Origin of the sequence: Pseudomonas sp. NPDC088368, from assembly GCF_044753445.1 — a bacterium.
GTDB lineage: Bacteria > Pseudomonadota > Gammaproteobacteria > Pseudomonadales > Pseudomonadaceae > Aquipseudomonas > Aquipseudomonas bambusae.
The window spans coordinates 459224-514192 of record NZ_JBIVNG010000005.1; the positions used below are offsets into that span (position 1 = coordinate 459224).

The window sequence follows — 54969 nt, forward strand, 5'->3', positions numbered from 1 at the left end:
GGCGCGTCAGGTGGACTTCCTGTCAGTTGGCTCCAACGACTTGACTCAGTACCTGCTGGCGGTCGACCGCAACAACCCGCGCGTGGCTGATCTCTACGATTACCTGCACCCGGCTGTGCTGCAAGCGCTGCAAAATGTCGTGCGCGACGCTCATGCCGAAGGCAAGCCGGTCAGTATTTGCGGGGAAATGGCGGGCGACCCGGCGGCCGCGGTGTTGTTGATGGCGATGGGCTTCGACAGCCTCTCGATGAACGCCACCAACCTGCCGAAAGTGAAGTGGATGCTGCGCCAGATCAACCTGAGCAAGGCGAAAGAACTGCTGGCGCAGCTGATGAAGAACGACAACCCGCAGGTCATCAGCAGCTCGTTGCAGCTTGCGCTGAGGAATCTTGGGCTGTCGCGGATGATCAACCCGACGTCCGTCAAAGGGCATTGATCGGTCGCGAGTGTCGGCTGCACTCTTACCCTCTGTGGGAGCGAATTTATTCGCGAAAAAACGTACATCCGACGGGAACGTGTCGGATGTACCGGCCAATCGCGAATGAATTCGCTCCCACAGTCAATCGCGGTGGGTCAGCACGCCACGATCAAACTTCCAAATCAACCTCACCCAATCTCCCGCCATACGGCCCGAAGCTGCGTTCGATCAATCTCCGGCTGCCATCTGCACTGGCAATCAGCACCGTACTCGCCCGCGTCCCGTAATTCGGGCTGGCGATGAACACGCTGGACAGCAGCTTTTCGGTCGCCAAACCCACGCCAGTACTGGGCAGGTCGGCGTCTGGTGCAGCCTCGGCGTCTGCGAGAAAGCCAAACAGCGCCTCCGGCTCCGGCTGATCCAGGTGATCCGAAAGCGCTGCCTTCGCCTTCAGCAGCTTCGGCCATGGCGTATCAAGCCCTGCGTTGGACACGCCATAAATCCCCGGTTCCAAGCGATGAGGAAGGGGATTCGCCGCGTTGAGAAAGTGCAGCTCTTCGCGATTGCCCACCAACAGATTGAAGCCGCCGTATTCCGTCGAGCGACCCGCGACTTCCCGCAAGTACTCGTCTATCGACAGCGAGCCGCTCAAAAAATGAGCAACCAGCTCACCCCTTGAGCGACGCCCCAACGGCTGGCCGGGATCGCGGATGTTGGTCAACGCGGCAAAGCGCCCCTCGGCCGTGACGCCCAGCCATGTGCCGCCCGCTTCCAGATCACGTCCGGCATAGATGTGGGAAGCGTCTTCCCATTGTGCGAGAGGCAGGGTCGGGCGAGCGTAGAACTCATCACGGTTGGCCGCCAGAATCAGCGGCTGCGGGTGGGCAGGGCGCCAGGCGAAGACGATCAGGCACATGCGGGCCTCCTTTTTCTCGACACTGTACGCACAGATACACAGGACATCCATCGACCACAGGTGGAGGGCAAGCGCTTGCTCCGGTAACATGCCGCACTGATTTTCGGAGACCCCCATGGAATTTCTGCTCTATCTGGCCTTGGGCGCCTGCGCCGGCGTGCTGGCCGGGCTGTTCGGTGTGGGCGGCGGCATCATCATCGTTCCGGTGCTGGTGTTCAGCTTCACGCTGCAAGGTTTCGACAGTTCGGTCCTGACCCACCTGGCCGTCGGCACATCGCTGGCGACCATCGTGTTCACCTCGATCCAGTCGGTTCGCGCCCACCACAAAATGGGCGCCGTGCGTTGGGCGGTGTTTGCGTGGATGACGGTGGGAATTCTGATCGGCGCGGGGTTTGGCTCACTGACGGCCAGCTACATCGCCGGGCCGCATTTGCAGAAAATCATTGGGGTCTTCGCGATCCTGGTCGCCCTTCAGATGGCCCTCGACCTCAGGCCCAAGGCCAGCGGCAGCGTGCCGGGCACGGCGGGGTTGACGGCGGCAGGTGTGGTGATCGGCTGGGCGTCGGCAATTTTCGGCATCGGCGGTGGATCATTGACCGTGCCATTCCTCACCTGGCGCAGTCTGACGATGCAGCAAGCGGTCGCCACGTCCTCCGCCTGCGGCTTTCCCATCGCGGTGGCGAGCGCCATAAGTTTCATGATTCTGGGGTGGCATGACCCGCTGCTGCCCCCGCATAGTCTTGGTTTCGTGTACTTGCCTGCGCTGATCGGCATCGCCGTCACCAGCATGTTTTTCGCCCGTTTTGGTGCGAAGCTGGCGCACAAACTGTCACCGAGGGTGCTGAAACGACTGTTCGCACTCCTGCTGGTGGTCGTGGGTACCAGTTTTCTGATTTGATTCGTTGCTCTATGAGCGTCCATTTAAGGAGTCGCAATGCTGCCTTACCCGCAGATTGACCCGGTAGCCGTGGCCATCGGTCCGCTGCAAATTCACTGGTACGGCCTGATGTACCTGGTCGGCATCGGCAGTGCCTGGTTCCTGGCGTCGCGTCGTTTGAACACGTTCGACCCGACATGGACCAAGGAAAAACTCTCGGACATGATCTTCTGGGTCGCGATGGGCGTGATCGTCGGTGGACGGCTCGGTTACGTGCTGTTCTACGACCTGCCAAACTACATCGCCAACCCGCTGCTGATCTTTGAAGTGTGGAAAGGCGGCATGGCATTCCACGGCGGTTTCATCGGCGTGATGATCGCGACCTACTGGTTCGGCAAACGCAACGGCAAGTCGTTCTTCCAACTGATGGACTTCATCGCGCCAATGGTGCCGATCGGCCTGGGTGCCGGACGCATTGGTAACTTCATCAACGGCGAGTTGTGGGGCAAACCGACCGACCTGCCGTGGGCCATGGTCTTCCCGCCGTTCAGCGACCCTGCTCAACTCCCGCGCCACCCGTCGCAGCTGTATCAATTCGCACTGGAAGGTGTGGCACTGTTCGTCATTCTCTATTTCTTCTCGCGCAAACCGCGTCCGACCATGGCCGTTTCCGGCATGTTCGCGCTGTTTTACGGGATTTTCCGCTTTGTCGTGGAGTTCGTCCGAGTGCCCGATGCCCAACTGGGTTATCTGGCCTGGGGCTGGGTCACCATGGGTCAGATCCTCAGCCTGCCGATGATCATCGGTGGCCTGGTGTTGATCTGGCTGGCCTATCACCGCGCACCGGCTGCCAACAAGGCAGCGGTTTGACTCTGGATCGCCCGGCTCATGAGGCCGGGCGATTCATCGATACAGAGGGCCTTTGAGCATGAAGCAATACCTTGAGCTGTTACAGGACGTCATCGCCAACGGAACGCGCAAGGGCGACCGGACCGGCACCGGCACAACGGCGGTGTTCGGTCGTCAGATTCGCCACAACCTGGCCGATGGCTTCCCGCTGCTGACCACCAAAAAGCTGCACTTCAAGAGCATCGCCAATGAGCTGATCTGGATGCTCAGCGGCAACACCAACACCCAATGGCTCAACGAAAACGGCGTGACCATCTGGGACGAGTGGGCGACTGAAGACGGCGATCTGGGCCCGGTTTACGGCGCACAGTGGACCGGCTGGCCGACCAAGGACGGCGGCAAGATCAACCAGATCGATTACATGGTCGATTGCCTCAAGCACAACCCCAACAGTCGCCGCATCCTGTTCCACGGCTGGAACACCGAATACCTGCCGGACGAAAAGCTGTCGCCTCAGGAAAACGTGAAGGTCGGACGTCAGGCGCTCGCGGTCTGCCATTTGCTCTATCAAGCGTTCGTGGCGGACGGCAAGCTGTCGATGCAGCTGTACATTCGCAGCTCCGATGTCTTCCTCGGCCTGCCGTACAACATCGCCGCGCTGGCCCTGCTGACCCACATGCTGGCGCAGCAGTGCGACCTGATTCCTCACGAGATCATCGTCAGCCTGGGCGACACCCACGCCTATTCGAACCACGAAGAGCAGATCGCCACGCAACTGACCCGCACGCCCAAAGCGCTGCCCCAGTTGAAGATCAACCGCCGCCCGGACAGCATCTACGACTACCGTTTCGAAGATTTCGAAATCGTGGGCTACGACGCCGACCCCAACATCAAGGCGCCTGTGGCGGTTTGAGCCTCCAGCGCTGAAGATTCTGTAGCAGTCCGGCTCGTCGGCGGTAGCGATTCTGCTCACGCCGCCAGCAAGCCGTACTGATCCAGAGCGATTTAATTAAATTCGCACGAGGCTTCTATGTTCTAACCGGTTAACCCCAAAGTTCCCGGTCAATTAAAATTTAATAAAGTTCTGATTGTTGCAGTTGCGTAATAACTGTTTTGCAAGGCAGTAAACAAAATTGATTTGATAGATATTTTCAATCTGTCGATTGCGTGTATTGAGTTTAACTCTAGGGATTGTTTGTTCTATAGTCGGGGTCTACCGATAAGTCTTTAGCCTGACACGCGTTTGGAATCACCCTCCATGACCACGACGAACTTCAGCACTGACACTTACTCCCGCACCACCTCTGGTCTTTATCGCGCCGCCGCTCGCATCCTCAACGAAGCCGGAATCCAGATCAACGGATCAGCACCCTCGGATATCCGCTTCAATGGTCCCGGCGTTCTCGAACGCGCTTTCGCTCAGGGCAACCTGGGGTTGGGCGAGGCCTACATGGACGGGCAATGGGACAGCGAGCATCTAGACGAGTTTTTCCATAGGCTCCTCAAGACGCGGATGACGGAAGACGTCAAACCGATTCGCTTGCTGTTCTACGCGCTCATGGCCAAGTTCATGAACCGGCAGAACGTCAAACGTTCGAAAACGGTCGGTGAAGTGCATTACGACCTGGGCAATGACTTCTATTCGAAAATGCTCGACTCGCGCATGACCTACACCTGCGGGTACTGGGAAAACGCCACAACCCTCGAAGAAGCGCAAGCCGCCAAGCTCGACCTGATCTGCCGCAAGTTGCAACTCAAGCCCGGCATGCGTGTGCTCGACATTGGCTGCGGCTGGGGCAGCTTCATGAGCTATGCCGCCGAACACTACGGCGTCGAAGCCGTGGGTGTGAGCATTTCCAAAGAACAGATTGCCTGGGCCAAAGAGCGCTACAAGCACCTGCCACTTGAATTTCGCTTCCAGGATTACCGTGAGCTGGACGAGCAGTTCGATGCGATTGCCAGCGTGGGCATGTTCGAACACGTGGGCCGCAAGAACCATCGGGAATACATGGAACTGGCCAATCGCTGTTTGAAACCCGGCGGGTTGTTCCTGTTGCATACCATTGGCAAGAACCAGCGCAACTCTTACCCTGATCCATGGATCGACAAATATATATTCCCCAATGGTGACCTGCCTTCAATTGGTCAAATGGGCGATGCCATGGATGGGTTATTCGTGGTCGAGGACTTGCACAACTTTGGCACGGACTACGACAAGACACTCATGGCGTGGCACGATAACTTTATGAAAGCCTGGCCTGAGTTTGAATCGCAATTGGGTGAACGCTTCTATCGTATGTGGCGTTATTACCTGTTGTCCTGTGCCGGGGCGTTCCGCGCGCGGGACATTCAGTTGTGGCAGTGGGTATTGTCCAAAGGCGGCGTGCCGCATGGGTACCACCGCAGCCAGATTTGAGCACTCACCTCAAACACCTCCGTAGGAGCGCGCTTGCCCGCGAAGGCGGTGTGTCAGATGGCGTGGATGCCATCGACGCACCGTGATCGCGGGCAAGCGTGCTCCTACATCTGCTCGATCATCTACGACTATCATTACGCCTTCCGCTAATTAACTTCCTCTATCCACCCAGTGCGGCATCACAATGAGCTTCGGCGCCGGGTTTTCCTTATCGTCTCTCCATCGAACAAGCACACGGCTGGCTTCACTTGAGGTCGCCGGGAAACGTGATCCCCGAGGAGAGAAGCGCATGAGCAACAAACTGACGACCGCATTCGGCGCCCCTGTTGTCGATAACCAGAACATCCAGACCGCAGGCCCCCACGGCCCGGCGCTGTTGCAGGACGTCTGGTTCCTGGAAAAACTTGCTCACTTCGATCGCGAAGTCATCCCGGAGCGCCGCATGCATGCCAAAGGCTCGGGCGCGTTCGGCACGTTCACCGTCACTCACGACATCACCCAATTTACCCGCGCCAAAATCTTCTCGCAGGTCGGCAAGCAGACTGAAATGTTCGCCCGCTTCTCGACCGTCGCTGGGGAGCGAGGCGCTGCGGACGCTGAACGCGACATTCGCGGCTTCGCCCTGAAGTTCTACACCGAAGAAGGCAACTGGGATTTGGTCGGCAACAACACGCCGGTTTTCTTCCTGCGTGACCCGCTGAAATTTCCTGACTTGAACCACGCCGTGAAACGCGACCCACGCACCGGCATGCGCAGCGCTGAAAACAATTGGGACTTCTGGACCCAACTGCCCGAAGCGTTTCACCAGGTCACCGTGGTAATGAGCGAGCGCGGCATTCCTCGCAGCTACCGCGAGATGCACGGTTTCGGCAGCCACACCTACAGCTTCCTTAACGCGCAGCACGAACGTTTCTGGGTCAAGTTTCACTTCGTGTCCCAGCAAGGCATCGCCAACCTGACCGACGCCGAAGCGCAGGATTTGGTGGGTCGCGATCGTGAGTCCCATCACCGCGACCTGTACGAAAGCATCGAGAGCGGCAATTTCCCTCGCTGGAAACTGTTCGTGCAGATCATGCCGGAGAAGGAAGCGGGCAGTTACCACATCAACCCGTTCGACCTGACCAAGGTCTGGCCGAAAGGCGACTACCCGCTGATCGAAGTGGGCGTGTTCGAGCTGAATCGCAACCCGGAAAACAACTTCGCTGACGTCGAGCAAGCCGCATTCGCGCCTTCCAACGTAGTGCCGGGTATCAGCTTCTCACCGGACAAAATGCTGCAGGGCCGTCTGTTCTCCTACGGCGATGCCCAGCGCTACCGCTTGAGCGTCAACCACCACCAGATTCCGGTGAACTCGCCAAAAGCAGCGCTGCACGTGAACAGCTACCACCGCGATGGCCTGATGCGCATCGACGGCAACCGTGGCGGCATGACCTCGTACGAGCCGAACACCAAGGGCGCGTTCCAGGAACAGCCTGATTTCCGCGAGCCGCCGCTGTCCATCGAAGGCGCTGCGGGCCACTGGAACCACCGTGTGGACGACGACTACTTCTCGCAGCCGGGCAACCTGTTTCGCAACATGAGCCCGAAAGAGCAACAGTCGCTGTTCGATAACACCGCACGTGCCTTGCGCGGAGTATCGGCGCCGATCATCGCGCTGCACATCAAGCACTGCACACAGGCTGACCCGGCGTACGGCGCCGGTGTGACCGAGGCGGTTGAGCGTATTCACCACGCGTAACGGCAGCTGAAACACAAAGCCCCCAACCTGGGTGACAGGTTGGAGGCTTTTTTCATTGGCCGATGTTTACTGACTTTGCGCAACGGATCCCCGATGCAGCAAATCCTGTGGGTTAGTCTGACACACCGCTTTCGCCACTGTCGTGACCTCCAGAAGCTCCTACAAGTCCGAGTCGAATTCGAAAATCAGTTTCAGGGGCAGATAGCTTTAATGCCCATGACTGCGCCCCACATGGGAATGCTCCACTTCGGCGGCGACCACGCTGCCGCTTACTTCCAGTCGATCCAGAATCCCGCAATGATCCGGCGCGCCTTCGCTGCAACGCTGTCGCAAATCCACCAATTGCACTTGTAGCGCCTGAAGGCTGGCGATGCGGGCGCTGACGTGCTGAATGTGCTCGTCGATCAGCGCATTCACGCTTTCACACTGATCTTGCGGGCTGTCGCGCAGGGCCAGCAGACTGCGGATTTCATCCAGCGTCATGTCCAGGCTGCGGCAGTTGCGGATGAAGGTCAGGCGCTCAACGTGTTCCTGAGTGTACAGCCGGTAATTGCCTTCACTTCGCGCAGGCTCGGACAGCAGCTTTTCGCGCTCGTAATAACGAATGGTTTCCACGGGGCAGTCGGTCAGTTTGGCCAGCTCGCCGATCTTGAAAGAGGCGTTCATGTCATCGATCCCGTTTTGAGGCTTGACCCTATAGTGGCTACAGGGTGTTCACTTGGCAACACGCACACCAAGAGACTCAATCGATGAGTGACTCTGTACACAAACATTCGCCCCACGATCACGCTGGCCATGACCATAGCGGCCATGACCACGCAGGGCATGATCACTCGGCGCCCGCGACATTCACGCCGGTCGGCAAGCACGAGCACAAACCCCATGCCTGCTGCTCGCACGAAAGCGCCCCGGCTGTCGTCAACGTGGGTGAAGGCTCGACCGAACATGCGCGTCTCAGCCGCTTCCGCATCGAGGCGATGGATTGCCCGACCGAACAGACGCTGATTCAGAACAAGCTGGGCAAGATGTCTGGCATTCAGAAGCTCGAATTCAACCTGATCAATCGCGTGCTGGGCGTCTGGCATGAACTGCCGTCGACCGACCCGATTCGTGAGGCCATCGGCTCGCTCGGCATGCAGGCTGACGTGATGGAAGAGGGCGCAGCCCAAGAGACCGAATCGCTGCCGTCGCCGAAAAAGCCGTGGTGGCCGCTGGCACTGTCCGGCGTGGCTGCTGTGTCGGCGGAAGTCATTCACTTCACGGATGCCGCGCCGACCTGGGTGGTGGCGCTGATTGCCCTCGTCGCAATCTTCAGCGGCGGCCTGACCACCTACAAAAAAGGCTGGATCGCTCTTAAGCACCTAAATCTGAACATCAATGCCCTGATGAGCATCGCCGTGACCGGCGCGGTGCTGATCGGGCAATGGCCGGAAGCGGCGATGGTGATGTTCCTGTTCACTGTGGCCGAGCTGATCGAAGCCAAATCCCTGGACCGCGCGCGCAACGCCATTGGCGGCTTGATGCAGCTCGCGCCTGACATGGCAACCGTCCAGAAAGACGGCCAGTGGGTTGAGGTCGAGGTCAAGTACATCGCATTGGGCAGCGTGGTCCGGGTCAAACCTGGCGAGCGCATTGGTCTCGACGGACAAGTGGTGGCGGGGCATTCGAGCATCGACCAGGCGCCGATCACGGGCGAAAGCCTGCCGGTCGAGAAGACCGTGGGCGACAAGGTGTTTGCCGGGACTATCAACCAGGCCGGTTCGCTGGAGTACAAGGTCACGGCGGCGGCGAACAATTCGACGCTGGCGCGGATCATTCATGCGGTCGAAGCCGCCCAGGGTGCGCGTGCGCCGACCCAGCGCTTCGTCGACAGCTTCTCGAAAATCTACACCCCGGCGGTGTTTGCGTTGGCGCTGGCCGTGGCGATCATCCCACCATTATTCATGGGCGCGGCGTGGTTCGACTGGATCTATCGCGCGCTGGTGTTGCTGGTGGTGGCGTGCCCGTGTGCACTGGTGATTTCAACCCCGGTGAGCATCGTCAGCGGTCTGGCCGCGGCTGCGCGCAAAGGGATTCTGGTCAAGGGTGGCGTCTACCTGGAAATGGGCCACAAGCTCGATTATCTGGCGCTGGACAAGACCGGGACCATCACCCACGGCAAGCCGGTGCAGACCGATTACGTGTTGCTCGACGAGGCGTTCGGTGAGCGAGCGCTGGCGATATCAGCAAGCCTGGCAGGGCGTTCCGATCACCCGGTTTCTCAGGCCATTGCGACCGATTTCGGCAAGGAAGGGCATTTTCCGGTCGAGGCGTTCGAAGCGCTGGGCGGGCGAGGTGTGAAGGGCGATGTCGAGGGTCGCTTGTATCACTTGGGCAACCACCGGTTGGTGCATGAGTCGGGGCTGTGCTCGCCCGAACTTGAGGCGCGTCTTGAGGTGTTGGAAACCCAGGGCAAAACGGTGGTGCTGTTGTTCGACGAGACCGGGCCGTTGGCGTTGTTCGCAGTGGCCGACACGGTCAAGGACAGCAGCCGTGAAGCCATCGCGCAATTGCATGCACTGGGCGTGAAGACCGTGATGCTCACGGGCGACAACCCGCACACCGCTCAAGCGATTGCTACGCAGGTGGGCATTGATGAAGCCCACGGCAACCTGCTGCCGACTCACAAATTGCAGGCGATTGAAGGGCTGTACGCGCAGAACCATCGCGTCGGGATGGTAGGTGATGGCATCAACGACGCGCCTGCATTGGCGCGGGCGGAGATCGGCTTCGCCATGGCGGCTGCCGGGACTGACACCGCCATCGAAACCGCTGACGTGGCGTTGATGGACGACGACTTGCGCAAGATTCCGGCGTTCATCCGTCTGTCTCGGGACACCGCTTCGGTGCTCAAACAGAACATCGCGTTGGCGCTGGTAATCAAGGCGATCTTCCTCGCCGTGACCTTCGCGGGCGTCGCGACCATGTGGATGGCCGTGTTTGCGGATATGGGGGTGAGCTTGCTGGTGGTGTTCAACGGGTTGCGGTTGTTGAGGAAGTAATTTGAATGATCGTGCCCACGTGATGCATTCCCACGCGGAGCGTGGGAGCGATCATGAAGGGGAGCATGGCGCGGTTCAGGCTTTTGATTCTGGCCGAAGGCCGTAGGAGTTGGCTTGCCTACGATCGGCCCGGGGTCGCGCTCGACCGCAGCGGCAGCAAAACTGGATACCTCGGTAGTGTCAGGCACACCGCATATGCAGGATTGGCTACTGCTTCGCAGCAGATCGTAGGCAAGCCAACTCCCACGCCTTCGGCAGAAGCTGACCGAAGCAAGCCAGCTCCTTGCCTTCGGCAGAAGCGGATCAGAGCAAGCCTCCGGCCAGAAGCTGATCGAGGCATGCCGGGATTGATGCCTTACTTCCCGTACTTCTCCCGCCCCCAGGCGATCATGCTTTCCAGCAGTGATTTCAACACCACCCGCGTTGGATCGGCCAGATCCGCGCGGTAGTGGAACGGCACGAACTCTTCCATGTACGTGCTCTGCGCCAGTTCCAGTTGCACCGCGTGGATGTTCTCGGCCGGGTTGCCGTAGTGGCGGGTGATGTGGCCGCCTTTGAAGCGTCCGTTGAGCACATGGCTGTAGTTCTTCGCGCCTGCGCACACCGCTTCAACGCGTTTTTCCAGCTCGGGATCGCAGCTCGCGCCGTTGAAGGTGCCGAGGTTGAAGTCCGGCAGGCGACCGTCGAACAAGTGCGGGATGTGGCCGCGAATCGAGTGGGCGTCGAACAGCAGCGCATAGCCGAATTCGTCGCGCAGACGCTCCAGCTCATTGCGCAGGGTGTCGTGGTACGGCGTCCAGATTTTCTCCAGATACGTTGCGCGCTCTTCCTGGGTCGGCACCTGGCCTTCCTTGAATAGCGGGTCGCCTTCGAACAGCGTCGAGGGGTACAGCCCGGTGGTCGCACCGGCGTACAGCGGCTTGTCGTCGGAGGGGCGGTTCAGGTCGATGACGAAGCGCGAATACTCGGCCGCCAGAACGCTGGCCCCCAGATCGTGAGCGAAATCGTAGAGGCGCGGGATGTGCCAGTCGGTGTCCGGCAGGCTCACGGCCTCGTCCACCAGCCCTTCGCGCACCACCGGCGTCAGATTCAGACCTGGGTGCGGCATGCTGATCAGCAGCGGCACGCGACCGCGAGTGAAACTAAATACCTTGTCCACAGTATTCTCCTGATTGGAAACGGCTTAGAAACGACTTTCCACGCCGTGACGCACGACGCGTTTATCCAGATTCCCGCCCAGCCAATAAGCCAGGTCCGCAGGCCGTTCGATGTTCCACGCGACGAAATCCGCCACCTTGCCGACTTCCAGCGAGCCGTGCGTTTCGGCCAGCCCCAACGCCCGCGCGGCATGAATCGTTGCGCCGGCCAGCGCTTCTTCCGGGGTCATGCGGAACAGGGTGCAGGCCATGTTCAGCATCAGTCGCAGCGACAGGCCCGGCGAGGTGCCAGGGTTGAGGTCGGTGGCGATGGCGATCTTCACGCCGTGCTTGCGCAGGGCGTCCATCGGAGGCAACTGAGTCTCGCGCAGGAAATAGAACGCTCCCGGCAGCAATACAGCGACGGTGCCGGAAGCGGCCATGGCGATGGCGTCTTCCTCGGTCATGAATTCCAGATGGTCAGCCGACAGCGCCTGATAACGGGCTGCCAGACTCGAACCATGCAGCGACGACAACTGCTCGGCGTGCAGCTTCACCGGCAAGCCCAACTGGCCAGCGGTGATGAACACCTGCTCGACCTGTGCAGGCGAAAACGCCAGGTATTCGCAGAACGCATCCACCGCATCCACCAGATTTTCAGCCGTCAGTGCAGGCAGCATTTCCGAGCAGATGTGGGCGATGTAATCGTCGGCGCGGTCTTTGTATTCAGGGGGCAGGGCGTGGGCAGCGAGGCAGGTGGTGCGCACAGTGACGGGGAGTTTTTCCCCGAGTCGGCGAGCGACGCGCAGCATTTTGCCTTCGCTGGCCAGGTCCAGGCCGTAGCCGGATTTGATCTCCAGCGTGGTCACGCCGTCCTTCAGTAAATGCTGCACACGGCGCTCGGCGCTGGCGTAGAGCTGCTCTTCGCTCGCCGCCCGTGTCGCGCGCACAGTGCTGGCGATACCGCCACCGGCCGCAGCGATCTCGGCATAGCTGACGCCTTGCAGACGCTGCTCGAATTCGCCGCTGCGATTGCCGCCGAACACGGTGTGGGTGTGGCAGTCGATCAGGCCAGGTGTGACCCACGCGCCGTTGAGGTCAACCTTTTGAGCGTCGGCCAGATCAGGGGCATCGCTCAGAGGACCGACCCAGGCAATGTGCGCTCCGTCGGTCACGATGGCCGCGTTCTCGATGATCGAATACGTGCCGTTTGCCATGGTTGCTGCGTGACAGTTATGCCAGAGCGTTTTCATCAATGCCTCCAGAGTCGTTAATCATGCGCCGAACTTCTGTGGGAGCGAATTCATTCGCGAAAAATCGTACATCCGATGGAGATGCGTTGAATGTACGGGCCTCTCGTCGGGATGCCGCCCAGAATGAATTCGCTCCCTCAGGTTATGAGTCAGTCCACAAATCAGTGTTTCGCTTCCAAATTGCTCGTGCTCTGGTTCGGCTTCACCCAAACCCGATACGCAATCACCAACATCACAATCCATACCGCACCCACCACCAGCGCCGCCTGCGTATCGGGGAAATACCCCAGCACCACAAACACGAACACCATGAACGCAGTGCCCGCTATCGGCGCCACCGGCCACAACGGCACCGGAAATTTCAATTGCGCGACGTCTTCCGGACTCATCGAGCGGCGCATCGCAATCTGCGTGACGAGGATCATCAGCCACACCCATACCGTTGCGAAGGTCGCGATGGACGCGATCAGCAGAAACACGTTCTCCGGAATCAGGTAATTCAGCACCACGCCGCAGAGCAATGCGGCGCCCATCACCAGTACGGTCATCCACGGCACGCCGTTGGCCGACAGCTGCGCGAACCCCTTGGGCGCCTGGCCCTGAATCGCCAGGCCGTACATCATGCGACCGGCGCCAAAAATGTCGCTGTTGATCGCCGAAATCGCCGCCGAGATCACCACGATGTTGAGGATGATCGCCGCCGAGGAAATCCCCAGGTTGTCGAAAATCTGGACGAACGGGCTGCCCTGGCTGCCGATGTCTTGCCACGGGTACAACGACATCAGCACGAACAGCGTCAGCACGTAAAACAGCAAAATCCGCAGCGGCACTGCGTTGATCGCACGGGGAATAACCCGCTCAGGATCACGCGCCTCGCCGGCTGCCACGCCAATGATTTCAATGCCGCCGAACGCGAACATCACCACCGCCAGCGCTGCGACCATGCCGCCGACGCCATTGGGCATGAAGCCGCCCTGGGTCCACAGATTGCTCACGTGGCTCACGCTGTCGCCCGCAGACGACCCGATGCCGAACAGCAAAATGCCGAAGCCCGCGAGGATCATCCCGATGATCGCGCCGACCTTGAGCAGCGACAGCCAGAATTCCGTTTCGCCAAACACTTTGACGCTGCACAGGTTGAGCGCGCCAATCACGAAAACGATGCCGAGCCCCCAGGTCCAGCGGGGCACGTCGGGAAACCAGAAACCCATGTAGATCCCGAATGCCGTGACGTCGGCCAGGCAGACGATGATCATCTCGAATGCGTAGGTCCAGCCCAGGACGAAGCCTGCCAGCGGGCCCAGGTATTGCGTGGCGTACTCGCTGAACGAGCCGGACACCGGGTTGCGCACGGCCATCTCGCCGAGTGCGCGCATGACCATGTACACCGCGGCACCCGCGATGAGGTAGACCAGCAGTACAGCAGGCCCGGCCAGTTTGATCGCCGACGCCGAGCCATAGAACAACCCGGTGCCGATGGCAGAACCCAGCGCCATGAAGCGAATGTGACGGGCGCTGAGCCCGCGTTTCAGATCTGTTGCGTTTTGCGGTTTCATCTCACGCTTTTCCTAGTCTTTCCTTTTGCTGAAATGAGGATGGGAACCCAATCCTGTAGGAGTGAGCTTGCTCGCGATAGCGGTTTGTCGGACACGCAATTAGCGCCTGATGAACCGTCATCGCGAGCAAGCTCGCTCCTACAGGGCGGTGGCGAAACGCCAAAAGCGCTCCCACCTTCATTTCAATGACAGGCCGTCCCTGGCCTGTCCCGATCAGAAGCTCGGCAGCAGGTCAGCGGAAACCAGTTCGCTCAGGCAATTGGATGCCAGCAGCGCGGTGGCGGCCTCGATGTCAGGGGCGAAGAAGCGGTCTTTTTCGTAGAACGGGACTTTGCCGCGCAGGGTGGTGCGGGCGATTTCCAGTTTTTCCGAGGTCTTCAGACCATTGCGCAGGTCCAGACCCTGACACGCAGCCAGCCATTCTACAGCCAGCACGCCACGGGTGTTTTCCGCCATTTCCCACAGACGCTTGCCAGCGGCGGGTGCCATCGACACGTGGTCTTCCTGGTTGGCCGAGGTCGGCAGGCTGTCAACGCTGTGCGGGTGGGACAGCGCCTTGTTCTCGCTGGCCAATGCCGCTGCGGTCACCTGGGCGATCATGAAGCCGGAGTTCACGCCGCCATTGGCCACCAGAAACGGCGGCAGTTGCGACATGTGCTTGTCCATCATCAGCGAGATGCGGCGTTCGCTCAGCGAGCCGATTTCAGCGATGGCCAGCGCGATGTTGTCGGCGGCCATGGCCACCGGCTCGGCGTGGAAGTTGCCGCCCGAGATGATGTCGTCTTCGGCGGCGAACACCAGCGGGTTGTCGGAGACGGCGTTGGATTCGACGGCCAGCACTTCAGCGGCTTGACGCAACTGGGTCAGGCACGCGCCCATGACCTGTGGTTGGCAGCGCAGCGAATACGGGTCCTGAACCTTGTCGCAGTCGCGGTGGGAGTCGGAGACCTGGCTGCTGTCACCCAGCAAGTCGCGATAGGCCGCGGCGGAATCGATCTGGCCACGTTGACCACGGGCGGCGTGAATCCGCGCATCGAACGGCGAACGCGAGCCGAGCACTGCTTCAACGGTCAGCGCGCCGCAGCTCAAGGCGCCGGCGAACAGGTCTTCGCCTTCGAACAGGCCGCGCAGGGCGTACGCGGTCGACACCTGCGTGCCGTTCAGCAGGGCCAGGCCTTCTTTTGCGGCGAGAGTCAGCGGCTTGAGACCGGCTACGGCCAGCGCTTCAACGGCGTTCAGCCACTGGCCCTTGTAACGCGCCTTGCCTTCGCCCAGTAGCACCAGCGACATGTGCGCCAGTGGCGCGAGGTCGCCGGACGCACCGACCGAACCTTTCAGCGGAATGTGCGGATAGACCTCGGCGTTGATCAGCGCGATCAGCGCGTCGATCACCTGACGACGAATGCCCGAGAAACCACGGCTCAGGCTGTTGACCTTGAGCACCATGATCAGGCGCACCAACTCGTCGCTGATCGGCTGACCGACGCCTGCGGCGTGAGACAACACCAGCGAGCGTTGCAGGTTTTCCAGATCGGCGCTGGCGATGCGGGTCGAAGCCAGCAGGCCGAAACCGGTGTTGATGCCGTAGGCCGTGCGGTCTTCAGCAAGGATGCGCTCGACGCAGGCCACGCTGTCTTCGATCTGTTGGTCGGCGCTGGCGTCCAACGTGAGGGTCACGGGTTGCTGATAGATCGCGCGCAGTTGCGCCAGGGTCAACTGGCCGGGGATCAGGTTCAGCGGGGTCGCCTTTTGGGTGTCGGTCACGATGCTGCTACTCCTTCGTTGATGTCGGTCGCGTGCCTTGAACTGGCTCCTGCCTGTTCCGCGCTTGTGGCGCTCGGACTGCGACTGTTGCTGTTATGGGTTGCCGCATAATCGCGGCAGACCTGAAAGACGGTTTCCAGTGATTCTTCGTTCTTGAGCAGGGTCACGCTGCTGGCGATGTCCGGGGCCAGCCAGCGGTCTTCGTCATAAGCCGGAACGCGCTCACGCAGCAGACGCCACGCGGCTTCGGTGCCGACGCCGAAGCGCGGCCCCTTGAAGAATTCGAAGGCCTGAGCCGCCAGCAAATACTCGATAGCGAGGATCTGCGTGACGTTTTCGAGCACCTTGTGCAGCTTCAACGCGGCGCTGGTGCCCATGCTCAAATGGTCTTCTTGAAGCCCCGACGTCACGTAGTTGTCGATGACGGCCGGTTGCGCCAACTGACGATTTTCCGCGCAGAGGGAAGCGGCGACATATTGCACGATCATCATCCCGGAGTTGACCCCCGGCTGGCTGACCAGAAATGCAGGCAGGCCGCTGACGGTCGGGTTGATCAAGCGGTCCAGACGCCGCTCGGCAATCGAGCCGAGTTCGGCCATCGCAATGGCGAGCAGGTCTGCCACCATCGCTACTGACTGACCGTGCGGGTTGGCTTGCGAGACGACGCGATAGGCGTCAGGCGTGCCCAGCAGCAGTGGGTTGTCGGTGGCCGAATTCAGCTCGGTTTCGATCTGCTGCGTGGCGTGGGCGAGTTGGTCGCGGGTGGCCCCGTGGACCTGCGGAATCGAACGGATGCTCAAGGCGTCCTGTGTACGAATGCCCTTGCTGTTGGCCAAGACTTCGCTGCCCGCCAACAGACCGCGCAGGTTTTTGCCCACTTGCTGCATGCCCGGATGGGGCTTGAGCGCAATGATCGTTTCATCGAATGCGTCGAGCTGACCGCGCAGGCCTTCGAAGGTCATGGCGCTGATCACGTCGGCCCATTGCATCAGGCGATTCACGTCGGCGATGGCCAGGCAGCTCAGGCCGGTCATGCACGGCGTGCCGTTGACAAGACACAACCCGTCCTTGGCGCCCAGTTCGACCGGCGACAGACCTTCCTCGCTCAGCGCTTGCAATGCCGATACGACTTGCCCGCGATAGCTGACCTGACCGACGCCCAGCAGCGCGACGCCGATGTGTGCCATGTGGGTCAGGTAGCCGACCGAACCCTGGGACGGCACCTGCGGCGTGATGCGGCGGTTGAGCAACGCCATCAGCGCTTCGACCACCTGACGATGGATGCCGGACTTGCCCTGTGTGTAGTTGATGATCGCGGCGCAGATGATCGCGCGGGTCTGCTCATCGGGCAGCGCCGGGCCGACACCGCAGGCGTGACTGAGCAGCGTGTTGCGCGACAGGCGACTCAGTTGCTCGCCTTGCAGTGACACGTTGCACAGCGCGCCCAACCCGGTGTTCACGCCGTAGGCGCGTTCGTCGCTGGCGACGATGCGCTGCACGATGGCCTGGGCGTTGTCGATTCGTGCCCAGGCGTTATCGGACAACGCCAGCGTGGCGCCATAACGGGCCACGGCGGTGATGTCCTGCCAGGTGACCCGTGCATCGCCGATGATGATCTGTTCTGCTCGCGACATGACTACAGCCGTCCTTAAATGGTCGCCACCCGCCGCTGGACGAAACGGTCAACGTAGTCGTCAGCAGGGGAGTAGAGGATTTCTTTGGGGGTGCCGACCTGAATCAACCGGCCATCCTTGAGAATGGCGATGCGGTTGCCGATGCGTACCGCTTCATCGAGGTCGTGGGTGATGAAAACGATGGTTTTCTTCAGCGTCGCTTGCAGCTCCAGCAACTGGTCCTGCATTTCGGCGCGGATCAGCGGGTCAAGGGCGCTGAACGCTTCGTCCATCAGAATGATGTCGGTGTCGGCTGCCAGCGCACGGGCCAGGCCCACACGCTGACGCATGCCGCCCGAGAGCTGATGCGGGTACTTCTTCTCGTAGCCCTTCAAGCCGACGGTGGTGATCCAGTGCTGCGCACGCTCGGCACATTGCGCCTTGCTCTCGCCGCGAATCGCCAGGCCGTAGGCCACGTTGTCGGCCACGGTTTTATGGGGCAGCAGGCCGAAGCTCTGGAACACCATGCTGATCTTGTGGCGACGGAAGTTGCGCAGCGCTTCCATGTCGTATGTCAGGATGTTCTCGCCATCTACCAGAATCTCGCCGCTGGTGGGGTCGATCAGGCGATTGAAGTGGCGCACCAGCGTAGATTTGCCGGAACCCGACAGGCCCATGATCACGAAGATCTCGCCGCTGCCGATCGACAGCGACAGGTCGTTCACGCCGACTACACAGCCAGTCTGAGCGAGGACCTGATCCTTGCTCTGGTTCTGCTGGACCATCGCCAACGCGTCGTTGGCGCGGTTGCCGAAGATTTTGTAGACGTTTTTGACGACGATTTTGTTTTGTTCAGCGCTCATCACTTGCTCGCCTCATGCCGTGGGCGGCCATAGGCCTGCGTGATACGGTCGATCACGACCGCCAGGATGACGATGGCCAGACCCGCTTCCAGGCCGCGACCGACGTTGAGCGTCTGAATGCCCACCAGCACGTCTTCGCCCAGGCCACGTGCGCCGATCATCGAGGCGATCACCACCATCGACAGGGCCATCATGGTGGTCTGGTTGATCCCGGCCATGATGCTCGGCAGGGCCAGCGGCAGTTGCACGCCGAACAGTTGCTGCCAGCGGTTGGCGCCGAACGCGTTGATTGCTTCCATCACTTCGCCATCGACCTGACGGATGCCGAGGTCGGTCAGGCGAATCAGCGGCGGCGCGGCGTAGATCACGGTCGCGAAAATCGCCGGGACCTTGCCCAGGCCAAACAGCATCAGCACCGGGATCAGGTACACGAAGCTCGGCATGGTCTGCATGATGTCGAGCAACGGCATCAGCACCGAACGCAGGCGATTGCTGCGCGCGGAGAGAATCCCCAGCGGCACGCCGATCAGCACCGAGATGAACGTGGCGACCAGCATCAGCGCGAGGGTCTGCATCAGCTTGTCCCACAGGCCGACCGCGCCAACCAGGAACAGCAGGCCGACCACCACCGCCGTGGTGGTGAACTTTCGGGTGGCATGCCAGGCGATGAGGCCGACGATGGCCAGCAACACCCACCACGGCGCCACGCGCAGCAGGCCTTCGAGTTTGACGATGGCCCACAGCAGCGTGTCGGAGATGTGCCGGAACACGTCGCCGTAGTTGGTGACCAGTTTGTCGACCCAGTCATTGACCCAGTCGGCGATGGAGAACGTGAAGCTTTCGGGGAACATAGGTTTTCTCGATCTTTTAGGTAGTGCAGATCCGTTGTTCAGGTACTGCCTGGATTCTGCGGCTGACACCGGACCTGTAGGAGTGAATTCATTCGCGATGCAGAGGTACAGATGACAGATACGTGTCGAATGTACGGTCGTCTCGCGGATGAATCCGCTCCCACAGTATTCGTGCACACCGCCAGTTCGTGCGGCATCCGGATCTAAGTCTTACAACGAAGCCTCTACCTTCTTGGCAGCGTCTTCGCTGACCCACTGGTGCCAGACCTCAGGATGTTCCTTGAGGAAGATCTTCGCCAGCTTTGGCGACTCGATGCGATCTTTGGTCATGCGCGCCAGGTTCTGGTTCAGCAGGTCGATCGGGAAGTTCACCTTTTCCAGCACCGACACCAGCTCGGGGGCCTGTTCGTGGAAGGTCTTGGACAGACCGACCTTGATGTCGATGGTCTTGTTCACGCCCGCTTTTTCTTCCAGGCGCACCATGTCCACTTGGCCCATTAGCGGCGTCGGCGACCAGTAGTACGCGAGGATCGGCTCGCCACGTTTGTAACTCGACAGAATCGCCGCATCCAGCGCAGGGCCGGTGCCAGGGCGGAAGTTGGTGTACTTGCCTTCCAGACCGTAGCTTTTCAGCATCTCGCTGTTTTCCAGCTCACAGGTCCAGCCGGCCGGGCAGTTGTAGAAACGGCCCTTGTCCGGCTCTTCGGCGTCCTTGAAGACCGCTGCGTATTTACCCAGATCGGCAATCGTTTTCAGGTCCGGCGCCTTGGCTTCCAGCTTGCGCTTGGCGTCGCCTTCGATCACGTAGCGCGGCACGTACCAGCCTTCTACGGCACCTTTGACCGGCGCGCCGACACCCACCACTTTCCCGGCGGCTTCGGCCTTGTTCCACACTTCGCTGCGGCCTACCCACTCTTCCGCGAAGATCTGAATGTCGTTGGTGCTCAGGGCGTTTTCCATGGTGATGGAGTTGCCGGGCAGGCTGTCGGTTTCGCAGCCGTAACCCTTGTTCAACACCACTTGCAGGACGTCGGTCAGCAGCATTGCGCTTTCCCAGTTCAGACCGGCGAATTTCACCGGTTTGCCAGACTCACACCATCCCGCTGCCTGGCTGGCACCACTGGCGAACAAGCCTGCGGTCAGCAGTGTGGATAGCAGGGCCTTTTTGGATTTCATTATGTGTAGCTCCTGGTCTTGAATGGGTTTTCGACAATCACCAAAGCGATCGGCACTCGGCCTGATCAAAGGCCGGATGTGGGTTTTGCACCGCTTTGGCACAGCTTTAACAGACGGGCATGACGAACTTTCAGTTCACCGCAGCCTGCGTCGGTGCTGCGTTTTTGGGTGTTTGAGGCATCCCGTCTTCGGTCGGAAGAATCAGACGGTCGGCGATCTTGCCGGGCCATTTCCGCGCGGCGACGTAATACAACACCGCAGGCACCACCAGACCGATGATCCACGAGATGTCGGTGTCATCAAGGCTGGCTACCAGCGGCCCGGTGTAGAAATGGGTCGAGATGAACGGCATCTGAATCAGCACGCCGATCACGTAGATGCTGATGCCTACCCAGTTCCACCGACCATAACGACCGTCCGGGTTGGACAGGGCAGGGATGTCGTAGCGCTCCTTAGTGATGCAGTAGAAGTCCACCAGGTTGATCGCGCTCCACGGCGTGAAAAACGCTAGCAGGAACAGGATGAACGCCGAGAAATCCTTGAGGAACGAATCCTTGCCCAGCAACGCCAGCGCGGTGGCGATGCCGACCATCGCGAAGATGTACGTCAGGCGCAGCGCGCTGGAGATGTGGCGATTGCCGCGAAAGCCGCTGACGATGGTCGCGATCGACATGAAGCTGCCGTAGGCGTTGAGTGTGGTGATCGTCACCTTGCCGAACGCGATGCTGAAATACAGCGCGGCGGCCACGGCCCCGGTGCCGCCCAGGCCGACGATGTACGAGACTTCGTGATGAGCGAAATTCTTGCCGGCCAGTGCCGCCGCGAACACGCCAAACACCATCGAAGCCTGTGCGCCAATCACCGACCCCAGGCCGACGGCCCAGAATGTCTTGCTTGCCGATGTGCTGCGCGGCAGGTAACGCGAGTAGTCCGCGACGTACGGGCCGAACGCGATCTGCCACGAGGCCGACAGGGAAATCGCCAGCAGGAAGCTGCTCAGCGAGAAGTGTTTGTTGCCCAGCAGCGCGCCGACGTCGTTACCCGCCAGCAGTGCGCCGAACAGGTAAACGAAGGCGATCACGCCGATAATGCTGGCGACCCGGCCGATCATGTGGATGACCCGGTAGCCGAAGATGGTCAGGACGACGATGGCAGCGGCGAACAGCACGATGCCTTGCCAGTCGGGGACCTGAATCAGTTGAGCGACGGCTTGCCCGGCCAGCAACGAGCCGCTGGCAGAAAAGCCGATGTACATCAGGCACACCAGCACCAACGGGATCACGGCCCCGTAGACGCCGAACTGCACCCGACTGGAAATCATCTGCGGCAGGCCCAGTTTCGGACCTTGCGCCGCGTGCAGCGCCATTACGCCACCGCCCAGCAGTTGACCGATGAACAGACCGATCAACGACCAAAACACGTCGCCGCCCAACACCACGGCCAAGGCCCCGGTGACGATGGCGGTGATTTGCAGATTCGCACCCAGCCAGAGGGTGAATTGACTGAACAGACGACCATGTCTTTCCGCGTCAGGGATGTAGTCGATCGAACGCCTTTCGATCACCGAAGCTTGTGCAACACGATCCTCTGGAACAGCCATCACAACATCCTCAAAAACGTGGGCAGGACATCAAAAACAAACTGTATGACCCACGCAGAATTCATTGCTGAACCGCGCCACTGTGGGAGCGAATTCATTCGCGAAAATGGCACGGACGACATAGATGTATCGTCTGAAAAACCATCGCGAATGAATTCGCTCCCACAGGTGGTGCGTACACCCGTGGGATTCGATCAGTGATTGATCATCGGCAGGTTCAAACCCTGCTCTTTGGCGCAGTCGATTGCGATCTGGTAACCGGCATCGGCGTGGCGCATGACGCCGGTGGCCGGATCGTTGTGCAGCACGCGAGCGATACGCTCGGCTGCTTCGTCAGTGCCGTCACAGACGATCACCATCCCCGAATGCTGCGAGAAGCCCATGCCGACGCCGCCGCCGTGGTGCAGCGACACCCATGTCGCGCCGCTTGCGGTGTTGAGCAGGGCGTTGAGCAATGGCCAGTCGGACACCGCGTCCGAGCCGTCTTGCATCGATTCGGTTTCGCGGTTCGGGCTGGAAACGGAGCCGGAGTCCAGGTGGTCACGACCGATCACGACCGGTGCAGACAGCTCGCCACTGCGCACCATTTCGTTGAATGCCAGACCCAGCTTGGCGCGCTGGCCCAGACCGACCCAGCAGATACGTGCCGGCAGACCCTGGAAGCTGATGCGCTCGCGGGCCATGTCCAGCCAGTTGTGCAGATGGTCGTCGTCCGGGATCAGCTCCTTGACCTTGGCGTCGGTCTTGTAGATGTCTTCCGGGTTGCCCGACAGCGCGGCCCAGCGGAACGGGCCGATGCCACGGCAGAACAACGGACGGATGTACGCCGGGACGAAACCCGGGAAGTCAAACGCGTTGCTCACGCCTTCTTCCTTGGCCATCTGGCGGATGTTGTTGCCGTAGTCGAAGGTCGGGATGCCTTGTTTCTGGAACGCCAGCATCGCTTCGACGTGTTCGGCCATCGACTGCTTGGCAGCCTTGACCACGGCAGCCGGTTCGGTGATGGCGCGGTCGCGGTACTGCTCCCAGGTCCAGCCTTTTGGCAGGTAGCCGTTGAGCGGGTCGTGGGCGCTGGTCTGGTCGGTGACCATGTCAGGGCGCACGCCACGACGGACCAGTTCCGGGAGGATTTCAGCGGCGTTGCCCAGCAGTGCGATGGAGATCGCCTTGCCTTCGGCGGTGTATTTGGCGATGCGGGCCAGCGCGTCGTCGAGGTCAGTGGCTTGCTCGTCGACGTAGCGGCTTTTCAGGCGGAAATCGATGCGGCTCTGCTGGCATTCGATGTTCAGCGAGCAGGCGCCCGCCAATGTTGCCGCCAGAGGCTGTGCGCCACCCATGCCGCCCAAGCCTGCGGTCAGGACCCAACGGCCTTTCAGGTTGCCGTCGAAGTGTTGGCGACCGGCTTCAACGAAGGTCTCGTAAGTGCCCTGAACGATGCCCTGGCTACCGATGTAGATCCAGCTGCCAGCGGTCATCTGGCCGTACATGGCCAAGCCTTTGGCGTCCAGTTCGTTGAAGTGTTCCCAGTTGGCCCAGTGCGGCACCAGGTTGGAGTTGGCGATCAGCACGCGCGGGGCATTGCTGTGGGTCTTGAACACGCCGACCGGCTTGCCGGATTGCACCAGCAGGGTCTCGTCGTCGTTCAGGTTGGTCAGGCTTTCGACGATCTTGTCGTAGCACTCCCAGTTACGCGCCGCACGACCGATACCGCCGTAGACCACCAGCTCGTTGGGGTTCTCGGCGACTTCCGGGTCGAGGTTGTTCATCAGCATGCGCAGCGGCGCTTCGGTCAGCCAGCTCTTGGCGGTCAGTTGGGTGCCGCGGGCTGCGCGGATTTCCACGTCGCGGCGTTTGGTCCATTGCTGAGCTGGGGTTTTGTTGTCAGTAGTCACGTCACAATCCTCGATGGTCAATCCGGCCCAGGCACTGGGCTGACGGTGCCTGTGTCGAACAGGCGGAATATGGGTCTGGCAGATCTGGCGCCGCTGACAGTGAATCGAAGCGGTGCACTCGCAATACTCTTTCATACTCATATTCACTTGTACATACAAGCATATGCAACCTCAGGGCCAACTCGCCTTTTCCACTCGCTGAAACCTCGCCAAGCCTCAAGACACAAGGCGCATAGCAATTTCGACGGAGCGTGTCGGACCACACGCGCCCGTTACTGCGGACGTTGAATTGTTACTTTTGGGTGCGAACGCTCCATGACAGTGCATTCGGTAACAGAAAATTGAATTGTGTGAAAAGGAGGTTCGGCATCTACTGCACGGGCGATTTACAAAGAAAATTTCAACGCGGATGTAACCAGGGCGACCGATGGACCGAATTACAGATCACGCTGCGCACACCACCGCCTTGCGGACCCGGGAAACGCAGCTTCAATCGTTGTTTCTGGCGGGTCAGGACGGCAACGAGCGGGCTTACAGGACATTCCTGACCGACTTGAGCACTCACCTGCGCGGTTTTTTGCGCGCGCGGCTTCAGCGTCAGCCCGGTGAGATCGAAGACTTGTTGCAGGAAGTGTTACTGGCGGTGCACAACGCTCGGCATACGTACCGGGTCGATCAGCCGTTGACCGCCTGGGTGTTTGCCATTGCTCGCTATAAACTCACGGATTTTTACCGTGCGAGGTCCAGGGGCGATGTGTTCAACGACTCGCTGGACGACACCGCCGAGCTGTTCGCCGAACCCGAGCTTGAGCCTGCCCAGGCCAGTCGCGATTTGAGCAAGCTGTTGGGCGATCTGCCTGACCGTCAGCGCTTGCCGATCATGCACGTGAAGCTTGAGGGGTTGTCGGTGACAGAAACCGCGAAGATGACCGGGCTTTCCGAGTCGGCGGTCAAGATTGGCGTGCATCGCGGCCTCAAGGCGCTGGCGGCACGCATACGAGGTACACGATGAAAACCGATGATCTGATTTCCATGCTCGCGGGCGGCGTCGCCCCGGTTGATCGCGGGCAGCTTGCCAAGCGTTTCAGTCTAGCTGTGGTGCTCGCCGCGCTGGGTTCGTTATTGATGGTGTTGGTGAAGTTTGGCGCCCGGCCTGACCTGATGGAAGCTGCCCAGACCCCGCTGTTCTGGGGCAAAGTCGCGTTCCCGGCGTGCCTGGGCGTGGGTTCGTTGTGGATGGTCCTTCGTCTGGCGCGACCTGGCCTGAGCGCGGGTTCGGGGCGCTGGCTGGTGGGGGCGGGCGTGCTGCTGGTCTGGCTGGCGGGTGTGATTGCCTTGATACAGGCGCCTGCGGATGCGCGAGTAGCGATGGTTTTTGGCAAAACCTGGAAAGTCTGCGCGATCAACATCGTGCTGTTGTCGATTCCGGGCTTCATCGCGATCTTCTGGGCGCTGCGTGGCATGGCGCCGACCCGTCTGCGTCTGGCGGGGGCCAGCGGCGGATTGCTCGCCGGTTCGCTGGCGACCATCGCCTACTGCCTGCATTGCCCTGAAATGGAAATTCCGTTCTGGGGCGTCTGGTATCTCATGGGGTTGGTGTCATCCACCGTAATCGGTGCGCTGGTCGGGCCCCGGGTTTTGCGCTGGTAGGCACGGCGTGCACCGAGCGACGGCTGACAGGATTGCATTCAGTCAGCCGTTGTCGCTCAACCCGCCTTCACCGCTTTACCGATGAACTGAATCGGCCCGCTTGGCTTGTTGATCGGAGAGCCACCGGCCTTTTCCAGCGACAGCTCGAACACCTGATTGGGTTGCAGTGGCGGCAAGCGATCCGTTGGCACGTTCAGCGTCTGGCCCGGTCCGACGAGTCCGAGGGAAATCGGCCCTTCCCAATCGTCCGCCTGGGTCCAGAACTGCAACACCTTGCCCAGTGGCACCTCGACCTTGTCCACCGGCACCAGCTCGATACCGCGCAGGTTGCTCGCCTGAATCACCCAACTGGCGGTGTGATTTTCGGTGGAAGAGAGCACGGCCAGAAAGGCTGGCGCTGGCGGGGTCGGAATCTGGCCCAGCAACTGAGTGGTCAGAATCACCGAGGCGGCCAATCCCATGCCTGCCAGCCCGCGCCACAATCCGGCGTTGTCCCACCACTGGCTGCGACGCTTCAGTCGTGGAGCTTTGCCACTTGGCTGCGTGAACGGCAGCGTACCGATCGTGCGGTCGATGCGCCCCCAGAGTCTTGGCGGTGGTGTCTTCTGCGGTTCGGCCATTTCGGTCAGGGTCAGCAGCCGAGACCGCCAGCCATCAATGGCCTTGCGCAAGGCCGGGTCATGGGCCAGACGCTCTTGTACCTCAACCCGTTGCTCAGCCGTGAGTGTGCCGAGCACGTACTCGCCGGCCAGGGTCTGGACGTCGAGATCCGGAATCTTGTCTTGTTTTTCACTCATCCAAAAACACTCCCGCCACACGGCCGCGCCGTGCTCGATACAGGCGTTTACCGTGCCCGACGGCGCACCAGATGCGTGTGCGATGTAGTGCTGAGAATAACCGTCGACGCATTCCTGAAACACACCGTTACGACGCACGGAGGGCGAATTTTCAGGGTCGGTTCGTCAGCGCCCATCCACTCATTTCCCCAGCGGCTCAGATCACCTTCACGGCGCGACCGATGAATTGAATCGGGCCTGTTGGTTTGTTGATCGGCGAGCCCGTGGATTTCTCAAGGGTCAGCTCGAATAACTGGTTGGGCTGCAGGGGTGGCAGGCTGTCCAGCGGCACGCTCAGCACTTGGCCTGGCTTGACCAGCCCAAGCGACACCGGGCCCTGCCAATCGTCGGCCTTGGTCCAGAATTGCAGTGCCTTGTCATCGGGTATCGAGGTTTCGCCCAACGGGATCAGCTGAATATCACGGCTGTCGCTGGCCTGAATCACCCAGCCCGGCGCCTTGTCCTGCGGCGCGACGAGCACCACCAGGTAAGAAGGCACCGGTTTAGGTGCATGCTGCGTCACCAGCAACGCCGCCAATACCACCGAAGCGGCGACCCCAAAACCGGCGACGCTGCGCCACAGGTTAAGGCTGTCCCACCAACGCGGCGCTCGATCCACTCGTGGCTGTGACAAAACCGACAACGAATCGAGGCTGTGCTCGATTCTGTTCCAGAGAGAAGCAGGCGGCGTCTGCGGCTCTGCCAAATCGGTGAGCGAGAGCAACCGGGATTCCCACTCGTCGACCGCCCTGCGTAGCGCAACATCGTGCTCAAGGCGCTGCTGAACGTCAGCCCGTTGCCCAGCGGAGAGCGTGCCCAGTACGTATTCACCGGCCAGGGACTGGACATCGTCGTCAGAGGGGGTGCCTGGTTGTTCGATCATCCTATGCACTCCCGCAGCGAAGCCAGGCTGCGCTTGATCCAGGCTTTCACCGTGCCCAAAGGGGCGCCCAGCTTTTGCGCGATCTGTTGATGAGAGTAGCCGTCGACGTAGGCATGAAAAATACAGTTGCGACGCACCGGCTCCAGTTGTTCGAGGCAGGTGTGAATTCGGCCCGGGTTGACTCGCCAGTCGAAGGCGTCACTGGTCTCTTGCCAGCCCTCGACCGTTGTTTGCACGTGACTGCCATGGTCATCGTCCATAGACACTTCCCGCGCGCTGTTGCGCACACTGTTGAGCGCCAAATGCCGAGCCACCGTGAACATCCATCCACGGGCGCTGCCACGGGAGGGGTCGAAGCTCGCCGCGCTGCTCCATATCTTGATAAAGGCGTCGTGCACGATGTCCTCGGCACGCGCGCGGTCGATCACGATGCGTTGCACCACACCGAGCAGACGCGGGCTTTCCTGCTCATAAAGACGTTGCAGCGCCCACCGTTCACCGCGGGCGCAGGCTAGCAACGCTGCTTCATAGTCGAACGGTGTCTGAGGTGCGGACAAATTGATCGGCCATCCATGGGAGTGTGTGCGATCACGGTTGAGGTCGCTTGCGCAGGAGCATAGCCCGTTTACTGCGCAAGACCTCTGAAACCGTCGTGATCAGTTGCTGGCCCAGAAAATGTAATCAGCCTGATACTTGACCACTTCTTTCGCGCCTTTGTTGGCGGCCGAACATGTCGTGGAGGGCGCTACGCCGCCTTTGAGCGCTACGCGTTGAATGTAAGTGACGCCGTGCATGGCGCCTTTACCTTCGGCGGGATTGGCCTTGACTAGTTGATACGGCAGGTGGCCCTCGCCCGATGGCGCAACCGCCAACTGGGTGCCGGTGATTTTCGAACCGTCTTTCGCTTCCCACGTTGCCGGTGGGCCGAAGTAGGTCCCGACCTGTTGGCCCTTGCGATCATTGAGCACCGCCTTGGGGCCGACGAACGTCCATGCCATTTCGCTGGCGTTGTCTGCTTTGGTTTTGCATTCGTAGGTGATTTCGCCGACGCCAGTGGTTTCCATGCTGACTTTGTGACCGGCCGGGACCTTGATGCTGTCGGGCAAATCCGCCTGAGCGAAGGCTGAAGACGCACACGTGAAGGCCAGGGCGCTGGCGGCCAGGCAGAGGTAGTGTTTAGCGTTCATCGCAGTTTCTCCTGAGGGTATTTCAGTGGGCAGCGAAGGGCTGCTGACTGTACTACCCGCCAGAAACGAATCTGGATGCAGCTGTTTGCAAAAAAATGTTCAGGAAGCGGCTCAGCGTTGCGCCAACTTGCTCCGCAACAGGGCGATGCCCGCCAGCGCGGACAAAATCGATCCCATTAGCACCCCGATTTTTACCTCGTCAATCAAATGCGGCGCGCCGGGGAATGCCAGGTTGCCGATGAACAGGCTCATCGTGAACCCAATCCCGCATAGCAACGCGACACCGTAGAGCTGCATCCAGTTACTGCCCTCGGGCAATGTTGCCAATCCCGACCGAATCGCCAACGTGGCCGCGAGAAACACGCCAATCTGCTTGCCGACGAACAGACCCAACGCAACCCCCAATGGCACCGGGTCCACGAGATTGCCGAGATTGACTCCCGACAGTGACACGCCTGCGTTGGCGAACCCGAACACCGGCACCACGGCAAACGCGACCCAGTAGTGCATCTTTTCTTCCAGCAACAACAGCGGCGAACGGGCCTCTTCCTGCCGTGTGCCGAGCGGAATGCACAGCGCCAGTGCGACACCGGCCAGCGTCGCGTGCACCCCGGATTGCAGCACGAAAAACCACAGCAGCAAACCCAGCAACAGATACGGCAACAGTCGCTGCACGCCCAGGCGGTTCATGATCACCAGCACTGCCAGCGTGGCGAACGCAGCGCCGAGCATCGGCAGGTTGAGGCCAGTGCTGTAGAACAGCGCGATAATCGTGACCGCACCCAAATCATCAAGAATCGCCAAGGCGGCGAGGAAGACTTTCAGCGATGTGGGCACGCGCTTGCCCAGCAATGACAAGACGCCCAGCGCGAAGGCAATGTCGGTGGCCGCCGGAATCGCCCAGCCGCCGAGGGTTTCGGCGTTGCCCAAATTGATGCCGACGTAGATCAGCGCGGGTACCAGCATCCCGCCCGCCGCCGCAAAACCGGGCAGGGCGCGCTGGCCCCAACTGGCGAGGCCACCGGCGAGCACTTCACGTTTGATCTCCAGCCCGACCATCAGAAAGAAGATCGCCATCAGGCCGTCGTTGATCCACAACTCCACCGAAAGGCCGCCCCAGACGCTGTGAAGCGCGGCGAAGTAGAACGCGGCCATGGGCGAGTTGGCGACGATGATCGCGGCGAGCGCTGCCCCCATCAACACGATTCCGCCTGCGGATTCCGACGCAAGGAAACTGGCGAGAACGGCGAGGGCGCGTGGGGTTTCTTTTTGCGGGCTGGGCGATGTCATGCGGGTCCTTGGGTAACATTTTTCCTGAAATACGTCGGGCGTCTTGTGCGGAGGCGTATCGAATGGCGCTGATCGCTTCTGCCGAAGGCGTAGGAGTCCAGCTTGCTGACGATCTGCCGGGCACCGGCAGTAAAATCAGAGACCTTGGTTGTATCAGAGATACCGCATTCGCAGGGTTTGCTGCCGCTTCGCGCCAGATCGTCAGCAAGCTGGACTCCTACGCCCTGCGGGCAGAAGCTTTTAGATTGCAGCAAGTTCGATGATACAAACCCGACTCGCCGTTGGCGCATACAGCACCACTTCCACCAGCGCCCCTTCCTTGTTATCCAGTTGCAAGCAATCGTGTTTTTCCAGCAACTGCGGCGGATGCTCGCCCACGTTGGCCGCCATCTGCTCGGCCGCGCTGAACACCACGAACACATTCGCCGAGCTGAAGAAGCGCTGAGGCTGCAGCACATCGATCCACTGCAGGCGTGCGCGATAACGGGTTGGAGCGTAGATCAGGTTGAAGTCGCGAATCGGCCCGTTCAACAGCGTGCACGACACCTGACTGTCACCGCTGAACGCGAAGGGATCGGACGGCAGCAACGGCTCGCTGTTTTTGCCATCGATGTTCAGCGTCATGCCCGCGCCTTGCAGCACCGTGATGATGCGCAGATAACCGGCGAACACCGAAAAACCACCCGACTCGCCAATATCCGCAATCGACAGGCGCCAGCCGAAGCCGTCCAGCCCTTCGCCTGCATCGCGGGTGATTTCTTCGGTGCTGCCACCGCCGTTTTTCCAGGGCATGCGCGGGTAGTCGGCGGCACGCAGAACAGTCAGCTGAGTCATTTGGTGAAACGTCCTTCCAGGCGGTGGCGTGAGCCGGGGTGGATCAGGCGGGCGGCGGTCACCGGTTGACGGCCCGACCACGTGCGGCGGCGAACCAGCAGGCAGGGTTCGCCTTTTTCAATTTGCAGCAGCTTGCATTCATCCGGGTCCGCCAGAATGGCCTCGACCACGTGCTCACCTTCGGTCAGCGGGGCCACCTGATTAAGGTAGGCGTAAGGCGTCTGCTTGGTGAAGTCCTGTTGCAGATACTCGGGTGCAACGGCCGCGTTGACGAAGCGGTCCTCGATTTGCACGGGAATGTCGTTTTCAAAGTGCACGATCAACGAGTGAAACACCCGCTGGCCTTCGCGCATGTCCAGCGCCAATGCGCGCTCGGAGCCGGCCGCCTCTTCACACAGGATGATGACCTGACACGTGTGGGTGTGGCCACGCGAAGCGATTTCGTCGGCGATGTTGTGCACTTCGAACAGCGCGGACTGGGTCTTGGGTTCGGCGACGAACGTGCCGACTCCCTGCATCCGCACCAGCATGCCTTCGGCAGTCATTTCGCGAAGGGCGCGGTTGATGGTCATGCGGCTGAAGCCCAGTTGGGTCACCAGTTCGCTTTCGGACGGCACGCGATGATGAGGCGGCCAGGTTCCGTTCTGGATCTGCTGGGTGATCATTTGCTTCACCCGGGCGTAGAGCGGCGCCGGACTGTCACCCATCTGGGCGGCCAGCGGAGAATTGGCAGGCGGAGTCGGCACAGAAAAATCCTTGTTATAAGCAAAAACAGTGGGTGAACACGCTGTAACCAGCGCCCACGCTAACCATTAACGCGAGCGCCGACAAGCTTGCCGCAGTTTACCGGGCAGGCAAACGTCTGTATATGTATAGACAATTTCACGCGAGGGGTGCGAAACGATGTCCGTTTTCTTTGCCGAACGAGCGCTATTGCCTGCTGGCTGGGCCAATAACGTGCGGTTTGAGGTCGGTGCTGATGGTGTTCTGACCAACGTCCAGGCCGACGCCGAGCGTCAGGGTGCCGAACTGATCAACGGTCCGGTGGTGCCGGGCATGCCGAATCTGCACTCCCACGCGTTCCAACGCGCGATGGCCGGGCTGGCGGAAGTGGCGGGCAACCCCAACGACAGTTTCTGGACCTGGCGCGACTTGATGTATCGCCTCGTCGGCCAGATCAGTCCGCAGCAATTGGGCGTCATCGCTCGTCAGCTGTACATCGAAATGCTCAAGGGCGGTTTCACCTCGGTCGCTGAGTTCCATTACGTGCATCAGGACGCAGACGGCAAGCCTTACGCCAACCCTGTCGAGCTGGCGTTGCAAGTCAGCCAGGCGGCGAGTTCGGTCGGCATCGGCATGACCCTGCTCCCTGTGCTGTACACCCACTCGGGATTTGGCGGACTGGCGCCCAACGAGGGCCAGCGTCGATTCATCAATAGCACCGAAAGCTACCTGAACCTGCAATCGGACCTGAAACCGATTATCAGCGCACAACCGGCCCAAGCGTTGGGCTTGTGCTTCCACTCGCTGCGCGCCGTCACCCCACAGCAGATCAGTGAGGTGCTGGCCGCCAGCGACAAGCAATGCCCAGTTCACATTCACATTGCCGAACAGCAGAAGGAAGTCGACGACTGCCTGGCGTGGAGTGGTCGTCGCCCGCTGCAATGGCTGTACGAGAACGTCGAGGTCGACGAGCGCTGGTGCCTGGTGCACGCGACGCACGCCGAGGCTGACGAGGTGGGCTCGATGGCAAAAAGTCGCGCCATCGCAGGGCTGTGCCTGACCACCGAAGCGAACCTTGGCGACGGGATTTTCCCGGCGGTGGACTACATCGCACAGGGCGGACGTTGGGGCATTGGTTCGGACAGCCACGTCTCGCTCAGTGTTGTTGAAGAACTGCGCTGGCTGGAATACGGTCAGCGTCTGCGGGATCAGCGGCGAAATCGCCTCTATCGCCCGGATCAGCCCATGGTTGGCCGCACGCTGTACGACGCCGCGCTGGTGGGTGGCGCGCAGGCGATGGGGCAAGCCATCGGGGCACTGGAAGTCGGCAAGCGCGCTGACTGGCTGGTGCTGGATGGCAACGACCCGTATCTGGCCACGGCTTCGGGCGACGGCATTCTCAATCGCTGGCTGTTCGCGGGCAGCGACCGGCAGATTCGTGAAGTCATGGTGAACGGCCAATGGGTGATTCGTGACGGGCGGCACGCGGACGAAGAGGAAAGCAGCCGCGCGTTTGCGCAGGTGTTGAAGGAATTGCTCGGGTAAGACCTGCGGTGATCAATCTGTAGGAGCGAATTTATTCGCGAAACAAGGGTACATCCGACGCTGATCTGTCGTCTGATCCACCTTCGCGAATGAATTCGCTCCTACAGAAGGTGTGCGTACGTCAGTGGAATCGGGGATCAGTCGGCGGCTTTCGCTATCTTCAAATCCTCGATTCGCCAGATCAGCTTGGTCGTGTCATACCCCTGCTGCTGCGCTTTCATCATCAGTTCGTTCTTCACCGACTCCGACACGTGGGCCGTGCGCGACAGCAGCCACAGGTACTTGCGATTCGGGTTGCCGACCAGCGCGACCTTGTAATCATCGCTGACGTACAACACCCAGTAATTCCCCTTGGCCACGCCCGGCGCCAGGTGCGAGAACCAGTTGTCGAACACCACCCACAGCTTGTCGGTCTTGCCTTCAACTTGCGGCGACGCCGTGCCGGTCGCTTCTTCCCACTTGCCGTCCAGCGTGCGGCAGCGGTTGGTCACGGCGATGTTGCCGTCGTCTTTCAGCTTGTAATGCGCCTCGGATTGCGCGCAATTGCGCTGGAAAAACATCGGCATCCGCGCCAATTCGTACCAGGTGCCCTGATAGCGTTTCAAGTCCACATGGTCCGCCGTGCGCGGGGCCATGGATTCCGCTTCCGGCGTGACCGCGCAGGCGCTCAACCCGATCATCGCCAGCGCCACGGCCGCAGCGCGCATCATGAAGCCCACCTTCATTTCAGCCCCTGACCCGAATACAGCACGACTTTATCCGCAGCGTATTGAACGCTGATAAAGGTCTTCTGGTCGCCCCACGTGCAGCTCGACATCCCCAGCGCACCCGAGCATTCAGTCGGGCTGCCCAGCAACTGTTCGATCTGGACCTTGGACATCCCCGCCGAGATTTTCGAATAGTTTTCCTGATTGATCTTGCTGCACGCGGCCAGCAGCACGCAGAACGACAACAACGCGAGAGATCGCAACGACATGGGTGAAGCTCCTGAATCGAGAGGGGACAGCGTCACAGCGATTGGCCTCTGGCGCAAACCGCTGACGTCATGCCGAAAGCTTAGAAGAGAAAGGGTGGGTCTGGTTCCGTGCACGACGTACCACGAGCAGACATATTCTAAGTCTTATACCTGCTCATCGGATTGTTGTTGGTGCTAAGGACTGAATAAAGACTAAAATCAGTCCGTCTTGTCTTCGGGGGATTCAACCGTGAAGTTTTCATCGCAAATCAAGCCGATCAGCTATCTCAAAAGTCACACCGCCGAAATCGTGAAGAGCATCTCAGAGAGCAGGGAGCCCATGTTGATTACTCAAAATGGCGAAGCAAAGTTGGTCGTGATGGACGTGAAAACGTATGAGGAACAAATGGAGACGTTTGCGCTGTTGAAGATACTGGCGCTGGGCAACAGGGAAATCGAGAGAGGCGAATTCGAAAGCGTTGACGACGTGTTTGATGAGCTGGATGGGACAGGCCCGCAATGAGTTTCAAAGTTGTGATCCTCCACTCTGCAAAAACAGATTTGAAAGAGCTTCGCGATTACGTCGTGACCAGGTTCTCCCAATCGGTCTGGTTTGAGACTTCAGCGCAGATCAAGAAGGCCATAGGGATATTGGCCGTTTCGCCACAAGCGGGGGTTGTACCTGCTGAGATTGAAATGCTGAACTTGAGTGAATACCGGCAGGTTATCTCCGGTCTTAACCGGATCATCTACGAGATTCGCCAGGAAGTCGTTTTCGTTCATGCGGTCGTGGATGTGCGTCGGGATATGGTCTCACTGTTGACCAAGCGTCTGCTGCGCAGCAGTCCGTAGCCTTCAAAACCTCGACCCAGGCCCTTTCAAAAACGCCATCTCTTCCTCTGTCGAATCCCGCTCCAGCACCTCATTGCGATGGGGAAAACGTCCAAACCTATCGATGACCACGCGGTGTTTCTTCGCGTAATCCAGGGTCTGTTTGAAATACCCGCGTTCACTTTCTGGCATCAAGGGCAACAGCTCGGTGAACCGCTGGATAGCATCGTCTTGGGCGGCGAGGTGTTCGGTGTGTTCGAGAACGAGGTAGATGAAGGTGCGTTGCAACGGGGCCAGCCATAAGTCCCGTTCAAGCGTCAGTCCTTCCTGGACCAATTCTTGAGCACGTTTGTCACCCGCATAGGCCATAGGGCTGTCGCGGAAGATCATGCGAGGGAGTTGATCGAGGAGCAGCACCAGGGCGAGCCAGCCTTCAGGGGTTTCAGTCCAGTCGGACAATTCGCCCTGAAGCGCCTGATCGACCAGAGCACCGAAACGCTGGCGCGCGTCGGTGTCCTGAGAGGCTTTCTTGCCAAACCACAGCGTGTTTTTCGCCTTGGCGATTTCGGTCGGTGATTCGGCCGAACCGAACCACCACGCCAGCACCGGCAGCCAGGGCGAGGTCACGGTTATTCCTGGTGGTACGACGTTGCGCGTTCCACTTCCTCTTTCGAGCCCAGGAACACCGCCACACGCTGGTGCAGGCCTTCAGGCTGGATGTCGAGGATGCGCTGGTGGCCGTTGGTGGACGCGCCGCCCGCTTGTTCAACGAGGAACGACATCGGGTTGGCTTCGTACATCAAACGCAGCTTGCCCGGCTTGGACGGCTCGCGAGCGTCGCGTGGGTACATGAACAGACCGCCACGGGTCAGGATACGGTGCACGTCGGCGACCATCGCAGCCACCCAACGCATGTTGTAATTCTTCTTCAGGGGGCCTTCTTCACCGGCCAGCAGCTCTTCGACGTAGCGTTTGACCGGCGCTTCCCAGTGACGCTGGTTGGACATGTTGACGGCGAATTCCTGGGTGGACTCCGGAATCTTGATGTCTTCATGACTCAGTACGAAGCTGCCCATTTCGCGATCCAGGGTGAAGCCTTTAACGCCGTCGCCCAGGGTCAGGACCAGCATGGTTTGCGGACCGTAGATGGCGTAACCGGCGGCGACCTGTTGCGTGCCTGGTTGCAGGAAGGCCTTTTCGTTCAGGGCTTCGTTCTGGCTCAGGTATTCATTCGGGCAACGCAGCACCGAGAAGATGGTCCCGACCGGAGCGTTGATGTCGATGTTGGACGAGCCGTCCAGTGGGTCGAACACCAGCAGGTACGCGCCCTTCGGGTATTTGCCCGGAATCTGGTAGGCGTTGTCCATTTCTTCGGACGCCATGCCTGCCAGGTGACCGCCCCATTCGTTGGCTTCCAGCAGGATTTCGTTGGACATCACGTCCAGCTTCTTCTGCACTTCACCTTGAACGTTCTCAGTACCCATGCTGCCGAGGACGCCGCCCAGGGCGCCTTTGGATACTGCGTGGCTGATTTCCTTGCACGCACGCGCCACCACTTCGATAAGGAAGCGCAGATCGGCAGGAGTGTTATTGCTGCGGGTCTGCTCAATCAGATAGCGACTCAGGGTAACGCGGGACATGGAGAGCTCCGGAAGAAGGGAAATAAAAAACGCGCACAGTTTAACGCGTGTAAGGACTTATTACTGCCTGTCAGACCGACTCTGTAGTGATTGAGTTCACGGGCTACATGAGCGTAGACGTTCGACCGTGACAAGTTGAGGCGCCACGTTCGCGTTTTTTCACCTGCAGGATCGGTTCAGCTTCAACGCTTCGAATTCGATGCGCGCAACGTGCCAATCGCCATCCATCCCAAAAAAATCACCCCCAGCACCAGAACGCCCCACAGGCCGATGCGTTTCCAGTCCGGCCCCGTGGCGACGGGGGCGGCAGACACTGCAACGGCCACCGGCGTAGTGGTCAATCTGGCCGTGCCCAGGGCTGCCAGTTTCTCCGGCGTCACGCCGGGCACCAACGTGTTGAGCGGCAGGTTTGCGCCTTTGATGGTCGCGTTGCCAAGGGCAAGGCTGTAAGGCGGTGCACCTCGGCCCAGGAACACCACTTGCGTGGCGCGCACGGCGAAGCTGATTTTTGGCGCTGCATTGCCCAAGCCACCGCCGCGATCATCGACTTCGAGTTTCAGTTGCCGGACGACATTGCCGGGCAGCGCCATTTCATCCTGCACCACTTCCTGGCCGTTCTGAGTCAGCCGGTAGAGCAGGCCGTCGTCGATGAGCTGCCATGGTGCGTTGTTGTCCGCCCGGCCATACAGCGTGGCCGGCGCGAGGCTGTTGGGTTGGGTGATGACGACTTTCATGCGCTCCAGCGGCAGGGCCACCGGAAGCTGCCAGACATACACGCTGGGCTTTTCCACCGTGCCGGTGATGCTCGGCGACCAGCTCAGCGGCATCACGCCGGGGCGCGTGCTGACCAATTGAGCAGAGGTCAGCGTCGGCGCCGATTGCGGGTTGGTCCATAGCAGACGCAGATACCGAGCGTTGCGGCCGGGCAGGGTCACGACGCGCTGTTCGACCCGCTCGTCTGCGAACGACAGCCGCGCCACCTGGCCTTCACCCCAGCGCTTCCAGTGCTGCAAGTCGTCGCTGGCCTCGATGCTGAATCGCTGAAAGCCATCACGCTCGGCGTTCCAGTCGAGAATCAACTGGTCCAGCGGCGCGTTGATGGCGCTGGTGTCGAGCAGCCAGCCACGCAGGATTTCTTCGCCTGCCTCGATCTCGCCCTGGGGCTGGACTTCGACCAGCGTGCCGGTGGTGGTGCGCTCGACGCGGATTTTCGGCTCGGCGTCCTTGGCGTCGTCGCTGTTGTAGAGGGGGAACCACTTCACATCGACCGGCGTTTCGTCTTCGGTGTGCTGCGGCTGACTGAGGGTCAGCGCGTACGGCTGGGCCTGGCCATCGGCGTTGAAAATGCGCACGTCGTTGAGATTGCCTTGGCGTGCGTTCAGCTGCGCGGCGAGTGGCAGCTCAAGGCGATACCACGGCCCTTCGCCGCTGACGCTCAACGGTGTGTGGCTGGCGAAATCGTCCGGCAAGTCTTCGGCTTGAGCGAACAGCGCGGCGCACAGGATCGATCCGAAAACAGCGGCCTTGACGAGGGACTGACGGCTCAACAACGGACTCCTGATTCTCATGGCAATGCCGAATCTCTGGGCGCAACGTCGTCTGGCGATGGGCTACGCATAGGTTTCTTCGGCGGCAATGGTGCGAAATATCCCACCACGAGCAGCAGAATGCCAACGCCGATGAACGAGACGATTCGCTCAAGTCCGCCGCGATTGCTCAGCTCAACGAAGAACAGTTTGGCGACCACGATGCCGATCAGCACCGCGCCGACAATCCACACATCCCGCCGTTTGCGCAGATGGCCGCCGATCATCAGCGCCAGCGCCATCAGGGTCCAGACGATGGACAGGCCCGCTTGCACGCGCATCGATTCAAACAACGCGTCGGTGTGCCAGGCCACGGCCGCCCAATGATGCGCGGTGCGCATGACCATGGCGGTGACCAGCGCAAAGACCGAAGCCCCGGCGATGACCAGCGCCACTTTGCGCGCATGATCGGGACTGACGCCCAGCTGCGGCAGTTGCTGGCGCGTCCAGCTGAAAATACCGGCGAGGGTGATCAACAGGCCCAGCTCCAACGGGTTGATCAACGGGAGGTAAGGCAGCGGATCGGCCGCCCCTTCGCTGAACCAGTTTGCCAGCCAGAACCACGCCAACATCAGGACCGCCAGAGGCGCAGCGGCCCAGACCCTATATTCGCGAGGGTAGGCACTGACCGGCCACGGCACCGGCCCGTTGCGCGGCGCGGTCATCGCCAACAAGTAGAGGCTTGGCAGCAAGGCCCAGCCCAGCCAGCGCCACGCGTTGTAGGACTCGGACAGGATCAACAAGCCGTAACGCAACTCCAGCGACACCACGCCGAGGATCAGCCAGCACCCAAGAACATGCGCGGCGCTGCGCAGATGCCGATGAAGCACGGCGTCTAGCTTCCTCAGTGACAGCACATGAGCCGCGAACACTGCCACCCAGCCGAGCCAGCCCCAATCCGCAGCGGGGTGGTAATAAGGGTTGAACAGCATCAAGGCCAGCAGCGCGAGGCTGGCGGGCGTCAACAGCGTGCATAGCTGCGCCAGCCCCGACCATTTGAGGCGCAGTGACACGACGGTCCACAGCCCGACGCTGAGGGCGCCCAGCAACAACAGCGTTGGAATCTCGCGCGCGCCCGGCACGTAATGGGTGCTTACGCACAGGGCGATCGACCACCACAGCGCGCCCCAGACCAACAGCGCGGGTTGCAGGACGCGTTCGCTGAACGCCAGACGCAATGTGCCGATCCGCTCGACGACGAAGGCGCTGATCAAGCCCGCCAGCGCGATGATCAGCGGTGTCCAGAAATCGCCATGATTGAAGGTCGGACCGTCGTTCCACGCCGCCCAGCGACCCACCATGCCGAGAAACGCGAAGCCTGCGCCCAGTTGCAGCAGCAGACCGAAGAACCTCGCCAGCAGGCGGTTCTGGCGCATGCCCAACCAAAACACCGCAGCGCCTTCGACGGCCCATGCGACGGTCGTCCACTGCGCGCTCAGCCCCAGAGGAATGGCCAGTGTCGCGAACACCACGCCCAGTGACAGGCAGGTTTCGACCAGCAGCAATGCCCGGCCTGGCGCGCGTCCGGCGAGCACCCGCGCGATGCCCATATAAAGAAGGCCCAGCACCAAGGCACTGAAGGCCGCGCCGAATTCGATGTGTTGGACGATTGCGTATTGCAGCCCGAACCCGGCGATGGGCGTGCCGAATAAGAGGCTCCCGTCGACGTAGTGACTTTGCTTCGCCGACCAGCGCAAGACCGACTCACGACTGTCGTTTTCAGGGCCGGAGGCGTGCTCTTGAAGCTTGCGGCGGGCGAACAGTAAGCCAATGGCCAGGTACATCAGGAAGAACAGAATCAGGAACGGCTCGGTGCTCCAGAACAACTCTGGCGTATAGGCCTTCAAGCCCCACGCGCAGCCGATGCCGAACGTGCCGACGAAGCCGATCAGGTTCAGCGGGCGCCACGCCTTGAACCAGGCGATGGCGAAGATCCCGGCGTTGAGCAGGGCGAAATAGCTGAACAGCGCGACATGGCTGCCTTCGCCCGAGGACGTCAGCAGCGGTGCTGCGAAACCACCGAGCGCGGCGACGCAGGCGAGGGCCAGGGAGTTTTGCGTCAGCGCCAGAATTGCCGAGAACACCGTCACCGCGACCAACAGGCTGAAGGCCATACCGGGGGCGAGCAGGGTGTGGACTTTCATCGCGGCGAAGACCGTCAGATACAGCACCGCGACGCCCGTGCCTTGCAGCATCAGGGCGAAAGATTCGTTGCGTTGACGCAGCCACCAGCCCAATCCCAACAGCGCCAGCGCAGCCGCCGCGACCCCGGCGTAACGAGCTTCGATGGGCACGACCATGCCTTCTGTGGCGTAGCGCAGCAGAAACGCCAGACCGAGAAACAGCAGCACAACGCCGACGCGCAACACCGTGTTGCCACCGAGCAACCAGTCCTTGGCGCGGAGCAGGGCGCTGTCGAACAGGTTCGGCTGGGCTGGCGGCGGAGCAACAGGGCGCACCGGGGGAGGGGCATCGACCGGGCGGCGCCATTCGGAATCAGTGGTGGATTCAACAGGCTCAGGTTCGAGGTCCGGCAGATCCCACAATAGTTCGGGGCCGGTGTCGGCGACAGGCTGGATATCGAGCGGAGCGGGCGCAGGGGCGTCTGGCAATTGTGTGGCTGTCGAGTCCAGTTGGCTCAGACGTGCTTGAACGGCTTGGAGATCAAGCCGGGTTTTCGCCAGCTCGGCCTTCTGTGCAGCGGCTTCGCGCGCGACAGAGGTTAGGCGCAAGCTCAATCCAAGAGCCAGACCGATAACCCCACCCACGGCGCCGCCCATCAGCGATTCGTCCAACACCGCCCCGATGAACAACCCAGCCAACAGAAGAATCCATTGCACGCGACGACATCCCTTTTCGGCCGCAGAACGGCGATGGCGAGGAGTATATCGGGCGTTGGAGAAGAGGAAACATTTTGTGTCAGGACGCGAGAACTGCGTCGCTACAAGGGGTATTGCAAACTGGGTGTATCAGCACATTCGACGACAACTGATCCATCGTGTTTGCTGCCGGAGGTTACGACGGCAGCGCAGCGGCAGGTCAGTCGCGAAAAAGTGCAACTGACCCACCGCCGTCCTGCATCACAACATCAATCCAGCGCGTGCCAGATCTCGTTCGCGTACTCCCGAATCGTCCGATCCGAGGAGAACCAGCCCATGCGGGCTGTGTTGAGGACCGCTGAGCGCCACCATTCCTTGCTGTCGTGCCAGCGTTTTTCGACGCGGGCCTGAGCGTCCCAGTACGACTCGAAATCCGCACAGACAAAGAAACGGTCGTAGTTGATCAATTGCTCGATCAACCCGGCATAGCGATACGGGTCATCCGGCGAGAACACCCCGCCTCGGATCGCTTGCAGCACGTCGTTCAGGCGCGGCGACGACGCGATGTCGTTGTGCGCGTTGAACTCGCCCGCGTGTTTGCGCGCTTCGACTTCTTGCGACGTCATGCCGAAGATGAACATGTGTTCCAGCCCGACCTGCTCACTCATCTCCACGTTGGCGCCGTCCAGGGTGCCGATGGTCAGCGCGCCGTTGAGGCCGAACTTCATGTTACTGGTGCCCGATGCTTCGAGCCCTGCCGTGGAAATCTGCTCGGACAAGTCGGCAGCCGGAATGATGCTTTCTGCCAGACTCACGTTGTAGTTCGGCAGGAATACCACTTTGAGGCGACCGCGCAGGGTCGGATCGTTGTTCACCGTCCGGGCGATGTCGTTCGCCAGTTTGATGATCAGCTTGGCCGAGTGATAACTGGCCGCCGCCTTGCCCGCGAAAATCTTCACGCGTGGCACCCAGTCGGTGCTCGGGTCGGCACGCATAGCCTGATACAGCGCCACGGTGTGGAACAGGTTCAACAGCTGGCGCTTGTATTCGTGAATCCGTTTCACCTGCACGTCGAACAGCGCTTCCGGGTTGAGCGTGATGCCCAGCCGTTCCTGAACGATGTTGGCCAGCGCGGTTTTGCTTTGCAGCCGTTGCGCAGCGAACTCTTGCTGGAACGCGGCGTTGTCGGCCAACGGCTCCAGTTTGAGCAGCGCGGTTTCGTGGTTGTCGAGGACCTGTTCGCCCAGTTTCTCAACCAGCATCGAGGTGAGCTGCGGGTTGGACTGGAACAGCCAGCGGCGGAAGGTGATGCCGTTGGTTTTGTTATTGATGCGGTCCGGATACAGCTTGTGCAGTTGAGCGAACACGGTCTTGCGCATCAGTTGCGTGTGCAGGGCCGACACGCCGTTGATGCTGTGAGAACCAATGAACGCCAAATTGCCCATGCGCACGCGACGGCCATTGTCTTCTTCGATCAACGACACCGCGCGCAGCAGACCGAACAGGTCCGGGTCGTCCTTGTGTTCCAGGCGCACGTCGTCGATGTGCTGGGCGTTGATCATGTAAATGATCTGCATGTGGCGCGGCAGCATGCGTTCCATCAGGCCGACCGACCAGGTCTCCAGCGCCTCGGGCAACAGCGTGTGGTTGGTGTAAGCGAGGGTACCGACGGTGATGCGCCAGGCCTCGGCCCACTCCACGTCGTAGAGATCGATCAGGATGCGCATCAGCTCCGCGACCGCAATCGACGGGTGCGTGTCATTCATTTGAATCGCAGCGTGTTCAGGCAGGCTGTTGATCGTGTAGCCCATGTTCTTGTGGCGACGCAGCAGGTCTTGCAGCGAGGCCGACACGAAGAAATATTCCTGACGCAGGCGCAGTTCCTGCCCCGCTTCGGTGCTGTCGTTCGGATAGAGCACGCGAGAAATACTCTCGGCGCGCACGACTTCCGCCACCGCACCCACGTGGTCACCGGCGTTGAAGCGTTCGAGGTGAAGGTCTTCAACCGCCCGTGCACGCCACAGACGCAGGGTGTTCACGGCCTTGCCGCGCCAGCCGACTACGGGGGTGTCGTAGGCAATCGCCCGGACGGTTTCGCCCGCGCTCCAGACCTGACGGGTCTCGCCCGAGGCATCCAGCACCGGCGTGCCGTTGCTGTCGAGGACCGGCTGAACGCTGCCGCCGAAGCCGATCTGGTAGATCACTTCCGGACGTTCGAACTCCCACGGGTTACCGAAGTCCAGCCAGTTCTCGGTCTGTTCCTGCTGCCAGCCATCGACGATGGCCTGACGGAACAGACCATGCTCATAACGAATGCCGTAACCGTGACCGGCGATGCCGAGGGAGGACATGCTCTCCATGAAGCACGCGGCCAGACGGCCCAGGCCACCGTTGCCCAGTGCGGCATCGGGTTCCAGCGTGCGAATTCTTTCCAGATCGACGTTCAGGCCCTTGAGCGCTTCACGTGCGGTTTCGAGGATGCCCAGATTGCTCAGGCTATCAAACATCAGTCGCCCGATCAGAAATTCCAGCGACAGGTAATACACGCGTTTCTTTTCCTGGCGGTAGATGTAGCGCGTGTGGTTCATCCACTTCTCGGCCATCTTGTCGCGAGTCGCCAGGGCGATGGCCATGAACCAGTCATGGTCGAACGCATGGTCGGCGTCTTTGCCGACAGCGAATTCGAGTTTGGTGAGTACAGCTTCACGAAAGGCTGCCACTTCAGCGTCACGAACGTTGGGTTCCGGAGACATCGGGTACGACCTCAAGTTGGTTGGACGATTGAATGGGGTTGATTGACTGTAGGGGGTGTCGTCGGTTATTTCCTGCCATCGGGCGAAATATCCGGTTGCACGACCCTCGGTTCGACTCGAACAGCTCGCTCTGGTTCGCCGGTTTTTCAAGTTGTCAGAGGCTGCGAAGCACCTTGCATCGATCGTTCCAGTTTCCGCCGCTGCACACGATACGCGGCGTCCACTGCGCCAATATGATCATTTGTCATTTCGGGTTTATGATGCCCAACGGCAGATAGATAGAAGCCCCTGAATTGGACTTATGGAGCACCTATGCAGACTTTGTACCCGCAGATCAAACCTTATGCCCGGCACGATCTGGCAGTGGAAGAGCCTCATGTGCTGTATGTCGATGAAAGCGGCTCGCCGGAAGGCTTGCCGGTGGTGTTCATCCACGGCGGGCCGGGTGCGGGGTGCGATGCGCAGAGCCGTCGCTATTTCGATCCGAACCTGTACCGCATCATCACCTTCGACCAGCGCGGTTGCGGCCGTTCCACCCCTCACGCCAATCTCGAAAACAACACCACGTGGCACTTGGTCGAAGACCTTGAGCGCATTCGCAAGCACCTGGGCATCGACAAATGGGTGCTGTTTGGCGGTTCGTGGGGCTCGACCCTTTCGCTGGCCTACGCCCAGACTCATCCTGATCGTGTGCACGCCCTGATTCTTCGCGGCATCTTTCTGTGCCGTCCACAGGAGATCAATTGGTTCTATCAGGAAGGCGCGAGCCGTCTGTTCCCCGATTACTGGCAAGATTACCTGGCACCGATTCCGCAGGACGAGCGGGGCGATCTGCTCAAGGCCTTCCACAAGCGTCTGGTGGGCAGCGATCAGATCGCACAAATGCACGCGGCCAAGGCCTGGTCCACGTGGGAAGGTCGTACCGCGACACTGCGTCCGAACCCGCTGGTGGTGGACCGCTTCTCCGAGCCACAGCGCGCGCTGTCCATTGCCCGCATCGAATGCCATTACTTCACCAACAACGCCTTCCTTGAAGAAAACCAGCTGATTCGCGACATGCCCAAGATCGCGCACCTGCCGGGGATCATCGTGCATGGCCGCTACGACGTGATTTGCCCGCTGGACAACGCGTGGGAACTGCACCAGAACTGGCCGAACAGCGAATTGCAGGTGATTCGCGACGCGGGCCACGCAGCGTCCGAGCCGGGCATCACTGACGCGCTGGTGCGTGCCGCTTCTCAAGTGGCGCGGCGTTTGCTCGATCTTCCTCCGGAAGAGGCGTAAACAAAGCGCCCGGCGGGACGCGGTGTAAACCTGTGGGTCTGGACACTATTTGGAAGGCATTAAATGAAAGGTTTGCTCCAGCGCGTGCGTTCTGCTCGCGTCGATGTCGCGGGCGAAACGGTGGGTGCCATTGATCAAGGGTTGCTGGTGCTGGTGGGGGTCGAACCTCAAGACACTCGCGCCAGCGCCGACAAAATGCTGCACAAGCTGCTTAACTACCGGGTGTTCAGCGACGCCGACGGCAAAATGAACCTGTCGTTGAGCGACGTGGGCGGTGGATTACTGCTGGTTTCGCAGTTCACATTGGCTGCCGACACTAAAAGCGGCATGCGCCCCAGCTTCTCCAAAGCCGCGCCTCCCGCCCTCGGCGCCGAATTGTTTGACTATTTGCTGGAAAAGGCTAAAACCTCGCACGGGACGGTCGCTTCGGGCCAATTTGGTGCGGATATGCAGGTGCATTTGGTGAATGATGGCCCTGTGACATTTTTGCTTGAGACCTGAATCGCCGGTTTTGCCTGATGCACCCGAATTTATTAGGCAAAAAGCCATAAATACTTTGTTTCCCCTGATGCGTTGTAACGCGGGCTACTAGATAATCGCGCGCTACAAAGGCGAGTGAAAACTCGTCCCATCGGTAAAAACGCAGACTGGTCCGAAATCGTTTGGGGAATCATTGGCCCCTTTCGGAGTCGGAACAATGCTCGCCAACCCGGCATTTGAAAGCTGGCCGTTGGTTTCTTCATCTGTTTTCGGCGAGGGTTGCTCGTGATTGTTAGTCCATGTAATGCACCAAAGACCCCTGGCAAGCGCCTGCGCAGCGCCTTGTTGGCCGGGTCGGCTTTGTTTTGTCTTTTCGGCGCCAGCCAACTTTGGGCGTTCGATATTGACGACGTGGCGACAAAGGCCAAAGAACTGGCCGGACAGAAATTCGTAGCCCCCAAAAGCAACCTTCCAGCGGAATTCCGCGACATGAAGTTTGCCGACTACCAGAAGATCCGCTTCTTGCAGGACAAGGCCGAATGGGCCGCTGACAAGACGCCGTTCAAAATCTCGTTCTATCACCAGGGCATGCACTTCGACACCCCGGTGAAGATCAACGAGGTCACCGCCACGACGGTCAACGAGATCAAATACGATCCGAGCCGTTTCAGCTTCGGTGACGTCAAGTTCGATCCCAAGTCCACCGAAAACCTCGGCTACGCCGGTTTCCGCGTGACGTACCCGATCAACAAGGACGACAAGCAAGACGAAATCATGACCATGCTGGGCGCGAGCTACTTCCGCGTCATCGGCAAAGGTCAGGTTTACGGCTTGTCCGCCCGTGGCATGGCCATCGACACCGCGATGTCGTCGGGTGAAGAATTCCCGCGTTTCACCGAATTCTGGATCGAAAAGCCGAACCCAGATGACAACCATCTGGTGATCTTCGCGCTGCTGGACTCCCCACGCGCCACGGGTGCCTACAAACTGACCCTGCGCCCGGGCACCAACACCCTGGTCGACGTGCAGTCGCGCATGTACCTGCGTGAGAAGGTCGGCAAGTTGGGCGTTGCGCCGCTGACCAGCATGTACCTGTTCGGCGCCAACCAGCCGTCGAAAGTCCTCAACTACCGTCGCGAGCTGCACGACTCCAGCGGTCTGTCGATTCAGGCTGCCAATGGCGAGTGGATCTGGCGTCCGCTGAACAACCCGAAACATCTGGCTGTCAGCAGCTTCTCGGTTGAAAACCCGCGCGGCTTCGGTTTGCTGCAACGTGGCCGTAACTTCAGCCACTACGAAGACCTGGACGACCGCTACGACAAACGCCCAAGTGCCTGGATCGAGCCAAAAGGCGACTGGGGCAAGGGTACTGTCGATCTGGTCGAGATTCCGACTGCCGATGAAACCAACGACAACATCGTTGCGTTCTGGAAGCCTGAAACCCAACCTGAGCCGGGTCAGCCAATCGACTTCAACTACCGTCTGCACTGGACCATGGATGAAGATTCCATTCACTCGCCGGATCTGGGCTGGGTCAAGCAGACCCTGCGTTCCACCGGTGACGTGAAGCAGTCCAACCTGATCCGCCAGCCGGATGGCAGCGTTGCCTACTTGGTCGATTTCGTCGGCCCAACCCTGGCCAAGCTGGGTGAAGACCCGGCGATCCGCAGCCAGGTCACCACTGACGACAACACCGAGCTGGTCGAAAACAACCTGCGTTACAACCCGGTCACCAAGGGCTGGCGCCTGACGCTGCGCCTGAAGGTCAAGGACACCAACAAGAACGTGGAACTGCGCGCTTACCTGCTGCGCGAGACCCCGGTCGAACCTGGTAAGGAACCTGCGCTGATCACTGCTGACAAAGCAGACAAGAAGCCTGAGAAAAAAGCGGACGCCAAACCGGCGGTAGCCGCTGCCGCGCCTAAAGACGAAAAAGCCGAAATCGTCAAAACCGACGCTGTGAAAGCCGGTGATGCGAAAGACGCCAAAGTGGCCAAGGCCGACGCGAAAGCCGATGGCAAAGACGCTGCTGCGAAAGACGCGAAGGCCGATGCCACCAAGCCAGCTGACGCTGCCAAGGTTGCCGAAGCCAAGTCCGACGAAGCGTCGAAGCCTGAAGCCGCCCTGGGCGATGCTGCCAAGGCGAACAAAGGTAATAAAGACACCACGCAGCCAGCGGTACAGGCTGCATCCACCCAGCAGGGCCCGGCCATGAATCAACAGATTCTGACCGAGACCTGGAGCTACCAGTTGCCAGCCGATGAGTAATTCACAAGCCGTGCCTGAGTCTCTATCCGAGTACCTCGCACACCTGCCAATGAGCGACGAGCAGCGGGCCGAACTGGCCAGCTGCACCTCGTTCGCTGAGCTGCATGAACGCCTTTCGGCGCAGACCGTCACCGACTCCGCCGAGGCCGCTCAGGCTTCGGTGGGCCGTCGCCTGACCCTGACCACCGCTGACGAGTTGCACGAAGCAGAAATGCTGACGGTCGACGCCAGCGGTCGCGTTTGCCTGAAAGCGACGCCGCCGATCCGCCGCACAAAAGTCGTCCCGGAGCCATGGCGGACCAACATCCTGCACCGTGGTTGGCGTCGTCTGACCGGGAAAACCAACCCGCCCAAGCCGGCCAAGGACGATCTGCCACGCGACTTGCCCAAGTCCCGGTGGCGCACGGTCGGTTCGATCCGTCGCTACATTCTGCTGATCCTCATGCTCGGCCAGACCATCGTGGCTGGCTTCTACATGAAGGGCATCCTGCCGTACCAAGGCTGGTCGCTGGTCTCGTTCGACGAAATCAGCCGTCAGACCCTGTGGCAAACCGCCGTTCAAGTGATGCCATACGCGCTGCAGACCACCATTTTGCTGATGTTCGGGATTCTGTTCTGCTGGGTTTCTGCCGGTTTCTGGACCGCCTTGATGGGCTTCCTCGAACTGCTGACCGGGCGTGACAAATACCGTATCTCTGGCGCGAGCGCTGGCAATGAGCCGATTGAAGCCGGTGCGCGTACTGCGTTGGTCATGCCGATCTGTAACGAAGACGTGCCTCGCGTATTCGCCGGTCTGCGTGCCACTTTCGAGTCCGTTGCCGCGACAGGCGATCTGGATCGCTTCGACTTTTTCGTCCTCAGCGACACCAACGAAACCGACATCGCCGTTGCCGAGCAGCAGGCGTGGCTGGACGTGTGCCGCGAGACCAGCGGTTTTGGCCGGATCTTCTACCGCCGTCGTCGCCGTCGTGTAAAACGCAAAAGCGGCAACCTCGACGATTTCTGCCGTCGCTGGGGCGGTGACTACCGTTACATGGTTGTGCTCGACGCTGACTCCGTGATGAGCGGCGAGTGCCTGACCAGCCTGGTGCGCTTGATGGAAGCGACCCCGGACGCCGGTATCATCCAGACCGCGCCACGTGCCTCGGGCATGGACACGCTGTATGCCCGCATGCAGCAATTCGCCACCCGTGTGTATGGCCCGCTGTTCACTGCCGGTTTGCACTTCTGGCAGCTGGGTGAATCCCACTATTGGGGTCACAACGCGATCATTCGCATGAAGCCGTTCATCGAGCACTGCGCGTTGGCGCCGTTGCCCGGCAAAGGCGCGTTTGCCGGTGCAATTCTGTCTCACGACTTCGTTGAAGCTGCGCTGATGCGCCGTGCCGGCTGGGGCGTGTGGATTGCCTATGACCTGCCGGGCAGCTACGAAGAACTGCCGCCGAACCTGCTGGACGAACTCAAGCGTGACCGTCGCTGGTGCCACGGGAACCTGATGAACTTCCGCCTGTTCCTGGTGAAAGGCATGCACCCGGTGCACCGTGCGGTGTTCCTGACGGGCGTGATGTCCTATCTTTCGGCGCCGTTGTGGTTCCTGTTCCTGGTGTTGTCGACGGCGCTGCTGGCAGTCAACACACTGATGGAACCGACCTATTTCCTGGAGCCGCGTCAGCTCTATCCGTTGTGGCCACAGTGGCACCCGGAAAAAGCCGTCGCGCTGTTCTCGACCACTGTTGTCTTGCTGTTCCTGCCAAAACTGCTCAGCGTCATCCTGATCTGGGCCAAGGGCGCGACGGGCTACGGCGGTCGGATCAAGGTCACGATGTCGATGCTTCTGGAGATGCTGTTCTCCATGCTGCTGGCGCCGGTACGGATGATTTTCCACACCCGTTTCGTACTGGCCGCGTTCCTCGGCTGGGCCGCGACCTGGAACTCGCCGCAACGTGATGATGACTCAACGCCGTGGAGCGAAGCGGTCAAGCGTCACGGACCGCAGACATTGCTCGGCTTCGGCTGGGCGCTGCTGGTGGCTTGGCTCAACCCAAGTTTCCTGTGGTGGCTGGTGCCGATTGTCGGCTCGTTGATGCTGTCGATCCCTGTGTCGGTGATTTCCAGCCGTACCAACCTGGGCCTGAAAGCGAAGGATGAAAGCCTGTTCCTGATCCCGGAAGAGCACACGCCGCCGCAGGAGCTGGTGTCGACTGATCAGTACACCCACGAGAACCGTTGGCATGCACTGAACGATGGCTTTGTTCGTGCCGTGGTCGATCCACAGCAGAACGCTCTGGCCTGTGCACTGGCAACCTCACGTCACCGTCACGCCGAGCCGATCGAGTGGATGCGCGTCGAACGCGTGCGCCACGCCATCAAAGGCGGCCCGGAGCACTTGAACAACAACGAACGCCTGCAATTGCTGAGCGATCCTGTTGCGCTGGCGCGTCTGCATGAGGCGGTCTGGGCGGAAGGCAACGAAGCGTGGCTAGAAGCGTGGCGAGCGTCGGTGAAAGCCGATCCTCACGCCCCCTTGCTGCCCTTGCAGCCTGCGACACACCTGAACGTGCCGTCGCTCGCCAATGCCTGATTGACGTAACCGCTGCAAAAAAAAACGCCGCCGGAGAGTGATCTTCGGCGGCGTTTTTGTTTGGGAGGGGGCGATCACCCATTCACACTGTAGGAGCGAAAACGCCATAGAGAGCCGCGCGTTCAGCTCACCCGAAACTTCCCGACCATCTCTTGCAGATGCGTCCCGAGCCGCGCCAGTTCCAGGCTTGAAGCGGCGGTTTCTTCGCTGGCTGCTGCCGTCTGTTCGGACACATCCCGCACGGTCAGCACGCTCCGGTTGATCTGCTCGGCGACGACGCTTTGTTCTTCGCCTGCCGTCGCGATCTGCTGGTTCATGGTCTGGATCGTCGAGACCGTGCGGGTGATGTGCTCCAGCGCCGCACCTGCCCGCCGGCTCAACTCGACGCTGCGATCCGTCAATGTGCGGCTGGCATCCAGCGTGCTCACCACCTGTTGTGTGCCGCTCTGCAAGGCCGCAATCAACAGTTCGATTTCTTCGGTGGACTGCTGCGTGCGCAAGGCCAGGCTGCGCACTTCATCGGCGACAACGGCAAACCCCCGGCCCGCTTCCCCCGCCCGGGCCGCTTCGATGGCGGCATTCAGCGCAAGCAAGTTCGTCTGCTGTGACACCGACTTGATCACGTCCAGCACGCCGCCGATCTTGTCGCTTTCCAGCTTGAGCTTGCCCATGGCATCAGTGGAATTGGCGACCTCGACCGCCAGCCGTTCGATCTGGCCAATGGCGTCCGCCACCACCTGATCACCTTCTCGTGCCTGCTGGTCGGCCTGCACCGCCGCCTCGCTCGCCTCTTCGGCGTTGCGTGCGACTTCCATGACGGTGGCGGTCATCTGATTCATGGCGGTGGCCACCTGATCCGTTTCGCGTTTCTGATCGTTGACCCCGGCGCTGGTCTGCTCGGTCACCGCCGACAGCTGAGTGGCCGCGCTGGCAATCTGGGCGATACCGTCACTAATACCCGAAATCAGCGCCCGCAGCCGCAGGGTCATGTCCTGCATGCTTTGTTGCAGACTGCCCATTTCGTCATGGCGTTGCACGTCGAGGTCAACACTTAGGTCGCCGCTGGCAATCCGCTTGGCGGCTGCGAGGGTCTGGTGCAGTGGCAGAATGATCTGCCGGGTGATCAGCCAGGCGGCCAACAGCCCCAGCACGATAGCCAGCAGTGCCACGCCGATCAGGGTGTTGCGCGACCGGTCGGCATCGCTGTCCCGTCGCTGGCTTTGCAGCGCGGTAATCTCGGCGGTGGACGCAAGCAACACGTCGCCCATGGCTTCCATCGACTCTTGAGCGGCCTCAGCTTTGGTCTGAGCCACTTTCAGCGTATTCAGCTGTTCGCGGTAGTTCTCCAGTGCTTTGCGGGCTGCCGTCAAAATACTTGCGTTGGTGTCGGAGGGGCTGGCCATGATCTGATCCACCTCCTCAACCGCCTTTTCAATGGCTTTGATCGCCCCGGTTTCAAAGGCATCCTTACCGCTGTAAACGTAAGCCTGAACCTCGTAGCGAGCTGTCTGAATGTGCCGCCGCAGTTGCAGGATATTGGTGAATTCGTCGAGTTTTTCTTTGTTATCCTGCTCCTCGCTGACAGCCTTCAATACGTCAGCCTCGACTTGATCGACCGCGCTGATCACGTTGTCCGAAAGCTCTTTCATGAGTCCCCGAGATGTATCGCGGGTTTGCAGCAATTGGCTCAAGTCGCCGAAAGCCTGTTCCAGCGCTCGGACGGTCTCGCTTTGTTTATTGAGCATTTGAAGCACGTCCGCGTCTTCCTCGTCACGCCGGAGCGTTCCAAGGTGCGCTTCGATTTCATTGATCCGGGTGGCGACCAGGCTGGCACTCTCCGGCGTGTTTTCCATCCGGAACGTGATGCGTTCGGCACGCAGGTCTTTGGTCAGGGCGTTGAGCTGGGCGATGGAGGTCAGCGACTCTGAGCGCTCGATCATGGCGTCGAGGCCGTGCCAGCCCGTGAGGGTGATGACCAGCGTCAGCAGCAATACCAGGCCGAAGCCCAGTGCCAGTTTGAGTTTGACGCTGGTATTGGCCAGCGCCCCGTTGATTCCATGGGACATGGTGCGTCTCCTGCGGATGGGCGATAAACGCGCATCGGCAGGCGGGGCGGGAGCGTGACCTGAAGGGGGTGTAGGACGTTTCCGAGGCGAAGCGTGGGGTGAACCAGGTCACAGGTATTCAGTTATGCCCGGATTTCGACGGCTCCCCGTGCCCCCCTAGGAGCGAATTCATTCGCGAAAAATCGTACAGCCGATGGAGATGCATCGGATGTACCACCGCATCGTCGGATTGCCGCCCAGAATGAATTCGCTCCCACGGGTTTCAGCGGCGGAAAGCTGCTCTGTCAAACCCTGAACCGTCCGACCAGCCCCTGCAGATGCGTGCCCAAACGCGCCAGTTCCACGCTGGATGCCGCGGTTTCTTCACTGGCCGCTGAGGTCTGTTCCGACACATCCCGCACATTCAGCACACTGCGGTTGATCTCTTCGGCCGTTGCGCTTTGCTGCTCGGCGGCGGCCGCAATCTGCTGGTTCATGGCCTGAATCGCGGACACGGTTCGGGTAATGCTTTCCAGCGAGCCGCCTGCCCGGCGGGTCAGTTCCACGCTGCTGGTCGTCAGTTCACGGCTGTTGTCCATGATTGTCGCCACCTGTTGCGTGCCGTTCTGCAAGCCCGCGATCAGGTCTTCAATCTCTTCGGTGGATTTCTGCGTGCGCTGGGCCAGGCTGCGCACTTCATCGGCCACCACGGCGAAGCCACGGCCGGCCTCACCGGCACGGGCCGCTTCGATGGCCGCGTTCAGCGCCAGCAAATTGGTCTGCTGCGCGACCGACTTGATCACGTCCAGCACGCTGCCAATTTTGTCGCTTTCGCGCTTGAGTTCACTCATGGCCTCGGTGGAATGACCCACTTCGGTGGCCAGACGCTCGATGTGAGCGATGGCCTCGCTCACGACCTTGTCGCCCTCACGGGCCTGCTGATCGGCCGCCACAGCGGCTTCTGAGGCCTCCTCGGCGTTACGTGCGACTTCTTGCACCGTGGCCGCCATCTGGTGCATCGCCGTAGCGACCTGGTCCGTCTCGACTTTCTGATTGTTAACCCCGGCGCTGGTCTGCTCGGTCACGGCGGACAGCTGCTCAGCGGCACTGGCGATTTGCGTGACACCGTCGCTGATGCCGCCGATCAGCTCGCGCAGGTTCACCGTCATGCGCTGAATGCCGCCTTGCAGCTGACCCAGTTCGTCACGGCGATCGACGCTCAGGTTATGGGTCAAGTCGCCGGACGCGACGCGGTCTACCGCGACGAGCGTGTGTTTCAACGGCAGGGTAATCTGGCGAGTAATGGCCCACGCCGCAAGGACCCCGAAAAACAGAGCCAGCGCGGTCGCCAGACTCAGCATCGATTGCGCCTGCGCACTGTCGGCGTCTCGCTTGGTATTTTGTGAGGTGGTCAATTTGTCACTCAGGTCGAGCAACTGCTGACCGACCCCCTCCATCTTCTGCAGCGCCTGACGGCTCACCAGTTGGGCGTCGCGGTATTGTGCGACGGCAGCGCCGTAACTTTTGAGGGCCAGATTCGCCCGTTGCAGCTGCGGGATGTATTGGGACGAAACGTCGCCCGCCAGGGTGTTCACGCCAACGATGGCTTCTTCGATGGCGGCTGTAGCGCTTTTTTCGAAATCCGGATTACCGCTGAAGGTGTAGCCGCGTACTTGAAAACGTGCCTGCTGAATCAACTTGCTCACGCCCACGGCGCTGTTGAATTGCAGAATGTTGTCGTGCTGGATCAACGCTTCTTCGATCTTGTTGACCTCGTCCACGGCGGCGTCAGCGGCGGCGCCCAGATTCACGCGGCTGGCTTCACGGGCTTGAATGGCTTTGGCCATGTCCTCAAATGCGCGACGGTAGTCAGTGGCGGCCTGGGTCTGAGCGTCCAGCAGCTTCAGGTCGCTCCCGACCACGAGCTTGCCGTGAGCCGCCTTGAGCTCCGCGTCGAGATGGTCCAGCGCGGTCATGACGGCCTTCGCCGTATCCGGGTTGGCCTGGGTTTCGTAGTTCATGCGTGCAATGCGCAGCGCCAGGGAATATTCGTTGATCTGGGAGATCATCGCGAGCTTGTCGCCGCGATCAATCAACGACCTCACGCCCGACCAGCCCGTTGCGGTGATGACCAGCGTCAACAGCAAAACCAGCCCGAACCCGATCCCGAGCTTGCGACTGACACTGATATTTCCAAGCCGTTGGGCGGTCCAGCGATACATGACGATTCCTTGAGCATTATTTTGTAGACGCAAGGTTATCGGCGGTTATGCACCAATCTGAAGCAGGAGGGAGAGGGCGATCCTGCCATCTCGTGCTTGAATTAGCACATCTTGTTGGAGCTGGCACATGGCGCAATCTGGCTTTTGATTCTGGCCGAAGGCCGTAGGAGCTGGCTTGCCTGCGATCTGGCGCGAAGCGGCAGTGAAACCTGACGACCTCATTGCACCTGACACACCGCGTGCACAGGATTTGCTGCCGCTTCACGCCAGATCGTAGGCAAGCCAACTCCCACGCCTTCGGCAGAAGCCGGGCGGTGGCGTACGTCTGCTTTTGATTCTGGCCGAAGGTCGTAGGCAAGCCAACTCCCACGCCTTCGGCAGAAGCCGGGCGGTGGCGCATGTATGCTTTTGATTCTGGCCGGAGGCCGTGGGCAAGCCAACTCCCACGCCTTCGGCAGAAGCCGGGCGGTGGCGCATGTATGCTTTTGATTCTGGCCGGAGGCCGTGGGAGATTCTATGGTTGAAGGCAATGCTTTTTAGCCCTCTTTCCTGCGTCATATTCGTCTTCGTTCTGCATCAGGGAAAATGCGACGCGGGC

General features: G+C 60.5%; 45 protein-coding genes and 1 pseudogene (1 of these 46 running past the window's edge). 17 read left to right on the forward strand and 29 right to left on the reverse strand.

Going from position 1 to position 54969, the window contains the following annotated elements:
- On the forward strand, positions 1–436 hold the end of the coding sequence (ptsP, locus tag ACIQAL_RS13800) for a phosphoenolpyruvate--protein phosphotransferase (RefSeq protein WP_166598738.1). It extends 1844 nt beyond the left edge of the window; 436 of the gene's 2280 nt are visible here — the last part of the coding sequence; its start codon lies off the left edge, out of view; the stop codon is at positions 434–436.
- A gap of 151 nt (positions 437–587) precedes the next feature.
- Here ptsP and ACIQAL_RS13805 read toward each other — a convergent pair whose 3' ends face one another.
- Positions 588–1334, reverse strand: coding sequence for an NRDE family protein (locus ACIQAL_RS13805; protein ID WP_401146122.1), 747 nt, complete (start codon positions 1332–1334; stop codon positions 588–590).
- A gap of 115 nt (positions 1335–1449) precedes the next feature.
- Between ACIQAL_RS13805 and ACIQAL_RS13810 the strand changes: the two genes are divergently transcribed.
- From ACIQAL_RS13810 to ACIQAL_RS13830, 5 genes are all read left to right on the forward strand, one after another.
- Entirely contained in the window at positions 1450–2232 is a 783-nt protein-coding gene (locus ACIQAL_RS13810) for a sulfite exporter TauE/SafE family protein (protein ID WP_401146124.1), read from the forward strand.
- A 36-nt stretch (positions 2233–2268) separates the two neighbouring features.
- Positions 2269–3081 (forward strand): prolipoprotein diacylglyceryl transferase, encoded by an 813-nt coding sequence (gene lgt, locus ACIQAL_RS13815; protein ID WP_341960552.1) that lies wholly within the window; start codon positions 2269–2271, stop codon positions 3079–3081.
- Between the two features lie 58 nt (positions 3082–3139).
- Entirely contained in the window at positions 3140–3973 is an 834-nt protein-coding gene (locus tag ACIQAL_RS13820) for a thymidylate synthase (RefSeq protein ID WP_341960551.1), read from the forward strand.
- A 345-nt stretch (positions 3974–4318) separates the two neighbouring features.
- Positions 4319–5476, forward strand: coding sequence for a cyclopropane fatty acyl phospholipid synthase (gene cfa, locus ACIQAL_RS13825; RefSeq protein WP_401146127.1), 1158 nt, complete (start codon positions 4319–4321; stop codon positions 5474–5476).
- 289 nt (positions 5477–5765) lie between these two features.
- A complete protein-coding gene (locus ACIQAL_RS13830; protein WP_401146128.1) occupies positions 5766–7214 on the forward strand; it encodes a catalase in 1449 nt (482 codons plus the stop codon).
- A 207-nt stretch (positions 7215–7421) separates the two neighbouring features.
- On the opposite strand, the gene cadR is transcribed toward ACIQAL_RS13830, so the two are convergent.
- A complete protein-coding gene (gene cadR, locus ACIQAL_RS13835; protein ID WP_401146130.1) occupies positions 7422–7880 on the reverse strand; it encodes a Cd(II)/Pb(II)-responsive transcriptional regulator in 459 nt (152 codons plus the stop codon).
- 83 nt (positions 7881–7963) lie between these two features.
- On the opposite strand from cadR, the gene ACIQAL_RS13840 reads away from it, so the two are divergent.
- Positions 7964–10255, forward strand: a complete 2292-nt coding sequence (locus ACIQAL_RS13840) for a heavy metal translocating P-type ATPase (protein WP_401146132.1) — start codon at positions 7964–7966, stop codon at positions 10253–10255.
- Positions 10256–10610: 355 nt separating this feature from the next.
- Here the strand turns inward: ACIQAL_RS13840 and hutG are convergent, their stop codons facing one another.
- The 10 genes from hutG to hutU all read right to left on the reverse strand — a co-directional run bounded on the left by hutG (position 10611) and on the right by hutU (position 23959).
- A complete protein-coding gene (hutG, locus tag ACIQAL_RS13845) occupies positions 10611–11414 on the reverse strand; it encodes an N-formylglutamate deformylase (RefSeq protein WP_401146133.1) in 804 nt (267 codons plus the stop codon).
- A gap of 24 nt (positions 11415–11438) precedes the next feature.
- A complete protein-coding gene (gene hutI, locus ACIQAL_RS13850) occupies positions 11439–12644 on the reverse strand; it encodes an imidazolonepropionase (RefSeq protein ID WP_401146135.1) in 1206 nt (401 codons plus the stop codon).
- A gap of 161 nt (positions 12645–12805) precedes the next feature.
- Entirely contained in the window at positions 12806–14200 is a 1395-nt protein-coding gene (locus tag ACIQAL_RS13855) for an amino acid permease (RefSeq protein ID WP_401146137.1), read from the reverse strand.
- Between the two features lie 213 nt (positions 14201–14413).
- Positions 14414–15964, reverse strand: coding sequence for a histidine ammonia-lyase (gene hutH, locus ACIQAL_RS13860; RefSeq protein WP_401146140.1), 1551 nt, complete (start codon positions 15962–15964; stop codon positions 14414–14416).
- The gene (gene hutH, locus ACIQAL_RS13865) at positions 15961–17598 is read right to left on the reverse strand and encodes a histidine ammonia-lyase (RefSeq protein ID WP_401146142.1); all 1638 of its coding nucleotides are present in this window, start codon (positions 17596–17598) and stop codon (positions 15961–15963) included. Before hutH (ACIQAL_RS13865) ends, hutH (ACIQAL_RS13860) begins: the two co-directional genes overlap by 4 nt.
- Positions 17599–17612: 14 nt before the next feature.
- Entirely contained in the window at positions 17613–18440 is an 828-nt protein-coding gene (locus ACIQAL_RS13870; RefSeq protein ID WP_401146144.1) for a glycine betaine/L-proline ABC transporter ATP-binding protein, read from the reverse strand.
- Entirely contained in the window at positions 18440–19291 is an 852-nt protein-coding gene (locus ACIQAL_RS13875; RefSeq protein WP_166598122.1) for a proline/glycine betaine ABC transporter permease, read from the reverse strand. The genes ACIQAL_RS13870 and ACIQAL_RS13875 overlap by 1 nt, the downstream gene beginning before the upstream one ends.
- Before the next feature lie 210 nt (positions 19292–19501).
- Positions 19502–20467, reverse strand: a complete 966-nt coding sequence (locus ACIQAL_RS13880; protein WP_401146147.1) for an ABC transporter substrate-binding protein — start codon at positions 20465–20467, stop codon at positions 19502–19504.
- 130 nt (positions 20468–20597) lie between these two features.
- Positions 20598–22067, reverse strand: coding sequence for a purine-cytosine permease family protein (locus ACIQAL_RS13885; protein WP_401146150.1), 1470 nt, complete (start codon positions 22065–22067; stop codon positions 20598–20600).
- A gap of 194 nt (positions 22068–22261) precedes the next feature.
- Positions 22262–23959: a urocanate hydratase gene (hutU, locus tag ACIQAL_RS13890; protein ID WP_401146153.1), complete on the reverse strand. Its 1698-nt coding sequence runs from the start codon at positions 23957–23959 to the stop codon at positions 22262–22264.
- Between the two features lie 427 nt (positions 23960–24386).
- Here hutU and ACIQAL_RS13895 point away from each other — a divergent pair, with 427 nt between their 5' ends.
- Both ACIQAL_RS13895 and ACIQAL_RS13900 read left to right on the forward strand, forming a co-directional pair.
- Positions 24387–24971 carry a sigma-70 family RNA polymerase sigma factor gene (locus tag ACIQAL_RS13895; protein ID WP_166598126.1) on the forward strand — a complete coding sequence of 195 codons (585 nt, stop codon included), beginning with the start codon at positions 24387–24389 and terminating at the stop codon, positions 24969–24971.
- Complete coding sequence (locus ACIQAL_RS13900; RefSeq protein WP_401146155.1) at positions 24968–25609, forward strand: DUF1109 domain-containing protein; 642 nt, start codon at positions 24968–24970, stop codon at positions 25607–25609. The genes ACIQAL_RS13895 and ACIQAL_RS13900 overlap by 4 nt, the downstream gene beginning before the upstream one ends.
- Before the next feature lie 56 nt (positions 25610–25665).
- Here the strand turns inward: ACIQAL_RS13900 and ACIQAL_RS13905 are convergent, their stop codons facing one another.
- The 5 genes from ACIQAL_RS13905 to nhaA form a co-directional block, all read right to left on the reverse strand.
- Positions 25666–26406, reverse strand: coding sequence for an anti-sigma factor domain-containing protein (locus ACIQAL_RS13905; protein WP_401146158.1), 741 nt, complete (start codon positions 26404–26406; stop codon positions 25666–25668).
- Between the two features lie 196 nt (positions 26407–26602).
- Positions 26603–27328: an anti-sigma factor domain-containing protein gene (locus tag ACIQAL_RS13910; RefSeq protein ID WP_401146161.1), complete on the reverse strand. Its 726-nt coding sequence runs from the start codon at positions 27326–27328 to the stop codon at positions 26603–26605.
- On the reverse strand, positions 27325–27885 hold the full coding sequence (locus tag ACIQAL_RS13915; RefSeq protein WP_401146164.1) for a sigma-70 family RNA polymerase sigma factor: 561 nt from the start codon (positions 27883–27885) through the stop codon (positions 27325–27327). Before ACIQAL_RS13915 ends, ACIQAL_RS13910 begins: the two co-directional genes overlap by 4 nt.
- Positions 27886–27984: 99 nt before the next feature.
- Entirely contained in the window at positions 27985–28515 is a 531-nt protein-coding gene (locus ACIQAL_RS13920; protein ID WP_401146167.1) for a DUF3455 domain-containing protein, read from the reverse strand.
- Positions 28516–28626: 111 nt separating this feature from the next.
- The gene (gene nhaA, locus ACIQAL_RS13925) at positions 28627–29805 is read right to left on the reverse strand and encodes a Na+/H+ antiporter NhaA (RefSeq protein WP_401146169.1); all 1179 of its coding nucleotides are present in this window, start codon (positions 29803–29805) and stop codon (positions 28627–28629) included.
- A gap of 62 nt (positions 29806–29867) precedes the next feature.
- Here nhaA and ACIQAL_RS13930 point away from each other — a divergent pair, with 62 nt between their 5' ends.
- Positions 29868–30068: a hypothetical protein gene (locus tag ACIQAL_RS13930; protein ID WP_401146171.1), complete on the forward strand. Its 201-nt coding sequence runs from the start codon at positions 29868–29870 to the stop codon at positions 30066–30068.
- Here ACIQAL_RS13930 and ACIQAL_RS13935 read toward each other — a convergent pair.
- Together ACIQAL_RS13935 and hutC are read right to left on the reverse strand one after the other, a co-directional pair.
- On the reverse strand, positions 30046–30639 hold the full coding sequence (locus tag ACIQAL_RS13935) for a HutD family protein (RefSeq protein WP_401146174.1): 594 nt from the start codon (positions 30637–30639) through the stop codon (positions 30046–30048). The genes ACIQAL_RS13930 and ACIQAL_RS13935 overlap by 23 nt on opposite strands.
- On the reverse strand, positions 30636–31346 hold the full coding sequence (gene hutC, locus ACIQAL_RS13940; protein WP_178115765.1) for a histidine utilization repressor: 711 nt from the start codon (positions 31344–31346) through the stop codon (positions 30636–30638). The genes ACIQAL_RS13935 and hutC overlap by 4 nt, the downstream gene beginning before the upstream one ends.
- Before the next feature lie 196 nt (positions 31347–31542).
- Here hutC and ACIQAL_RS13945 point away from each other — a divergent pair, with 196 nt between their 5' ends.
- Positions 31543–32907: a formimidoylglutamate deiminase gene (locus ACIQAL_RS13945; protein WP_401146177.1), complete on the forward strand. Its 1365-nt coding sequence runs from the start codon at positions 31543–31545 to the stop codon at positions 32905–32907.
- 137 nt (positions 32908–33044) lie between these two features.
- Here the strand turns inward: ACIQAL_RS13945 and ACIQAL_RS13950 are convergent, their stop codons facing one another.
- Together ACIQAL_RS13950 and bamE are read right to left on the reverse strand one after the other, a co-directional pair.
- Complete coding sequence (locus ACIQAL_RS13950) at positions 33045–33587, reverse strand: lipocalin family protein (RefSeq protein ID WP_401146240.1); 543 nt, start codon at positions 33585–33587, stop codon at positions 33045–33047.
- A gap of 41 nt (positions 33588–33628) precedes the next feature.
- A complete protein-coding gene (gene bamE / locus ACIQAL_RS13955; RefSeq protein ID WP_401146180.1) occupies positions 33629–33883 on the reverse strand; it encodes an outer membrane protein assembly factor BamE in 255 nt (84 codons plus the stop codon).
- Positions 33884–34112: 229 nt separating this feature from the next.
- Here bamE and ACIQAL_RS13960 point away from each other — a divergent pair, with 229 nt between their 5' ends.
- Positions 34113–34385 (forward strand): type II toxin-antitoxin system Phd/YefM family antitoxin, encoded by a 273-nt coding sequence (locus ACIQAL_RS13960; RefSeq protein ID WP_341960522.1) that lies wholly within the window; start codon positions 34113–34115, stop codon positions 34383–34385.
- Positions 34382–34714 carry a type II toxin-antitoxin system RelE/ParE family toxin gene (locus ACIQAL_RS13965; protein ID WP_401146184.1) on the forward strand — a complete coding sequence of 111 codons (333 nt, stop codon included), beginning with the start codon at positions 34382–34384 and terminating at the stop codon, positions 34712–34714. Before ACIQAL_RS13960 ends, ACIQAL_RS13965 begins: the two co-directional genes overlap by 4 nt.
- 3 nt (positions 34715–34717) lie before the next feature.
- Here the strand turns inward: ACIQAL_RS13965 and ACIQAL_RS13970 are convergent, their stop codons facing one another.
- From ACIQAL_RS13970 to ACIQAL_RS13990, 5 genes are all read right to left on the reverse strand, one after another.
- Entirely contained in the window at positions 34718–35320 is a 603-nt protein-coding gene (locus ACIQAL_RS13970) for a DUF924 family protein (RefSeq protein ID WP_401146186.1), read from the reverse strand.
- 2 nt (positions 35321–35322) lie between these two features.
- A complete protein-coding gene (locus ACIQAL_RS13975) occupies positions 35323–36333 on the reverse strand; it encodes a class 1 fructose-bisphosphatase (RefSeq protein ID WP_166598138.1) in 1011 nt (336 codons plus the stop codon).
- A 182-nt stretch (positions 36334–36515) separates the two neighbouring features.
- Positions 36516–37901 (reverse strand): DUF3999 domain-containing protein, encoded by a 1386-nt coding sequence (locus tag ACIQAL_RS13980; protein ID WP_401146189.1) that lies wholly within the window; start codon positions 37899–37901, stop codon positions 36516–36518.
- A complete protein-coding gene (locus tag ACIQAL_RS13985) occupies positions 37898–40759 on the reverse strand; it encodes a DUF2339 domain-containing protein (protein ID WP_401146191.1) in 2862 nt (953 codons plus the stop codon). Before ACIQAL_RS13985 ends, ACIQAL_RS13980 begins: the two co-directional genes overlap by 4 nt.
- A gap of 248 nt (positions 40760–41007) precedes the next feature.
- Positions 41008–43491 carry a glycogen/starch/alpha-glucan phosphorylase gene (locus ACIQAL_RS13990; protein WP_401146194.1) on the reverse strand — a complete coding sequence of 828 codons (2484 nt, stop codon included), beginning with the start codon at positions 43489–43491 and terminating at the stop codon, positions 41008–41010.
- A 312-nt stretch (positions 43492–43803) separates the two neighbouring features.
- Here ACIQAL_RS13990 and pip point away from each other — a divergent pair, with 312 nt between their 5' ends.
- From pip to mdoH, 4 genes are all read left to right on the forward strand, one after another.
- On the forward strand, positions 43804–44775 hold the full coding sequence (gene pip, locus ACIQAL_RS13995; RefSeq protein ID WP_166598141.1) for a prolyl aminopeptidase: 972 nt from the start codon (positions 43804–43806) through the stop codon (positions 44773–44775).
- A gap of 63 nt (positions 44776–44838) precedes the next feature.
- Complete coding sequence (gene dtd / locus ACIQAL_RS14000) at positions 44839–45276, forward strand: D-aminoacyl-tRNA deacylase (RefSeq protein ID WP_401146196.1); 438 nt, start codon at positions 44839–44841, stop codon at positions 45274–45276.
- 258 nt (positions 45277–45534) lie between these two features.
- A complete protein-coding gene (locus ACIQAL_RS14005; RefSeq protein WP_401146199.1) occupies positions 45535–47523 on the forward strand; it encodes a glucan biosynthesis protein G in 1989 nt (662 codons plus the stop codon).
- Positions 47516–50104, forward strand: coding sequence for a glucans biosynthesis glucosyltransferase MdoH (gene mdoH / locus ACIQAL_RS14010; RefSeq protein ID WP_166598144.1), 2589 nt, complete (start codon positions 47516–47518; stop codon positions 50102–50104). The genes ACIQAL_RS14005 and mdoH overlap by 8 nt, the downstream gene beginning before the upstream one ends.
- A gap of 122 nt (positions 50105–50226) precedes the next feature.
- Here the strand turns inward: mdoH and ACIQAL_RS14015 are convergent, their stop codons facing one another.
- The 3 genes and pseudogenes from ACIQAL_RS14015 to ACIQAL_RS14025 all read right to left on the reverse strand — a co-directional run bounded on the left by ACIQAL_RS14015 (position 50227) and on the right by ACIQAL_RS14025 (position 54371).
- Positions 50227–51102, reverse strand: coding sequence for a methyl-accepting chemotaxis protein (locus tag ACIQAL_RS14015; RefSeq protein ID WP_401146242.1), 876 nt, complete (start codon positions 51100–51102; stop codon positions 50227–50229).
- Positions 51085–52170, reverse strand: a pseudogene (locus ACIQAL_RS14020) (methyl-accepting chemotaxis protein); the annotation flags it as partial. The gene ACIQAL_RS14015 and the pseudogene ACIQAL_RS14020, both read right to left, overlap by 18 nt.
- Positions 52171–52454: 284 nt before the next feature.
- Entirely contained in the window at positions 52455–54371 is a 1917-nt protein-coding gene (locus ACIQAL_RS14025; protein ID WP_401146203.1) for a methyl-accepting chemotaxis protein, read from the reverse strand.
- Positions 54372–54969 lie beyond the last annotated feature (598 nt).

Bases quoted from the DNA above. Each gene is read 5' to 3' on its own strand.
- ACIQAL_RS14025 (WP_401146203.1), bottom strand. From the start codon at position 54,371: ATGTATCGCTGGACCGCCCAACGGCTTGGAAATATCAGTGTCAGTCGC.
- ACIQAL_RS13855 (WP_401146137.1), bottom strand. From the start codon at position 14,200: ATGAAACCGCAAAACGCAACAGATCTGAAACGCGGGCTCAGCGCCCGT.
- hutC (WP_178115765.1), bottom strand. From the start codon at position 31,346: ATGGGTGACAGTCCGGCGCCGCTCTACGCCCGGGTGAAGCAAATGATC.
- cadR (WP_401146130.1), bottom strand. From the start codon at position 7,880: ATGAACGCCTCTTTCAAGATCGGCGAGCTGGCCAAACTGACCGACTGC.
- nhaA (WP_401146169.1), bottom strand. From the start codon at position 29,805: ATGACATCGCCCAGCCCGCAAAAAGAAACCCCACGCGCCCTCGCCGTT.
- mdoH (WP_166598144.1), top strand. From the start codon at position 47,516: ATGAGTAATTCACAAGCCGTGCCTGAGTCTCTATCCGAGTACCTCGCA.
- ACIQAL_RS13830 (WP_401146128.1), top strand. From the start codon at position 5,766: ATGAGCAACAAACTGACGACCGCATTCGGCGCCCCTGTTGTCGATAAC.
- ACIQAL_RS13895 (WP_166598126.1), top strand. From the start codon at position 24,387: ATGGACCGAATTACAGATCACGCTGCGCACACCACCGCCTTGCGGACC.
- hutI (WP_401146135.1), bottom strand. From the start codon at position 12,644: ATGAAAACGCTCTGGCATAACTGTCACGCAGCAACCATGGCAAACGGC.
- ACIQAL_RS13870 (WP_401146144.1), bottom strand. From the start codon at position 18,440: ATGAGCGCTGAACAAAACAAAATCGTCGTCAAAAACGTCTACAAAATC.
- ACIQAL_RS13980 (WP_401146189.1), bottom strand. From the start codon at position 37,901: ATGAGAATCAGGAGTCCGTTGTTGAGCCGTCAGTCCCTCGTCAAGGCC.
- ACIQAL_RS13905 (WP_401146158.1), bottom strand. From the start codon at position 26,406: ATGAGTGAAAAACAAGACAAGATTCCGGATCTCGACGTCCAGACCCTG.
- ACIQAL_RS13875 (WP_166598122.1), bottom strand. From the start codon at position 19,291: ATGTTCCCCGAAAGCTTCACGTTCTCCATCGCCGACTGGGTCAATGAC.
- ACIQAL_RS13950 (WP_401146240.1), bottom strand. From the start codon at position 33,587: ATGATCGGGTTGAGCGCCTGCGCGGTCACGCCGGAAGCGGAATCCATG.
- bamE (WP_401146180.1), bottom strand. From the start codon at position 33,883: ATGTCGTTGCGATCTCTCGCGTTGTTGTCGTTCTGCGTGCTGCTGGCC.
- lgt (WP_341960552.1), top strand. From the start codon at position 2,269: ATGCTGCCTTACCCGCAGATTGACCCGGTAGCCGTGGCCATCGGTCCG.
- ACIQAL_RS13965 (WP_401146184.1), top strand. From the start codon at position 34,382: ATGAGTTTCAAAGTTGTGATCCTCCACTCTGCAAAAACAGATTTGAAA.
- ACIQAL_RS13880 (WP_401146147.1), bottom strand. From the start codon at position 20,467: ATGAAATCCAAAAAGGCCCTGCTATCCACACTGCTGACCGCAGGCTTG.
- cfa (WP_401146127.1), top strand. From the start codon at position 4,319: ATGACCACGACGAACTTCAGCACTGACACTTACTCCCGCACCACCTCT.
- ACIQAL_RS13820 (WP_341960551.1), top strand. From the start codon at position 3,140: ATGAAGCAATACCTTGAGCTGTTACAGGACGTCATCGCCAACGGAACG.
- ACIQAL_RS13935 (WP_401146174.1), bottom strand. From the start codon at position 30,639: ATGACTCAGCTGACTGTTCTGCGTGCCGCCGACTACCCGCGCATGCCC.
- ACIQAL_RS13920 (WP_401146167.1), bottom strand. From the start codon at position 28,515: ATGAACGCTAAACACTACCTCTGCCTGGCCGCCAGCGCCCTGGCCTTC.
- pip (WP_166598141.1), top strand. From the start codon at position 43,804: ATGCAGACTTTGTACCCGCAGATCAAACCTTATGCCCGGCACGATCTG.
- ACIQAL_RS13930 (WP_401146171.1), top strand. From the start codon at position 29,868: ATGGCGCTGATCGCTTCTGCCGAAGGCGTAGGAGTCCAGCTTGCTGAC.
- dtd (WP_401146196.1), top strand. From the start codon at position 44,839: ATGAAAGGTTTGCTCCAGCGCGTGCGTTCTGCTCGCGTCGATGTCGCG.
- ACIQAL_RS13840 (WP_401146132.1), top strand. From the start codon at position 7,964: ATGAGTGACTCTGTACACAAACATTCGCCCCACGATCACGCTGGCCAT.
- ACIQAL_RS13805 (WP_401146122.1), bottom strand. From the start codon at position 1,334: ATGTGCCTGATCGTCTTCGCCTGGCGCCCTGCCCACCCGCAGCCGCTG.
- ACIQAL_RS13810 (WP_401146124.1), top strand. From the start codon at position 1,450: ATGGAATTTCTGCTCTATCTGGCCTTGGGCGCCTGCGCCGGCGTGCTG.
- ACIQAL_RS13885 (WP_401146150.1), bottom strand. From the start codon at position 22,067: ATGGCTGTTCCAGAGGATCGTGTTGCACAAGCTTCGGTGATCGAAAGG.
- ACIQAL_RS13990 (WP_401146194.1), bottom strand. From the start codon at position 43,491: ATGTCTCCGGAACCCAACGTTCGTGACGCTGAAGTGGCAGCCTTTCGT.
- ACIQAL_RS13975 (WP_166598138.1), bottom strand. From the start codon at position 36,333: ATGTCCCGCGTTACCCTGAGTCGCTATCTGATTGAGCAGACCCGCAGC.
- ACIQAL_RS13900 (WP_401146155.1), top strand. From the start codon at position 24,968: ATGAAAACCGATGATCTGATTTCCATGCTCGCGGGCGGCGTCGCCCCG.
- ACIQAL_RS13945 (WP_401146177.1), top strand. From the start codon at position 31,543: ATGTCCGTTTTCTTTGCCGAACGAGCGCTATTGCCTGCTGGCTGGGCC.
- ACIQAL_RS13910 (WP_401146161.1), bottom strand. From the start codon at position 27,328: ATGATCGAACAACCAGGCACCCCCTCTGACGACGATGTCCAGTCCCTG.
- hutH (WP_401146142.1), bottom strand. From the start codon at position 17,598: ATGTCGCGAGCAGAACAGATCATCATCGGCGATGCACGGGTCACCTGG.
- ACIQAL_RS14015 (WP_401146242.1), bottom strand. From the start codon at position 51,102: ATGCAGGACATGACCCTGCGGCTGCGGGCGCTGATTTCGGGTATTAGT.